This is a genomic window from Kitasatospora sp. NPDC048194, assembly GCF_043202455.1.
In the GTDB taxonomy this organism is placed as follows: Bacteria; Actinomycetota; Actinomycetes; order Streptomycetales; family Streptomycetaceae; genus Kitasatospora.
The window spans coordinates 1-57194 of record NZ_JBIDAK010000040.1 but is presented as its reverse complement, the minus strand read 5'-3'; the positions used below and the strand labels follow the sequence as shown (position 1 = coordinate 57194).

The following is a 57194-nucleotide window of genomic DNA, read 5'->3' as shown; positions in this document are numbered from 1 at the left end:
TGTCCTGGGCCGGCGCGACAGCGTCGTCCAGGTGCGCGGCCTCGGCCTGGACGTGGACGAGCTGATCGCCCGGGCGGAACGCGAGCCGGGCGTGGCCCGGGCGCAGGTGGTGCTCACCGAGCAGGGCGGCCGGGCCGCCACCGTGGAACTGCTGGTGCTGTCCACGGGCGCCGGCACGGCGCCGGACGTCGAGCGGCTGCGCAAGGAGCTGTTCACGGCCACCTTCACGCTCAGTACCGCCTTCCAGCACGACCCGGCGTCCTTCCGGGTGCGCCCGGTGGACGAACTGGTCAGCAACGGGCGCACCGGCAAGACCGCCGCCCTGGTCCGCCGGGAGGAGTCATGACGGCGGACTCCGCCCAGGCCGGTCCGACCGACGCCGAGCCGACCGACACCGAGCCGGCGAAGGCCGCCCCGGCGAAGGCCGACGCCGGGAGCCTCGGGCCCGCGCGCCCCGCCCCGCTCGGCCGGAGCTTCTCGCTCTTCTGGACCGGACAGACCGTCAGCCTGGTCGGCGACAAGGTCACCGTGTTCGTCGTCCCGACCCTGATGATCTTCGTGCTGCACGCCTCCGCCCTCCAGGTCGGGGTGGTGGCGATGGCCCAGTACCTCGGCATCCCCCTGCTCGGGCCGATCGCCGGAGTGCTGGTCGACCGCTGGGACAAGCGCCGCACGATGCTCGCCTGCGACCTCGTCCGGCTGGTCGCGGTCGCGGCGATCCCGCTTGCGTACGCGCTGGACGCCCTCTCCACCCCGCTGCTGTTCGGCTGCGTGGCCGTGATCAGCGCGGCGACGATCTTCTTCAACGTCGGCTACCTGGTCGCCGTCCCCGCCGTGGTGCCGCAGGACGGCCTGGTCCGGGCCTACTCCCGGCTGGAGGGCAGCGGTTCGGTCTCCGAGGTGGCCGGGCCCTCCATCGCCGCCGCCCTCTACAGCGCGCTCGGCGTGGCCGCGCTGCTGGTCGACGCGGCCAGCTACCTGGTCTCGGCGGTCTGCTTCCGCTCGATGCGGCCCTGGGGCGAGCGGACGGCCGAGGAGGGCTCGATCCGGGAGCGGCTGACCCGGGGATTCCGGCTCAACTGGGCCGACCCGGTGCTGCGCCGGGTGGTGCTGGCGGCCGTCACCCTCAACTGCGGCGGGCCGGTCTTCGTCACCGTCCTGCCCGTCCTCGCCTACCGCGGCCTGGGGGTGCGGGTCGGCGTCTTCGGCGCGGCCATGTCGGTCGCGGCGCTCGGCGCGCTGGCCGGGGCCGTGGTCGCTCCCCGGCTCGCCGAGCGGTTCGGCCCGGGCCGCACGATGGCCTGGTCGCTGCTGCTGCACTGCCTGGTCGGCCTCGGCGTGCTCGCCGCGCCCGCGCTGCCCGCCGGGCCGGTCATCGCCGTGACCATGGGCTGCTACGGCTTCTTCATGTCCTGCATCAACGTGTGCAGCGCCCCCACCCGGCAGTCCCGGATGTCCGCGCACAACCAGGGCGTGATGCACGCCGCCTTCCGCACCGTCACCTGGGGGGTGATCCCGCTGGCCGCGCTGGTCGGCGGCCTGGCCGTCTCGCTGCTCACCGGGCCGCTCGGCGTCCTGGACGCGGCCCGGGCGGTGATGGCCGGGGGCACCCTGCTGGCCGCCTGCTCGTTCCTCCCCGCGCTCGGCATCCAGCCGCTGCTGGACGCCGCCGCCCGCGCCGAGGCCGACGCCGGGCACCGGGGCACCGCCCCCGGGCCCGACGGCACCGCCCCCGGAGCGCTCCCGGAGGGCGCCGCGTGACCGGCCCCGGCCGGGACCGGCCCGCCGACCCCGCCGGAAGGGTCCTGCTGATCACCGGCACCTCCTCCGGCATCGGCCTGGCCACCGCCGTCGCCGCGGCCCGGGCCGGGTACACCACCGTCGCCACGATGCGCGACCCCGCCCGGGCCGGGGCGCTGCGCAGCGCCGCCGGGGCGGCCGGGGTCGCCCTGGACGTCCGCCGACTGGATGTCACCGACCCCGGCTCGGTCGCCGACTGCCTGGACGCCGTGCGGCGGACGTACGGGCGGCTCGACGCCGTCGTCAACAACGCGGGCGTCTCCAACTCCGACCCCACGCTGGAGATGTCGACCGACGCGGCGCTGCGCGCCAACCTGGACGTCAACTTCTTCGGCGTCGTCACGGTCAGCCGCGCCGCGATGCCGCTGCTGCGCGCCGCCGGCGGCCGGCTGGTCACCATCGGCAGTGTGCACGGCGTGATCGGCCAGCCGTTCAACGAGGCGTACTGCGCGGCGAAGTTCGCCGTCGAGGGGTTCATGGAGGCCTTCGCCCCGGTCGCGGCGGCGCACGGCGTCCGGGTCTCGGTGGTGGTGCCGGGCTTCGTCCCCGACACCGCGTTCGGCGTCTTCCCGGACATCGACCGGACCACCATCGAGGCCGCCTCCGGCCCGTACGCGCCCACCTTCGCCGGCTACCTGGACTGGGTGGGCGGCCAGGGCTGGGAGTCGGCCGGCCAGCCGGCCCGGGAGGTCGCCGAGGTCGTGGTCCGGACCCTGCGCGAGCCGCGCCCGCCGTTCCGGGTGCCCGCCGGCGCGTGGGCAGCCGACTACCTGGCCGTCAAGCTCGCCGACCCCGACGGTTCCACCGTCCAGACCCTCGCCCGGACCTGGCTCGGGCAGCCCCCACCCACCCCCTGACCCATCACGGAGTCCCCATGCCCGCCAAGCCCCTGGCCGAGCTGATCCGGTTCGCCCGCGCCAACTCGCCGTTCTACGCCGAGCTCTACCGCGACCTGCCGTCCACCGTCGACCGGCTGGAGCCGCTCCCCGTGGTCGACCAGACCGCGTTCTGGGCCGCCAACACCTGGCCCGGCAACCGGGTGCTGACCGGCCCGCTCACCGACGCCGGCGTCTACAAGACCGGCGGCACCACCGGCGTCCCCAAGTTCTCGCCGTGGACCCGCACCGAGCACGCCGACTCGGTCACCGCCTTCGGTGCCGGGCTCGTCCGGGCCGGCCTGCGGCCAGGACACCGGGTGGCCAACCTCTTCACGGCCGGCGAACTCTACGGCGGCTTCCTCTACATCGAGAACGCCCTGCACCACGCACCGGTGGACAACGTCCGGCTCGGTGTCGGCGGTGCCGCCCCGGACGACTACATCGCCGACCTGATCGCCGGGTTCGGCGTGCACGTCCTCGCCGGCGAGCCGATGAAGCTCAGCGCCGTGGCCGAGTGCCTGGTCGCCCGCGGGGAGCGCGCCGACGGGGTGGAACTGCTGCTGTTCGGCGGCGACCTGCTCTTCGCCGACCTGCGCCCGCTGCTCTCCCGGGCCTTCCCGGAGGCCGCCGTCGCCTCGGTCGGCTACGCCTCCAACGACGCCGGACTGGTGGGCGCGCCCGTCCCCGGTGGCGACGTCCGGATCCACGAGGCCTTCGCCGACCGCACGGTGGTGGAGCTGCTCGACGAGGCGACCGGCGAGCCGGTCACCGCCCCCGGCACGCCCGGCCGCGTGGTGGTGACCAACCTGTTCCGCACCCTGATGCCGATCCTGCGCTACCCGACCGGCGACCGCGCCGAGTGGGTGGACGGCGAGTGCCGCCGCTTCCGCCTGCTCGGCCGCTCCACCGAGGGCGCGCGGGTCGGCACCGTCGCCCTGCCCACCGAGGAGGTGCGGGCCGTGCTGGTCGCCGCCGACCCGGACCGGCACATCGCCGGGATGCAGCTGGTGCAGCGGCGCTGGGACGGCCGGGACGGCCTGATCCTGCGGCTCGGCTACGTCGAGCGGCGGCCGCCCGCCGACCTCGCCGGCCGGCTCGTCGACGCGGTGTACGCGGCCCTGCCGCTCTACCCGTCCGAGGTCGCCCTCGGCAGCGTCCACGATCTCGCGGTGGAGTGGGTGCCGCGCTCCGAGCTGGTCACCAACCCGCGCACCGGCAAGCTCCAGCAGGTCCTGGACGAGCGCCCGCGCGAATGAGCCGACCGCGGGGCCGGCCGCTCAACCGGCCTGCGGCCGGCCCCCGATGACCACGCTGTGCCCGCGGAACTCGGCGATCACCCGGCCGTCCGTCCGGCGCACCGTCACGTCGTAGATCCCGCTGCGCCCGGCCCGGGACCGCTCCACCGCCTCGGCGACCAGCTCGTCCCCGACGGCCGCCGGCGCCAGGAAGGCCACCTGCGCCGCCTGGGCGACGGTCACCGGGCCGTGGCTGTTGCAGGCGTACGAGAACGCGGCGTCGGCCAGCAGGAAGAGGAAGCCGCCGTGCGCCGTGCCGTGGCCGTTGACCATCGTCGGGGACACCGTCATCCGCATCACCGCGCGCCCGGTGGACACCTCCTCCAGGGCTATGCCCAGCGTCCGGCTGGTCTCGTCGCGCTCGTACAGCGCGGCGATCACGGGGTCGAACATGGCGGCGCGGTCCCTCCGTCGGCGGTGTCCGGGCCAGCGTAGGGGACGGGCCGCCTCCGGTCACCGGCCGGACGGCGCGGACCGCATCGGGGGCCGCGGGGCTGCGGGGGCCTGCCGCCGTTCGGTGGCGATCAGTGCCGCCTGCACCCTGCGCTCCACGCCCAGCTTGGCGAGCAGCCGGGAGACGTGGTTCTTCACCGTCTTCTCGGCGAGGTAGAGCCGCGCACCGATCTGGCGGTTGGTCAGTCCCTCCCCGATCAGCGCGAGGACGTCCTCATCACGCGCCGTCAGCCCGGGCCCAGTGGTGACCGCCGGAGCGGCTTCGGCGTCGCTGCGCAGGCGGTTGAGCAACCGGGTCGCCGCACCGGGGTCGAGCATCGAGCGGCCGGAGGCGACGGTGCGGACGGCGGCGACCAGGTCGGTGCCGCTGATCTGCTTCAGCACGTACCCGGCGGCGCCCGCCATCACGGCGTCCAGCAGCGCCTCCTCGTCGTCGAAGGAGGTCAGCATCAGACAGGCCAGGCCGGGCATCCGCGACCGCAGCTCGCGGCAGACCGACACCCCGTCCCCGTCGCCCAGGCGGACGTCCAGTACGGCGACGTCAGGCCGCAGCGCCGGCACCCGCACCAGCGCCTGCTCGGCCGTCGCCGCCTCGCCGACCACCTCCAGGTCCGGTTCGCCGTCGAGCAGGTCGTGCACCCCGCGGCGCACCACCTCGTGGTCGTCCAGCAGGAACACCCGGACCGGTGCCGGGTCCCCGGCACCCGCCGCCTTGGTCGCCATCACTCGGCTCCACCTTCGTCACCCCCGCCCGCTCCCGGCGGGGCCCAGGGCATCATCCCCCGCCCGCCGGAGGGTGCCCAGGGCCGAACGACCCCATCCGCGGCCGGGCCGCACCGGGACGTCCCGTCCGGGTCCGCCGGCCATCCCCGCCCGGGCCGCCGCCCCGGGCCGGGTCCGGCGGCCGTTCCCCCGGCCGGGCCGACCCGGCTCCCCGTGCGGCGGCCCCGGTGCTCAGACCGCCAGGCGGGCGATCTGGCCGCGTTCGAGAGCGGCGTACACCGCGCCGTCCGGGCCGACGGCGATGCCGTGCGGTTCGGCGCCCGGGCCCGGGATCGGGTACCCGTCCAGCCGGCCGTCCGGGGTGAGCACCCCGATCCGGCCCGCGCCCCATTCGGTGAACCACAGCCGCCCGGCCCGGTCGGCGGCGATCGCGTGCGGTTTGGAAGCGGGGTCGGCCAGCGGGTACTCCGTCACCCCTCCGTCCGCGGTGATCCGACCGACCAGGCCGCCACCGATGCCCACGTACCAGAGCGCGCCGTCCGCGCCGGCCGTGATCCCGACCGGCGCGGTGCCCTCGGTGGGCAGCCGGTGGACGGTCACCGCGCCGTCGACGCCCACCCGGGCGACGGCGTTCGCCTGGTTGAGCGTGCACCACAGCGCGCCGTCCGCCCCTGCGGTGATCAGCGACGGGAACGCCCCGGCCACCGGCAGCGGGTAGTCGGTCACCTCGCCGTCCACGGTGATCCGCCCGATCCGGTGGACGTTCAGCTCGGTGAACCAGAGCGCCCCGTCGGGCCCGGCGGCGATCCCGTACGGTCCGGCGTCCTCGGTCGCCACCCCGTAGGAGGCCACCTCGCCGTCCACGGTGATCCGCCCGATCCGGTGGTCCCGCATCCGGGTGAACCACAGCGCCCCGTCCGGCCCCACGGTCAGCACCGACGGCCCGCATCCCGGCGCTCCGAGCCCGAACCGCCGGACCTCTCCGTCCCCGGACAGCCGCCCGATCTCCCCGGCGTGCACCAGCGTGAACCACACGCCGCCGTCGGGCCCCACGGCCACTCCGTACGGCCCGGCTCCGGGCTCCGCCACGTCGAACAGTTCCATCCTCACCCCCTGAGCACTATTGCGACCTCTGTCGCGTTAGTGATCCTGCCAGGTTCCGGACCGGCCGGCAACCCCGTGGGCACCGCCCCGGTCCGCCGACCCGCCCGCCTCATCGGGCTGCGCCAGGCCCCGCAGGACCGAGACGACGCCCATGCCCGCCGCGCAGACCGGCACGGCGAGCAGGGCGCCGATGATGCCCGCGATGCCGGACCCGGCCACCACGGCGACCATGATCGTCGCGGGGTGCAGCTCGACCGTGCGGCTCTGGATGACCGGCTGCAGGACGTTGCCCTCGATCAGCTGGACCGCCAGCACCACGCCGAGCGCCCACAGCGCCGTGCCGAGGCCGCCGTCGGCGAGGGCGACCAGGACGGCCACCGTGCCGGACAGGAAGGCCCCGACGAACGGGATGTAGGCCCCCAGGAAGACCAGCGCGCCCAGCCCCGGGGCGCCGGGCACGCCAAGGGCGGCCAGGCCGACGGTGATGGCGCCGGCGTCGATCAGGGCGATCAGGGTGGTGCCGCGCATGAAGCCGGCCATCGCCTCGAAGGCGCGCTCGGCGCAGGCGACCACCGTCTCGGCGCCGCGCCCGGGCAGGTGGGAGCGGATGACGTCGCCGGTGCGGTGGCCGTCGCGGAGGAAGAAGAAGACCAGGGCCAGCGCCAGCACCCCGCCGGTGATCAGCTGGGTGAGCAGGCCCAGGCCGGAGAGCACGCTGCCGGTGAGCGTGGAGACCAGCGCATTCGTCTCGCCCTTGGCGTTGCCCAGCGCGTGCTGGACCTTCTCCCCGAACGGCCCCAGCCAGTCGGCCAACCGCCGGCCCGCCGCCGGAAGCGCGACGGCGATCTGCGGGGCGCTGTGCACCAGGGAGTTGACCAGCAGCACGATCACCCCGGCCACCGCCACGACCAGCACCACGCAGGTCAGTCCGGCCGCCAGGCCGCGACTGACACCCCGTCGGACCAGCCAGGGCACCACCGGGTGGAGCAGCGAGGTCCCGAGCAGCGCCAGGATCAGCGGCACGGTCGCGGCGCGCAGCTCGACCAGCGCGAACACCGCGAGCGAGCCGACCGTGATCAGCAGGATCACCGCCGCCGACCAGGCCGCCGCCCGCCGCACCGCCGTTGGCAGCATCAGGTACGGCCGACGGTGGTCGGGTTGCGCACCGGACGGGCGCTCCGCGGACACTGCCACCTCCGCCGGGGGTCGTCGTCGAGTCCGAACCGACCCATCTCAGCAGAGAACGTGACGAACCGCCCGTCGTGCGGAGCGGCTACTCCACCGCCTCGAACCGCACCACCGCGTCCCCGCCCTCTGCGGCCCCGACCGCGGCGCCGTTCGCCGTCCCGCTCTCCGCCGCGAAGGCCAGCACCCGCCGCGCCTCCGCCTCGGCCGCCTCCCGGTCGGCCCGCGCCAGCCGTACGAAGGGCCGCAGCACGACCTCCCGCTCCCCCGTCAGCCGCCAGGTCCCCGCGACCGTTCCGTCCACCAGCAGGGTGCCGAGCACGAGGCCGTTCTGGCTCATCACCCGCCCCCGGTACTCCTCCGGCAGCACCCGGCTGCGGTCGGCGTGCGAGAGCAGCAGGTTGTCGAAGGGCGCGACGAGCCGCACCGGGGCCGGCGCGTCCGGGTCCGGCCGGGGCGCGTCCGGCAGGTCGTACAGCAGCCGGCCCTGCTCGTCCCGGAAGGTCAGCAGGCCGGGCGCGAGCCGCCGCAGCGCCGGGGCGAGGCCGGCCAGGCCGCTCCACTTCCTCAGGTCCGCGGCACCGGCCGGGCCGAAGGCCGCCAGGTAGCGCAGCACCAGGTCGTCCGGCGAGGGCGCCGGGTCCATCGGGCGGCCGAGCCAGGCCTCGGCGGTGGTGTGGGCGGCCGGTCCGCTGCGCCCCCACAGGCCGCGCGGCGGCACCTGGACCAGCGGCAGCAGGCACCGCGCCGCCTGGGCCAGCGCGGCCGGGTCGCGGTCCGGGCGGCTCTCGGCCAGCAGCGCGCCCAGCTGCTGGAAGGTGCGCGGCCGTGCCTCGACCAGGCCCCTGGCCTCGGCGGCCAGCGCGTCGAGGTCCAGCCCGGCCAGCCGTTTGCCGAAGGTGGTGCGCAGCCCCTGGTCCAGGACGGGCTGGAGCAGCGGCCGCAGGGTGCGGCAGTCCTCGGCGGTGACCAGGTGGATGGTGCCGCGCTGGAGGGCGATCCGGACCACCGCCCGCTGCTCGATCAGGGCGCTCAGGTCCGCCGCCGAGAAGCCGTCCAACCGGGAGAGCAGCCCGAGGTAGGGCGGCTGCGGCACGGCCTGGGCCTGGAGCCCGCCGAGGTGGTGGATGACCTCCAGGGGCTCCGCGGCGGTGCGGGCGAGCAGGTGCTGCCGGGCGAGCAGGGCCCGGCCGAGCGCCCGGGTGCCGAGGACCGTCACCGGCGGCCGTCCAGCACCGTGCGCAGCAGGGAGACCCGGTTGGTGGTGATGGAGTCGACCCCGGTGTCGCGCAGTCGGCGCATGGTGCGCCGCAGGTCGGCCGTCCACGTGGAGACGGCGAGCCCGGCGTCCGCCGCGGCGCCCACGAAGTCGGGGGTGACGAGCCCGAACGGCGGGTTGAGGAAGGCCGGGCGCAGGTCGGCGAGCAGCGCGGGCGAGGGCAGCCGGGGTTGCTTCCAGGTGAGCGCGATCGAGGCGCCCGGGGAGAGTTCGCGTACGGCGAGCATGGCGGTGACGTGGCCGCAGAAGGCGACCAGGCCCTCCGCGCCGAGGCCGGTGACGACCGACCAGGTGGCGGCGGCCGGGCCGGGGTCGTCCAGGTCGATCAGCAGCCGGGGGCCGTTCGCGGCGGCGATGCTCTTGATCGCCTCGGCGAGGGTGGGGATCGCCACCTCGCCCTGGCGGAGCCCGTCCAACTGCTCGACGGTGAGCCGGTCGACGGAGCGCCGGTCGCCCCAGAGCCGATCCAGGGTGCGGTCGTGCAGCAGCACGGGCACCTGGTCGCGGCTGAGCTGGACGTCCACCTCGACGGCGTCGGCCCCGGCGGCGAGCGCGGACTCGATCGAGGGGATGGTGTTCTCGCGGTACCGGTACGGGTCGCCGCGGTGGGCGACGGCGAGCACCGGGCGGCGGCCGGCGGGCTCGGCGGCGGACGCGGCGTGCGCGGCGGCGTGCGGGGCGGGCACCGGGGCGGCGGGGGTACGGGCGGGGCTCATCGCATCAGTCCAGGAGGCCGGGGCGGTCGGTGGCGGGGTTCTCGGGCGGCGGAGAGCGGCTGGGCGGGCAGCGGGCCGGCGGGCAGCGGCTGGGCGGGCGGGCGGAGGGTCGGACAGGCAGGGGTCGGACCAGGAGAGGCTAGCGCCGTTCGATCATCACATTGGTCGACTTGATGACCGCAGTGGCCGGAGCGCCGGGGACCAGGTTCAGCTCCTCCGCCGACTCGCGGCTGATCAGGGACACCACCCGGAACGGCCCGGCCTGCACCTCCACCTGGGCGGCCACGTCACCGAGCACCACGTCGGTGACGATCCCGGGGAACCGGTTGCGGGCCGAGGACGGCCGCCCCTCGGCCTCGGCGACCTCCGGCCGGGCCAGCTCGCGGGCGAAGGCCGCCAGCTCGGCGCCGGCGATGATCCGGTGCCCGTGCTCGTCCCGCACCGCGGCGACCTTCCCCGCGTCCACCCAGCGCCGCATGGTGTCCGCGCTGACGCCGAGCAGCGCCGCCGCCTCGCCGATGCGGTACGGGTTGACCGGTGACCCGGACTGGCCCATGTGCGACTCCTGACGACGGTTCGGAATGCGAAGGGGTGCAAGGGGTGCGCGGAACGCGCGCGCGGATGCGGGGTCGCGCGCCCCGCCGCCATCCTGCCGTACCGGGGGCGGCGATCGGAAACGCCCCTACGGTTCGCCGAACAGGTCCCGCCGCACGGCGTCGCCCGCGGTCAGGACGGCTCCGGCGAGCACCGCGCCGCCGCCCGCCGCGCCGGCCCGCACCTCGGTGTGCAGCGGGGAGAGGTCGGCGAGGCGCCGCTCGACCCGCCCGGCGAGGCCGGCGCCACCGGCCCGGCCGATCTCACCGCCGAGCACCACACAGCCGGGATCGAGCACCACGCAGACCGCGGCCGCGCCGAGCGCGATCCGCTCGGCCAGTTCGTCCAGGAACGCCTCTCCCCGCGCCCCGGCGGCCGGAGCGGCGCGCACCACGGCCTCCGCCGCGGCGGCGTCCCCGGCCGCGTCGGCGGGCAGCCCGTGCGTCCGGGCGAGGGCGCAGATCGCCGCGCTGCCGACCAGGCTGTGGAAGCCGCCCTCGCTGCTGTCGGCGCTGGGCAGGCCGACGGTGCCGGGGACGGGCAGGAAGCAGATCTCGCCGGTGCCGCCGGAGAAGCCGCGGCGCAGCCGTCCGTCCAGGATGACGGCGGCGCCGACGCTGTGGCCGAGCCACATCAGGACGAAGGTGTCGCGGTCGCGGGCGGCGCCGACCCGGTACTCGGCCCGTCCGGCCAGGTTGACCTCGTTCTCCAGGATCACCTCGGTGTCGGGCAGGTCCCGCAGGGCGGCGAGGAGCTCCGCGTGCCAGCGGGGCAGCTTGCCGGTGCTGCGCAGGCGTCCGGTGGCCGGGTCGACCAGGCCGGGGGCGCCGACCGCGACGGTGTGCAGCCGCGTGACGCCGACGCCGCGGGCGGTCTCCCGCAGGGTGGCGACGACGGCTTCGGCGGTGTCGGGTGCGCCGCCGCCCTCGACGGGGACCTCGGCGGTGGCGAGGGTGCGCCCGGCGAGGTCGGCGACGACCAGGGTGACGCCGCCGGAGCGGACGTCGAAGGCGGCGATGTGGGCCCGGGAGGCGACCAGCGCGTAGACCCTGGCGTTGGGGCCGCGCCGCTGCTCGCCGCGTTCGCCGACGACGGCGACCAGGCCGGTGCGCTGGAGGCGGTCGAGCAGGTCGGCGACGGTCGGCCGGGACAGGCCGGTGAGGTCGCGGAGCTCGGTCGCGGTCAGGGGGCCCTGTTCGAGCAGCAGGTTGAGCGCCAGCCGGTCGTTGATCGCCCGGGCGGTGCTCGGCGTGGCCGTACGCGCGGTGGTCATGGCCGCTCATCCTTCCAGAGTGTTTCTATCAGGGTCCCTTCCTGATAGTTTATCGACCCGTCGACCGGACGGCCGCACCCAGCGTGCGGAGCGCCCGGGCGGCCCGTAGACCACCCACAGGGCACCGTCGCGCCCCACGCGCGCGACCGGGAGGGGAATGCCGAATGACCGTGACCACCCTCGAACCACTCGCCGCCCCGCGCCGGGCCAGGACGAGCATCGCGCTGGTCTTCGGCGTGCACGGCGCCGTCAGCGGCACCTTCGTCACCCGCATCCCGTGGATCCAGGACCGCCTGGACCTCTCCCCCGGGCAGCTCGGCCTGGCCCTGGTCATGCCCGCCATCGGCTCCTCCCTCGCGATGCCGCTGGCCGGGCGCTTCGTCCACCGCCACGGCGGCCGGGCCGCGGTGCGCGGGCTGGTCTCGCTGTGGTGCCTGGCCCTCGCACTCCCCGCCCTCGCCCCGTCCCTGCCGGTGCTGTGCGCACTGCTGCTCCTGTACGGCGCCACGGCGGGCATGGCGGACGTCGCGATGAACGCCCAGGGGGTGGAGATCGAGCAGCGGCTCGGCCGCTCGATCATGTCCGGGCTGCACGGGATGTGGAGCGCGGGCGGCCTGGTGGCCTCCGGCTTCGGCATCCTGGCCGCCCACCTCGACCTCGACGCCCGGCTCCAGCTGGCCGTCACCGCGCTGGTCCTGCTCGCGCTGGCCCAACCGGTCTGCCGGGTCCTGCCCGAGCTGCGCGCACCGGAGGCGGCGGAGGCGCCGCCGCACTTCGCCCTGCCGCCGCGCAGCTCGCTGGTGATCGGGCTGGTCGGCTTCTGCGCGGTGTTCGGCGAGGGCGCCTCGATGGACTGGAGCGGCGTCTACCTGCGCGACGTCACCGGCTCCTCGGCCACCGTCGCCGCCGCCTCCTACACCGCCTTCGCGCTGACCATGGCGGTCAGCCGGCTCGCCGGCGACGCGGTGATCCGCCGCCTGGGAGCCGTCCGCACCACCCGGCTGGGCGGAGCGGTCGCAACCGTCGGCGGGGTGCTGGTGGTGGCGGCCGACCACCCGGCGCTGGCCATCCCGGGCTTCGCGCTGATCGGCGTCGGCATCGCGGTGATCGTCCCGCTCGCCTTCGCGGCGGCCGGGCGGATCGGCAACAACCCCAGCCAGGCCATCGCGGGCGTCGCCACCGTCACCTACACCTCCGGCCTGGTCGCACCGGCCGTGATCGGCGCCCTCGCCCAGGCCACCTCGCTGACCGTCTCCTTCGGCCTGGTCACCCTGCTCGCCTTCGCCCTCCTGCTGAGCGCCGGGGCACTGCGCCGCGCCGAGCCGGACTTCCCCGCCGCGGGGGTGAGCGCGGCCGCGCCGGAGAGCACCCCGGGTCAGAACCTCCCCGCCCGGTGACGGGCCGCCCCGGGCCGGGGGCGCCGTACGACCGACGCCGACGGCCGGGCGCGCTCAGCACCCGGCGGTCGGCGCGACCGGCCCCCGCCCGACGGCGGGGGGTCCGCCGACGCAGCGTGCGGCGCCGGGCGGCCCGGAGGGTGATCCCTGGCCCGGCCGCCGGTGACGCCCCACACCGACGTCCGCGCCGGCCCGTCCCACCGGGACGCGGCCGTCCGGGGGGCTGCTGCCGGTTGCTCGACGACCTGGTGGACGCCGACTCGATGAACCGACTCACGACCAAGGCCGACGATCCCGACACTCGGGTCAGGACCGCCGCGTTCCACGCGCCGGCCTGCGACCGGCGCGAGGGCGGCACCTGCACACCCGGCGCGGCTCGCGTCCTCGAACCCGCCCTGCGGGTCCGGGCCACGGCAGCCGAACTGGTCCGCACGTGGCGGGTCGGACCGCCCCCGCCGCCTGCGGACCGGCGCGTCGGCGCCGCTCGGGCACCGGCTACGCTCGGGCGGTGCCCGAAGCCCTGACGACCGCCCCGGCGCCGAGCGCCGCCGAGTGCTCCGCGAAGACCGTCACCGAGACCGCCGGCAGGACCGCCGTCGCGGGCGCCGCCGCACGGCCGGCCCGCTCGCCCTGGTGGCGGTTCGGCCTGCTGGTGCTGCTGCTCGGGGCGTGCGCCGGGTCCCTGCTGCTGTGGAGCCCGACGGACCTGCTCTCCGGCGGCCTCGCGGACCGGATGCCCGGCTACTGGTTCGCGCCGCTGTTCACCGTCGTCTACGCGGTCGGCACCCTCGCCTTCGTCCCGCGCCCCGCGCTCAACGCCGTCGCCGGGCTGCTGCTGGGCATCCAGCAGGGCGTACTGCTGGCCGTGCTCGGCACCACGCTCGGCGCGGCCATGGCCTTCGCCCTCGGCCGCGGCCTCGGCCGGGAGGCCCTGAAGCCCTACCTGCGCGGCAGGGTGCTCGGCGCCCTCGACCAGCGCTTCACCGAGCAGGGGTTCCGCAGCGTCCTGGTGCTGCGGCTGCTGCCCGGACTGCCCTTCCAGGCCGGCAACTACGGCGCCGCCTTCTCCGGGGTCCGCTTCCCCCCCTTCCTCCTCGCCACCGGGATCGGCGTGGTGCCGACCACCGCCGTGTACGTCACCGCGGCCGCCAGTGCGGACCGGCCCGGCTCGGCCGCCTTCCTGGTCTCGGCCGGGGTGATCGCCCTGCTGGTGCTGGGCAGCCTGGTCGGCCTGTGGCGCGCGGCAGCCGCCCGCCGCCGGGGGCGGGCCGGCTGACGGATCGCTCGCGCCGCCGAGCCGTCGGCACGACGATGGAGGCCATGACCGAACTCCATCCGCGGGTGGACCCGCCGATGGCCGCCGACGAGGCGGCCATGCTCACCGCCTGGCTCGACTACCACCGCAGCACCCTCGCCCTGAAGTGCGAGGGCCTCTCCGACGACCAGCTCCGGCTGCGTTCCGTCCCGCCGTCCACGCTCTCGCTGCTCGGCCTGGTCCGGCACATGGCCGAGGTCGAACGCCACTGGTTCCAGGGCATCCTGCGCGGCGAGGAGATCACCGTCGGCCACTACTGGACGGAGGAGGACGAGGACGGCGACTTCGACCACGTCGACACCGCCGACGTCGCCGCCGACTTCGCCACCTGGCGCGCCGAGATCCAGGCCGCCCGGGAGGCCGCGGCCGGTCTGCCGCTGGACACCGTCGGCAAGCGGCTGCGCCGCGGCCAGGAGGTGACGCTCCGCTGGATCCTCGTCCACATGATCGAGGAGTACGCGCGGCACAACGGCCACGCCGATCTCCTGCGCGAACTCGTCGACGGATCAACCGGCGAGTGAAATCGTTTCCGCATCGTTGACAGAAGGTCAATTGCGCGGTGACCGGTACCGATATCGTCTACGCGCGCAACCGTACGGCACGCAGCGGCGTCGCTTCCTTTGCCCGGGTCCGCCCGGGCTTCCGGCGCGGCACGACTCGTACGGGGGTCGCGAGCGGGCGCGGGACCGGTGAACAGTGCGATACTCGGACAGTTCCGACGAGTGGATGACGTGTCAAAAACGGACACGCGCCCCCGGGGGACCAGGACGGGACGAGGCAGGGAGGCGCGGCATGGGAGCACTTCGCGACGAGCACCACAACGGGTGGCTGATGCCCTCGGGGAACTACCCGGCCGCCGTGTACGACGACGAGTGGGTCGATCAGGAGACGGTGCCCGCGGCCCCCGCGCCCACGAAGATCGTCTCCCTGCGGCCGACGGGCTTCGAGGCGGCGCGCACGGTCGGCGAGCACATCCGGGCGAGCATCCCGGTGGTCATGGACCTCACCGAGATGGAGGAGGCGGAGGCCAAGCGCATGGTCGACTTCGCCTCCGGTCTGATCTTCGGCACCCGGGGCGGCATCGAGCGGATCGCCCGCCGGGTCTTCCTGCTCACCCCGGCCGACGTCGAGGTCATGGTGATCGACCGCCCGCTCGACGACACCGGGTTCTACAACCAGAGCTGAGTCGGCCGCCCGGCCCTCCAGCGCCCCGACCGGGGACGGCAGCCGCCGTCCCCGGTTTTTTGCTGCCCGCATGCAGAGCACCGAGCACTCATCTGAGACGCGCAGAGAAATTCTGAGACACGGATGTCTCAATTCGGCTAGGCTTGGTTCATGGCCACCGACCGCGACACCGTTCTCGAAGCCGCCGTCGGCGTGCTCTCCCGCCGTCCCACCGCCCACATGGACGAGATCGCCCGCGCGGCGGGCATCAGCCGGGCCACCCTGCACCGGCTGTTCCCGGGCCGGGAGGCACTGATCCGCGAGGTCGGCCGACTCGGCCTGGAGCGCTTCGCCGCCGCCCTGGACACCGCCGCGACCGAGCGGGGCGACGCCGAGGCGGCCCTGCGCCGACTGGTCGACGCCGCCGTCCCGGACGCCATGCTCTGCGCCTTCCTGGCCGGCGAGAACCAGCTCTACGAGGACGACGACATCAACGACCTCTGGGAGGTCCAGATCGCCCGGCTGCACGCGCTCTTCCTGCGCGGGCAGCAGGAGGGCGTCTTCCGGATCGAGCTGAGCGCCGCCTGGCTCAGCGAGGCCTTCTTCGACCTCGTCGCCGGCATCGGCTGGGCCATCCAGGACGGCCGACTCGCCCCGCGCGAGGCCGCCTTCTCGCTCGCCGAGCTGTTCCTCGGCGGCGCGCTGCGCCGGCCGGCCGCCGCGGCCACCCCTGCCGCCCCCTCCCCCGACCCCACCCACAGCACCTCGGACCGGAAACCGGAAACCGATATTCCATGAGCTCGACGGCTCTGCACCCCCTGACCACCCCGACCGACCGCCAGCGTTGGACCGGCCTCGCCGTCCTGGTGCTGGCCGTGACCGTGGTCGCCCTGGACGCGACCGTGCTGTCCCTCGCCATCCCGTCCATCAGCGAGACGCTGCGCCCCAGCGGGACCCAGCTGCTCTGGATCGGCGACTCCTACTCCTTCGTGCTGGCCGGCCTGCTGGTCAGCATGGGCGCACTGAGCGACCGGATCGGCCGCAAGAGGCTGCTGCTCTCCGGCGCCACCGCCTTCGGCGCCGCCTCGCTGCTCGCCGCCTACGCGCCGGGCCCGGGCTGGCTGATCGTGGCCCGCGCGCTGCTCGGCGTCGCCGGCGCGACGATCATGCCCTCCACGCTGTCGCTGATCCGCAGCCTGTTCCCGGACGACCGGGAGCGGGCCACCGCGATCGGCATCTGGGGCGCGGCCGCCACCGCCGGCGCCGCGCTCGGACCGGTCGTCGGCGGACTGCTGCTGGAGCACTTCTGGTGGGGTTCGGTGTTCCTGCTGAACATCCCGATCCTGCTCCTGCTGCTGGTGCTCGGAGCCTGGCTGCTGCCGGAGTCCAGGGACCCCGCGCCCGGCCGCTGGGACGTGCTGAGCGTGGCGCTGTCGATGGCGGGCGTGATCGGCGTGGTCTACGCGGTGAAGGAGGCGGCCGCGCACGGCGTGGCCCGTTGGGACGTCCCGGTCGCCTTCGCGCTGGGCGCCGCCGCGCTGACCGCCTTCGTCCGGCGCCAACTGCGGCTGGAGACCCCCCTGCTGGACGTGCGGCTGTTCCGCGACCGGCGGTTCACCGCAGCCGTCACGGCGTCACTGATCTCGCTGGTCGGCCTGAGCGGCGTGATCTTCGTGGTCTCGCAGTACCTCCAGCTGGTCCGCGGCTACGAGCCGCTCCAGGCCGGCCTGGCGGAGCTGCCGGCCTTCGCCGGCTCGGTGGCCGGCGGTCTGCTGACCGCCCGGATCGCCCGGCGCTTCGGCGCCCGCAGGGCCCTGACCGCCAGCCTGCTCGCCATGGGGCTCGCCGCGGGCGTCCTGGGCTGGCTCGAGCAGGACACCTCCTACCTGCTGCTGGCCGCCGCCTTCCTGCTCACCGGCACGGCCGAGGGCGTGGTCTACACGCTCGGCGCCGACCTGGTGCTGGGCGCCGCGCCCGCCGACAAGGCCGGCGCCGCCTCCGCGGTGTCCGAGACGGCGTACGAGCTGGGCACCGCGCTCGGCATCGCACTGGTCGGCTCGGTGGTCGGCTCGATCTACGCGAGCGGGCTGGCCGTCCCGGCCGGGGTCTCCGGGGAGACCGCCGCCCGGGCCGGCGAGTCGCTCGGCTCGGCCGTCGAGGCGGCGCACGGACTGCCGACGGCGGTGGCCGAGCCGCTGCTGGCCAGCGCCAAGGACGCCTTCGTGCACGGCATGAACAGCGCCGGGCTGCTCGCCGGGGCGCTGCTGGTCGGGGCCGCCGTGCTGGCGTGGCGGCTGCTGCGCGGACTCCCCGCCGCGCGGCAGCCCGCCGGGCCCGCCGAGCCTGTGCGGTCCGCCGAGCCGGTCCAGTCGGCCGAGCCCGTACCGTCCGCCGAGCCGGTCCAGCCGGTGCGGCCGGCCGAGCCGCAGAAGCTCGACGCGTAGCCGGGGGTGGGGGGGGGGGGGGGGGGGGGCGGGCCCCCGGCGCGGCCCCTGCCGCCCGCCCCCCCCCCGCGCCCCGCCCCCCCCGGCCGGGGGGGGGCGGCCCCCCCCCCCCCCCCGCGCGCGCGGGGGGGGGGGGGGGGGGGGGCCCGGCCCCCCCACCCCGCGCTTCCCTCCGCAGCCCTACGACACCCCGAAGGGCAGCTCCAGCTCCGCCCACACCACCTTGCCGTCCCGGGTGAGCCGGCTGCCCCAGCGCTGGGCCAGCTCGCTGACCAGGAACATCCCGCGTCCGCCCTCGTCCTGCTCGGCGAACGGCCGCAGCTGCGGGGTCTGCCCGCCGGCGTCGGAGACCTCGACGGTGAGCACCCGGTCGCGGAACAGCCGCAGCCGGCGTGGCGCTTCGGCGTGCAGCAGGGCGTTCGTGACCAGCTCGCTGACCAGCAGTTCCGCGTAGTCGGACAGCGCGTTCAGGCCCCAGGCCTCCAGGGTGGCGCGGGTGAAGCGGCGGGCCTTGCCGGGCAGTTTGCCGCCGCCGGTGAGCGGGAGTTCGGCGACCCGGTCGGCGGGCAGCGGCAGCGCCCGGCCCATGATCATCGCGATGTCGTCCTCGGTGCCGTCGGTCACCAGCGCGCCGAGCACGGCGTCGCAGCTCTCCTCCAGCGTGCGGCCGGTCCGGGCGAGCGTGCGGGCCAGCAGGTCGATCCCGTCGTCCAGGTCCTGCCCGCGCCGCTCGACCAGGCCGTCGGTGTAGAGCGCGAGCATGGCGCCCTCGGGGAGGGTGAACTCGATCGACTCGAAGGCGACCCCGCCGACGCCCAGCGGCACGCCCGGCGGCACCTCGACCGTGCGGGCGGTGCCGTCGGCGCCGACCCACACCGGAGGCAGGTGCCCGGCCGAGGCGGCCTGGACGGTGCGCTCCAGGGGGTCGTAGACGGCGCAGATGCAGGTGGCGAACTGGCCCTCGCCGATTCCGGAGGCGGTCTCGTCCAGTCGGGTGAGGACCTGCTCCGGCGGCATGTCCAGGGTGGCCAGGGTGCGGGCGACGGTGCGCAGCTGGCCCATGGTGGCGGCGGCCCGGATGCCGTGGCCCATGACGTCGCCGACCACCAGGGCGACCCGCCCGCAGGACAGCGGCACCACGTCGAACCAGTCGCCGCCGACCTCGCTGACCACGCTGCTGGGCAGGTAGCGGTAGGCGATCTCCAGGCCGAGGGTGCGGTGGATCTCCTGCGGCAGCAGGCTGCGCTGCAGGGTGAGCGCGGTCTCCCGTTCGCGCCGGTAGAGCCGGGCGTTGTCGAGGGCCAGTGCGGTGCGGGCGACCAGTTCCTCGGCCAGCGCGACGTCGGCGTCGGTGAAGGGCTCGGAGTTGCGCATCCGGATGAACTCGGAGCCGCCGAGCACCATGCCCCGGGCGGTGATCGGCACCATCAGGTACGAGTGGATGCCCGCCGCCATCCCGGGGGCGACCCGGTCCTCGCTGGACACCAGTCCGCGCAGCACCTCCTCGTCGACGTGGGCGCGCACCAGCGGGCGGCCGCTGCGCAGGCACTGGGTGTAGCTGCGGTCGGGGGCGTACTCGGAGACCTCGCCGACGACGTCGACGGCGTGCGCCAGGCCGGTCTCGTAGCTCTCGCCGACGGCGACGGCGCGCAGGGTGACCGCCCCGTCCGCGGGGATGGGGGTGGGTTCGGCGCCGCGCAGGACGGGTTCCAGCAGGTCGACGGTGGCGAAGTCGGCGAACCGGGGGACGACGGCCTCGATCAGCTCCTCGGCGGTGCGCTGGAGGTCGAGGGTGGTGCCGATCCGGGCGGTGGCCTCGGCGATGGTGGCCAGTCGTTCCTGGGCCCGGGCGGCCCGGGCCTCGGCCTGGAAGCGCTCGGTGACGTCGATGATCGAGGAGGCGACACCGAAGACCCGGCCGGTGGAGTCCTCCAGCCGGAAGTAGGAGGCGGACCAGGCGCGGTCCCGCTTCGGGTCGCCGGGGACGCGGCCGTGCGAGCGGGCGTCGACGACGGGCCTGCCGCTCTTGAGGACCTGTCTCATCGTCTGTTCGATCTCGACGGTGTTGATGCCGGGCAGGACGGCGGATATCCGGCGGCCGAGGTGGGCGGCCGCCGGGACGCCGTTCATCCGGGCGAGCGCCTCGTTTATGCGGACGTAGCGCAGCTGGGTGTCGTACACGGCCATGCCGATCGGCGAGCGGCCGAAGATGCCGTCCAGCACGGCGAGGTCGGCCTCGATCTCGTGCAGCGCCCGGGTGTCGGATGCGGTGGCGAGCAGCAGCAGGGTGCCGTTCGGACCGGCGATCGGGTAGGTGCGGAACTCCAGCTCGACCCGGTGGCCGTCGCGGTGGCGGACCGGGAAGACGAAGGACCGGCCGGTGCCGCTCATGATCCGCCGGAAGAGGTCGAGGACGTCCGGGCGGTCGGCCTCCTCGGTGAGCAGCTGGGCGGCGTAGCTGCCCACGGCCTCCTCGGCGGTGTAGCCGAGCAGGACCTCGGCGTCCTCGCTCCAGTGGAGGATCAGGCCGTCGGACTGGAGCAGGGCCGTCGCGAGCGGGACCAGGCGGTGGCCGTCCGGGCGCGTAGAGGCGCCGCCCGGCGCGAGGCCGGCGGCGTCGGTCGCGTCCCACTCGTGTCCGTGCATTCAGGCAGCACCCCGGTTCGGCTCGTGCCCGGCCGGGTGGGCCTCGCGGTCGGCGCCGGCCGGGTTTCTTCTCCAGACTGCACGGACATCGGCCGCCCGGCGACCCCTTGGTCAGGGGTCTCCGGCCGCTCCGGTCGTACGGGCGTCATGGGCGTACCGGCCGCAGCGTACTCTCCAGAAGGCCCGCCCACTGCCCGATCACCCGGGAACGTCGAACACTGTCGTCGGTCAGCAGGTTGGCCAGGCCGAGGCCGCGGGCGAGGTCGAGGGTGGCCTGCACGGATTCGCGCACGCCGGGGCGGGTCTCGTCGGCGCCGAGGAACTCCACGGCGGCCCGGTGGGCCTCCCGGCCGACTCTGCCCTCCAGGGCGACGATCCGCTCCCGGAGCGCCTCCTCGGTGGCGGCGGCGGTCCACAGGTGCAGGGCGGCGCGGAAGGCCGGGCCGGTGTAGAGGCGGACGATCATGTCGACCACGGCCCGGGTGCGGTCGGGCCCGGCGGCCGGCAGTCCGTCCGCGTGGGCGCGGACGGCTGCCAGCCGCTCGGCCGTGACGTACTCGACGGCTGCGGTGAAGAGGTCCTCCCGGGTCGGGAAGTGGTGCTGGGCCGCGCCCCGGGAGACGCCGGCCCGCTCGGCCACCACGGCGACGGTGGACCCCTGCCAGCCGAGTTCGGCCAGGCAGTCCACGGCGGCCGCGAGCAGCCGGGCGCGGGTGGCGCGGCTGCGGTCCTGCTGGGGGGTGCGGGCGACGGGGTGGCTGGTCATGGCGGGCGGCGGTTCCTGTTCCGGTCGGTGCGCGACGGGTCGATCCTCACAGACGGGCCGCGGTCTCCGCCCGGCGGGGTCGGCCACCGTTCAGGCCGTCGCCGCGGCCCGGGCGGCCTCGCGGGCGCGCAGTTCGCGGCGCAGGATCTTGCCGGCCGCGGACTTGGGGACGGCGTCGACGAACTCCACGGCGCGCACCTTCTTGTAGGGGGCGACCTGCACGGCGACGTAGCCGGTGACCTCCTCGGCGGTCAGGGTGCTGCCGGGGGCACGGACCACGAAGGCCTTGGGGCACTCGGTGCCGTCGGCGTCCGGGACGCCGATCACCGCGGCGTCGCTGATCTGCGGGTGGCCGAGCAGTACGGCCTCCAGCTCGGCGGGGGCGACCTGGTAGCCCTTGTACTTGATCAGCTCCTTCACCCGGTCGACGATGTGCAGGTACCCGCGCCCGTCCACGTAGCCGACGTCGCCGGTGTGCAGCCAGCCCTCGGCGTCGATCACGGCGGCGGTCTCGGAGGGGCGCCCGAAGTAGCCCTTCATCACCTGCGGGCCGCGGATCAGCAGCTCGCCGTGCTCGCCCGGCCCGAGGTCGTCGCCGCTGCCGTCGAGGGCGGTGACCCGCAGTTCGGTGGACGGGACCATCCGGCCGACCGAGCCCGGCGACGGGTCGGGGTCGGTCGGGGAGACGACGTGGGTGACGGGGGACAGCTCGGTCATGCCGTAGCCCTGGAGCAGGTGCGGCAGGCCCAGGCGCCGGGCGCAGGCCGCGGCGAGCTCCGGGTCCAGCGGGGCGGCCGCGCACAGCAGGTACTCGACGGAGGAGAGGTCGAAGCGGGACACCGCCGGGTGCTTGGCCAGGGCGAGGGCGATCGGCGGGGCCACGACCAGGGCCTGCACCCGGTGCTGCTCGATCGCGCGGCAGAACTGCTCCAGGTCGAAGCGGGGCAGCACGACGACGGTGGCGCCGCACCGCAGCGGCTGGTTGAGCAGGGCCGCCAGCCCGTAGATGTGGAAGAACGGCAGGACGGCCAGCACCCGCTCGCCGACGGCGGGGCGGTAGAGCGCGTCGGTCTGGGCGAGGTTGGTGGCGATCGAGCGGTGGGTGAGCATCACGCCCTTGGGCAGGCCGGTGGTGCCGCTGGAGTAGGGCAGGACGGCGACGTCCTCGGCCGGGTCGATCGCGGGCTCGGGGGCGGGTCCGGTGGCGGCCAGCAGGTCGGCGAGGGAGCGGTGGCCCTCGGCGCCGTCCAGCACGATGGTCTCGGCCAGCGGGCGGCCGTCGGCGGCGAGCTGCTCGGCGGCCGCCCGGGCGGTTGACAGGAAGGCCGAGACGGTGATCAGCCGGCGGGCGCCGCTGTCACGGAGCTGGCCGGCCAGTTCCACGGGGGTGGAGAGCGAGGAGACCGTGGTGACGGTGGCGCCGGCCCGGGTGGCCCCGTAGCAGACCATCGGGTAGGCGATCGAGTTGGGGCTGAACAGGGCCACCACGTCGCCCTTGCGCACCCCTGCCCCGGCCAGGCCGGCGGCGACCCGGTCGACGGAGGCGGCGAGCCGCGCGTAGCTGACCTGCTCCCCGGTGATGCCGTCGATCAGGGCCGGCCGGTCGCCGTACTCGGCGGCGGCGCCGAGCACCGCCTCGTGGATCGGCAGGTCGATCACGGGGACGTCCGGGAATTCGCTTCGGAACACCAAGGCATGCCTCCAGCAAGGAAGTTGATGCGGCAACAAAACCGGTGACGCGGGTCGGTGCGGGGCGCGCTCAGGAGCATACGGACAGTCGGGGCGGTGGCTGGGCCATTGTGGGGAACCGGGCACGGTGGCCGCGTGGCACAGTTGCTCCCGAGGGCGCCCGCCCGGACGGTGTTGCACCACGGCCGCCCGTCCCCGGGTGCGGCCCCGGATCCTGGAGCACCCCCGTGAGAACCACCTCCCCCTCCCCGACGTCCGCGCGCAGCCTGCTCGCCGCAGCGACGGTGGCGGCCGCGCTCGTCCTCGGCGGAGCGCCCGCCGCGCTGGCCGCGCCGGGCGACAACGGCGACGTCAAGATCCACAGCGACACCACGCCGGTGGACGACACCCGCGACGAACCCAAGGTCTGCAAGTTCTACCTGGACGCCTTCAACTTCGACACCGTCCAGCAGGTCAACTGGACCGTCTCGCAGCAGCCGCCGACCGGCACCGCGCTGGTGCTGGCCGGATCGATCACGCTCACCAACGGCACCGGCTCGACCGGCGTGATGACCCTTCCGGACGGGCACTACAAGCTCGAATGGACGTTCGTGGGCGAGAACGGCAACGCGAAGCAGAAGGTGTTCGACGTCTCCTGCGCCAGCTCCTCCCCGTCGCCCTCGCCCTCCGGTTCGCCCTCGCCCTCCTCCTCGCCGAGCCCCTCGATCTCCCCCAGCCACTCCCCCACCCACTCGCCCGGCCCCTCCCCCAGTGGCGGGCCGCACGGCGGGGTGGCCGCCGGTGGCGGGGGCACCTCCGGCGGCGGCACCGCCGAGGTGCTCGGCGGGGTGGCGCTGGTCGCCGCCGTCGGTGGACTGGCCGTCCGCGGGATGCGCCGCCGTCCCGGGCGCGACGCCGAGTCCTGACCGGTCCGGGGCGCGCGGCGCGGCGGGGCACCGGGGTACCGGTCCGGCACCCCGGTGCTCGCCCGGCCGACCGCTCGGCCTGCCGCTCGGCCGACCGCGCCGGACGGCGACGCCCGCGCCCCGGCCCGTCAGTACGACTTGGGCAGGCCCAGGGTGTGCTGGGCGACGTAGTTGAGCACCATCTCCCGGCTCACCGGGGCGACCCGGCCGACCCGGGTGGCCGCCAGCAGCGCGCCCAGCCCGTACTCCTGGGTGAGGCCGTTGCCGCCGAGGGTCTGCACCGCCTGGTCGACGGTACGGGCGGCGGCCTCCCCGGCGGCGTACTTGGCCATGTTGGCGGCCTCCCCGGCGGCCACGTCCTCGCCCGCGTCGTAGAGCAGCCCGGCCTTCTGGGTCATCAGCCGGGCCAGTTCGATCTCCACCGCGCACTGGGCGAGCGGGTGGGCCAGCCCCTGGTGGGCGCCGATCGGGGTGGACCAGACGGTGCGGGTCCTGGCGTACTCGACGGCCTTGCCGAGGGCCTGGCGGGCCAGGCCGAGGGAGAAGGCGGCGGTGAGGATCCGCTCGGGGTTGAGGCCCGCGAACAGCTGGAGCAGCCCGGCGTTCTCGTCGCCCACCAGCGCGTCGGCGGGCAGCCGGACGTCGTCCAGGAAGACCTGGAACTGCTTCTCGGGCGCGACGAGTTCCATCGGGATCGCCCGGTACTCGAAGCCGGGCGTGTCGCGCGGGACGACGAACAGGCAGGGCTTGAGCGTGCCGGTGCGCGCGTCCTCGGTCCGGGCGACGAACAGCACCGCGTCGCAGTGGTCGATGCCGGAGACGAACACCTTGCGGCCGGTCAGCAGCCAGTCCCCGCCGTCCCGGCGCGCGACGGTGGAGATCCGGTGGGAGTTGGAGCCGGCGTCCGGTTCGGTGATGCCGAAGGCCATCGTGCGGCTGCCGTCGGCGAGCCCCGGCAGCCAGCGCCGCTTCTGCTCCTCGGTGCCGTAGCGGGCTATCACGGTGCCGCAGATCGCCGGGGAGACGATCAGCAGCAGCAGCGGGCAGCCGGCCGTGCCGAGTTCCTCCAGCACGATGGCGAGGTCGGTGATGCCGCCGCCTCCGCCGCCGTACTCGGCGGGCAGGTTGACGCCGAGGTAGCCGGCCTTCCCGGCGTCCGCCCACAGTTCCTCGGCGGGCTCGCCGGCCCGGGCCTTGGCGAGGTAGTAGGCGGAGCCGTAGCGGCGGCCGAGGTCGCCGACGGCCCGGCGCAGGGCCTTGCGTTCGGGTGTTTCGAGGAGCTGACTGCCGATCGCGGACATGCGGGGTCCTTCCTCAGGCCTCTTGGACGGTCTGCGCTTCGGTGGGCCGGACGACGGCGAGCAGGGTGCCGAGTTCGACCTGCCGGCCGGGGGCGGCGAGCAGTTCGACGAGCACGCCGTCGGCGGGGGCGGTGACGCGGTGCTCCATCTTCATCGCCTCCAGCACCAGCAGCGGCTGCCCGGCGGTGACGGCGTCCCCGACAGCGGCGCTGGTGCGCAGCACCGTGCCGGGCATCGGGGCGAGCAGGGCGCCGGGGTCGCTGCGGACGGTCGGGTCGGGGAAGCGCGGCAGGGCGGTGAGCACGGTGCCGCCCACCGGGGTGTCGACGTACACCCGGCCGGCCCGGTCGTCGTAGCGGGCGACGCGGTAGGAGCGCCGCACGCCGCCCTCGCGCAGCACCACCTGGTCGGCGCCGGCCTCGACGAGTTCGACGTCCGGGTGGTCCTCGGCCAGCAGGCCGGTCCGGGTACGGCGGTAGCGCACCTCCAACTCCCGTCCTTCGGCGGTCCGGTAGCGCTTCACCTGGGGCTGGGAGGGCAGGTTGCGCCAGCCGGAGGGCAGGGCGGTGGAGCGGGCGGCGGCGTCGGCGAGGGCGGCGGCCAGGGCGGCGAGTTCGGCGCCCTTGGTGTCCGGTGCGGTCAGCTCCCGCGCGTGTTCGGCGAGGAAGCCGGTGTGCAGCCGCTCGGCCAGGAAGGCCGGGTGCCGCACCGCGCGGACCAGCAACTCCCGGTTGGTGGAGAGGCCGTGGATCCTGGCACGGGCGAGCGCGTCGGCCAGCCGGCGGGCGGCGGCGGCCCGGGTGGGCGCCCAGGCGATCACCTTGGCCAGCATCGCGTCGTAGTGCGGGGTGACCTCGCTGCCGGACTCCACGCCGGAGTCCAACCGGAGCCCGGCGCCCGCGAACTCCTGGTGCGCGGAGCCGAGTTCGAATCGGTGCAGGGTGCCGGTGGCGGGCTGCCAGTCCTTGGCCGGGTCCTCCGCGTACAGCCGGGCCTCGATGGCGTGGCCGGTGGTCGGCGGCGGGGTGGGTCCGGGCAGCTTCCGCCCCTCGGCGACGACGAGTTGGAGCGCGACCAGGTCGAGCCCGGTGACCGCCTCGGTGACGGGGTGCTCGACCTGGAGGCGGGTGTTCATCTCCAGGAAGTGGAACCGCCCGTCCTCGCCGAGCAGGAACTCGGCCGTGCCGGCGCCGACGTAGCCGATCGCCCGGGCCGCGCTCACCGCCGCCGCGTGCAGCCCGGCCCGTAGGTCCGCTGGCAGACCCGGGGCCGGCGCCTCCTCGACCACCTTCTGGTGCCGCCGCTGGAGCGAGCAGTCGCGGTCGCCGACCGCCCAGACGGTGCCGTGCGCGTCGGCCAGCAGCTGCACCTCGACGTGCCGGCCGGTGGGCAGGTAGCGCTCGCAGAACACCTCGTCCGAGCCGAAGGCCTTCGCCGCCTCGGCCCGGGCCGCCGCCAACTCGGCCGGCAGGTCCGCCAGTCGGCGCACCACCCGCATCCCGCGGCCGCCGCCGCCCGCCGCGGCCTTGACCAGCAGCGGCAGGTCGGCCTCGGTCGGCTCGGCCAACGCCCCCAGGACGGGCACCCCCGCCTCGGCCATCAGGCGCTTGGCCGCGGTCTTGGAGCCCATTGCGGCGATCGCGGCCGGCGGCGGCCCGACCCACACCAGGCCCGCGTCCAGGACGGCCTGTGCGAACCCGGCGTCCTCGGAGAGGAACCCGTAGCCGGGGTGCACGGCGTCGGCGCCCGCGGCCAGCGCGGCGCGCACGACCAGCTCCCCGCGCAGGTAGGTGTCCGCGGGCGCGGCGCCCGGCAGCCGGACGGCGGCGTCGGCCTCCCGCACGTGCGGGGCGGTGGCGTCCGGGTCGGAGTGGACGGCGGTGGTCGCGATGCCGAGCTCCCGGCAGGTCCGGAACACCCGGCGGGCGATCTCCCCCCGGTTGGCGACCAGCAGATTGGTGATCGGAGTCCTGGAAGTCATGGTGGGTAGCCCTCTCACATCCGGAAGACGCCGTAGCCGCGCGCGCCCTCGACCGGCGCGTTGTGGATCGCGGACAGGCACAGCCCGAGCACCGTGCGGGTGTCGCGCGGATCGATCACGCCGTCGTCGTAGAGCCGGCCGGACAGGAACACCGGCAGCGACTCGGCCTCGATCTGCTGCTCGACCATCGCCCGGACCGCCGCGTCCGCGTCCTCGTCGTACGGCCGGCCCTTCGCCGCGGCCGACTGCCGGGCGACGATCGACAGCACCCCGGCGAGCTGCTGCGGGCCCATCACGGCGGACTTGGCGCTCGGCCAGGAGAACAGGAACCGCGGCTCGTACGCCCGGCCGCACATGCCGTAGTGGCCGGCCCCGTAGGAGGCGCCCATCAGCACGGACAGGTGCGGCACCGTGGAGTTGGCGACCGCGTTGATCATCATCGCACCGTGCTTGATGATGCCGCCCTGCTCGTAGTCCTTGCCGACCATGTAGCCGGTGGTGTTGTGCAGGAACAGCAGCGGGACGTCCCGCTGGTTCGCCAACTGGATGAACTGGGCGGCCTTCTGGGACTCCGCGCTGAACAGCACGCCCTGGGCGTTGGCCAGGACGCCGACCGGGTAGCCGTGCAGCCGGGCCCAGCCGGTGGCCAGGCTGGTGCCGTAGAGCGGCTTGAACTCGTCGAAGTCGGAGCCGTCGACGATCCGGGCGATCACCTCGCGCGGGTCGAAGGGCACCTTGAGGTCGCCGGGGACGATGCCGAGCAGCTCCTCCTCGTCGTACCTCGGCGGCTCGGCGGACCGGTCCGGGTCCGGCCCCGGCTTGCGGTGGTTCAGCCGGGCGACGATCCGGCGGGCGATCCGCAGCGCGTCCACCTCGTCCACCGCGAAGTGGTCGGCCAGTCCGGAGACCCGGGCGTGCATCTCGGCGCCGCCCAGCGACTCGTCGTCGGCCTCCTCCCCGGTGGCCATCTTCACCAGCGGCGGGCCGCCGAGGAACACCTTGGCGCGCTCCTTGACCAGCACGGTGTGGTCGGACATCCCCGGGACGTAGGCGCCGCCGGCCGTCGAGTTGCCGAACACCACGGCCACGGTGGGGATCCGGGCGGCGGAGAGCCGGGTGAGGTCGCGGAAGAGGGCACCGCCCGGGATGAAGATCTCCTTCTGGCTGGGCAGGTCGGCACCGCCCGACTCGACCAGGTTGACCAGCGGGAGGCGGTTGCGCAGCGCGATCTCGTCGGCCCGCAGCGCCTTGCGGAGGGTGCACGGGTTGCTGGCGCCGCCGCGCACCGTCGGGTCGTTGGCGGTGATCACGCACTCGACGCCCTCGACCACGCCGATGCCGGTGACGAGCGCCGCGCCCACCGGGTGGTCGCTCCCCCAGGCGGCCAGCGGGGACAGCTCGAGGAACGGCGAGTCCGGGTCGACCAGCAGCTCGATCCGCTCGCGGGCCAGCAGCTTGCCGCGCCCGCGGTGTCGCTCCACGTAGCTCGGGCCGCCGCCGGCCAGCGCCTTGGCGTGCTCGGCGTCGAGCTCGGCGAGCTTGGCGAGCATCGCGGCACGGTGCTCGGCGTACTCCGGGCCGGCCGGGTCGACGCGGGTGGTCAGGACGGTCACAGCGGGGCCTCCGGGCTGTCGGAGCGGGCGGGCCGGCGGTCGGGGCGGCGGGGGCGGTCGGTGTTCTCGTCGCGGTCGGCCGGTTCGGCGAGAACGGCGGCCCGGTCGTCCTGGCGCGGGGCCGGGCCGTCGAGAAGGGCGGCCGGGCCGTCGAGGAGGGCGGTCGGGACCTCGACGTGGCGGGAGCGCAGCCATTCCCCGAGGGCCTTGGCCTGCGGGTCGAAGCGGTGCTGGGCGGCGACGCCCTCGCCGAGCAGACCGGTGACGGTGAAGTTGACCGCCCGGAGGTTCGGCAGCAGGTGCCGGGTGACGGGCAACCCGGCGGTCTCCGGGAGGAGTTCGCGCAGTCGGTCGACGGTGAGGGTGTGGGCGAGCCAGCGCCAGCCGGGCTCGGTGCGGGCCCAGACGCCGATGTTGGCGTCCCCGCCCTTGTCGCCGCTGCGGGCACCGGCCACCAGGCCGAGCGGCGCCCGGCGGGTCGGGCCGGGTGGCGGCGGCTCGGGCGTCTCCGCTTCGACCGGGGCCGGCCGGGAGGTGGCCGGCCCGGGCGGGACGGCGATCCGGCGCCCGTCCGGCAGGACGGCGGTGTGCTCGACGGCCTTGGCGTCGACGTACGCCGCCGTGAACACCCCGTACGGCGCGCCCGGGCCGGGCGGGGCGGTGAGGTGGAAGCCCGGATATCCGGCGAGCCCCAGTTCGACGGCCACCCGGCCGAGTTCGCGCCCGACCTTGGCCGGGTCGGCGTCCCGGGCGGTGAGCCGCAGCAGGGCGGAGGCGGTCTCCTCGGTCGCGGCGTCGGCGCGGTCGGTGCGGGCGAGGGTCCAGCGCAGTTCGGCCGGGCGGGCGCCCGGCGGCAGGGCGGCGTCGAACTGCCGTTGCACCAGGTCGGCCTTGGCCTCGATGTCCAGGCCGGTCAGCACGAAGACCACCTCGTTGCGGTGGCCGCCGAGGCGGTTGACGCCGACCTTCAGGGTGGGCGGCGGGGCCTCGCCGCGTACGCCGTCGATCCGCACCCGGTCCGGGCCGTCCCCGGTGAGCCGGACGGTGTCCAGCCGGGCGGTGACGTCCGGGCCCTGGTAGTGCGGTCCGCCGGTTTCGTAGAGCAGTTGGGCGGTGACGGTCTCGACGGTGACGGCGCCGCCGGTCCCGGGGTGCTTGGTGATCACGCTGGAGCCGTCGGCGTGCAGTTCGGCGAGCGGGAAGCCGGGGCGGGTCACGTCGTGTTCGCGGAAGAAGGCGTAGTTGCCGCCGGTCGCCTGCGCCCCGCACTCCAGGACGTGCCCGGCCACCACGGCCCCGGCGAGGGCGTCGAGATCGGTGGCCGACCACCCGAAGTGGGCGATCCCGGGCCCGACGACCAACGCGGCGTCGGTCACCCGCCCGGTGACCACCACGTCCGCGCCCCCGGCCAGGCAGGCGGCGATGCCGAAGCCGCCCAGGTAGGCGTTGGCGGCCAACGCACCCTCGGGCAGGCCGAGTTCCGCGCGGCGGGGCAGCAGATCGTCCCCCTCGACATGCGCCACGGCCGTCCGCACGCCCAGGCGCTGCGCCAACTCCCGCAGTTCGGCGGCGAGTCGGGCGGGATTGAGGCCGCCCGCGTTCACCACGATCCGCACGCCCCGTTCGCGCGCCAGGCCGAGGCATTCCTCCATCTGCCGCAGGAACGTCCGGGCGTACCCGAGGGACGGGTCCTTCAGCCGGTCCCGCGCCAGGATCAGCATCGTCAGCTCGGCGAGGTAGTCCCCGGTGAGCACGTCCAGCGGCCCGTCCGTGAGCATCTCCCGCACCGCCGAGAAGCGGTCCCCGTAGAACCCCGAGGCGTTGCCGATCCGCAGTACCGAGCGTGCGCGCGCCAATGCGCCTCCCCTGCCGGTGGGTTGGCGACACTCCGGACAAGCCCCGCCGGGCAGCAGCGTGGCACCGGCCACAGAAAAAAGCAATCATGCCTGCTTGTTTTCCTCCTCCACCGACGCCCCGACCCCGCCGGCGCCCGCCGGGTGCCCCACGGCCCCAACCCTGCCGGACGCCGGTCGCACAGGGGCGTCCGACCCGGCGCAACGACACCGCGAACCAGTGGCCGCGGACCTACGACCAGTGGCAGCGACTCCACGAGACGTGGCGGGCGACCTGGCTGTGCCGGCGCTGCCGCGTCGTGTTCCTTCCCGCCGCCCCGTCAGCGGTACCCGTGGCGCAGTTCCCGCAGTGGGCGGCGGCCGTCGCCCGCCAGGACGACGGCCCCGGCGCCGCCCCGGCCGCCTCGGACTGACCGCCGCCCCCGGGGCGGGGGCGCTTCGTCGCGCGGTCAGCCCGTGGCGGCCCCAGAGTTTCCGCCCCCTCCGGCGCCGGCTGTCACCGGTCCATCCGGGCGGCGGCGGACGTCGAGCCACCGGTCGGGTCGGCGGAGTGGCCGGCGCCGGCCGTGGTGGACGTGCCCGCGGTGATGGTCCCGGTCGCGGGCGGGCCCCAGAACTGGGCCTCGGCGATGTTGGCGAATCCGCCGGCCGGGCTGACGTACCGCACCCAGCGGTAGGTGCCGGTGTCGGTGACCGGCAGTTGGAACCAGTCGTCGGTGGGCCGGTCCGTGACGGTCGCCAGGGTCACGCAGCCACTGTCGGGACCGGTGGTGCAGCCCTGGAACAGCCCGCCGACCATGCGCTGTTCCTGGCCGGGGCGGGGGACGAAGCGGATCCTCGTGATCTGCTGGGGCGTGCCCAGGTCCAGGCCCGCGTAGCCGCCGTCGGGCTGCGAGTAGTCGAAGAAGGTCCCGACATCGCCGTCGAAGACGTGCTGGTAGGTGTTGGGGCCGTTCTCCCACGCCGGGGAGGTGCCGTAGGCGGTGCCGGCCAGCAGGGTGCCGCCCGGCGGTGCGTACTGCGGGACGCCGGGCGGCGTGCCGATCGCGTCGGCGTCGTCCTCGAAGGTGTAGTTGCTGCTCGCGGTGAGCGGTCCGCCCCAGGTGCGGTCGGCGAGGAGCTCGAGCGGCCGGTGCAGGTACGAGTCGAAGGCGGCGTCGGTCATCGTCTGCCGGTAGTCGCCCCACAGCGAGACCTCGTAGCCGTGGACGCCGGCCGCGGTGGAGGGCGTCCAGGAGGAGTACAGGGCGGCGTCGTCGGGGTAGAGGCCCAGGCCCGGGGTGATGTACCAGTTCTGGGAGCTGAGGACGACCTCGTAGCCCTGCTCGAGGAGCTCAGTGGGGTCGGCGGTCCAGTCGTCGATGAGGACGTCCTTGTTGGGACCGGCGGTGGAGCTGTTCAGGGCGTCCCACCAGTTCCAGACCTCCATCCGCTTGCCGAGTCCCCTGACGATGGTGTCGAGCTGGTTCGTGAAGGCCACGAACACGGCGTCGGTGCTCGGGTAGTGGTTGTCCGCGGCGTACCGGACCAGCTCGGGGCACGACTGCTGGGCCGTGTCGTCGGGGTACTCGTCGCCGCCGGTGTGGAAGATCGGAGAGTTGGGGAACAGCGGCACGAGCTCCTTGAGCAGGTTCGTGACGTAGGTCAGCGCGGCCGGGTTGGTGATGTCCAGCGTCTGGTTGTTCTGGCTCCCCGGGGAGGCCATCGACGGGCACTGCCAGGCCAGGCTCGGTTCGGCGGCCAGGATCGGCGCGGAGTGCGCGGGGAGGTCGATCTCCGGCAGCAGCGTCACGTGGTACTCGGCCGCGTAGGAGACCAGGTCGGCGATGTCCGCGTGGCTGTACGAGGCGCCGGGGTCCGCGAGGTTCGGGTAGGTCGTGGACCGCAGCCGGAAGCCGTCGTTGTCGGTGAAGTGGACGTGGAAGTCGTTGAGCTTGTACCAGCTCGCCTGCCGGATCTCGGTCTTCAGGTCGGCGACCGACCAGAAGTGCCGGCCGACGTCGATCATGACGCCCCGCTGTGCGACGGTCGGCCAGTCGACGGCGGTGCCGAGGGGGAGGCTCCTGTGGTCGGGGCTCAGCGCGAGGATCTGCTCGATCGTCTGCTCGCCGTGGAAGACCCCGGCAGCGGTTCGGCCGTGGATGGTGACGCCGGCGCCGATCGCCGCTGTGTACCCCTCGGCCTGCGTGGTGGTGGTGTCGAGTTCGACGAAGATGTCGCCGCTCCTCGGTGCCGAGCCGGTCACCACGGGGAGGTTCAGCCCGGTCTCGGCGGCCAGATCGGCGGCGAAGGTGCGGGCGTCGGCGGACAGCGCGCTCGCGTCGGCGCGTCGGACCACGATCCGGCTCGCAGTGGTGAGGGTCAGTGTGCCGGTGCCGCCGGTCCACCGCTGGATCGAGGGAACGGTCCGCGGCGCCGGGTTCACGGTCGCCGCGGAGGCGCAGCCGGAGGCGAGCGCGCTGGCGGTCATGGTGAGGACGGCCAGAACCGCGAGGACCGCCACTCGCCGCCTTGGTGACGCCCCGAGCGGGTTCCGGGTGCCGGCCGCCGTCGCTGCGAGGGGGGCGGCCGGGGGGACGTGTGTGCGCCCGGTCCGCCGTCGGTGAAGTCCCACGGGAGCTCCCTGTGTGATTCTGCTCGAGATTGATCGAATCAGTGAGCAAAAATCCAGAAATTTGCAAAACCGTCGCACCCGCCAAGCCGCGAGTCAAGGAGGGTGCAGGCCTTACGTCGCGGGCGGGGCAAAGGGCAGTGGACGCCAACGCTCGGACTGGCGAGGCACGTTGAGTGCGGCTCTCGGGCAGGGATCAGGACGATCAAGGCTGTGCGGGCGCAGCTGTCCTGGTGAACGCATCGGGCGGCGCGTCCCGTCGCCGGGAGGCTACGGGCGCCTGAGGGTGCGTCATGCCGTGCTGGCCCGCCAGGCAACCGCTCGCTCCGCGGTGCCGCCTCGACGAACCGACGGCAGAAGCTCGGGTGCGGGTCGTGAGGGGCAGCGGCCGGACGTCAGCGAATCGAAGCGGCGTACCCGGTCAGGGTCGCACCGGGGAGTTCGAAGCGCCGCCGCCTGTGCACGTGGAGACCGCGGAACCGGTCGTCTTCATCGGCGACGACCGCGGCGGCATCGACATCTTGGCAGAGCGGACGACCGGACCGAGCACGCCTCACCAAGGCCGTACTCTCGGATCCGGAAGCAGTCCGGCTCGCGAGCAAAGGCCAGCTGGAGAAGTTGAGTTCAGGACGGCTTCCGACGCCGGTGCTCCAGCGACCGGCGACGCGTCGTCCGACAAAATTCGCTGTCCGGCGGGCGGTGCGCCGTGATAGACCACCGACGTGCACAACACTTTGGAGTTCCCCGAGGTCCTGCGGCTGATCGAAGACCGCTCGGCCGCGTTCCGCGCCGCCATCGCGTCCGCCCCCGACCTTGACGTCCGGGTCCCGAGCTGCCCGGACTGGACGCTGCGCGAACTGGCGCAGCACCTCGGTGACGGCCGCCGTCGCCAGGCCGCCATCGTCGCGGCGGGTCCGGGCGCTGAACCCCCGGCGAAGACGGACCCGAAGGGCGCTCCGACCGCACCCCGCGACCCCGAAGCCCTGGACGCCTGGCTCGCCGAGTCGACCGCGCTCATGCTCGCCGCGGTGCGCGAGGCCGGCCCGGACCGCGGCTGCTGGACCTGGTGGGGCCGCTCGCAGGCTCCCCAGACCAGCGGGGCCCTGGCCCGGCACCAGATCCAGGAGATCGCCGTGCACACCTACGACGTCCAGCTCACCCAGGGCGCCGCGCAGCCGCTGCCGACGGACGTCGCGGTCGAGGGCGTCGACGAGTTCCTGACGACCGTCGCGGCGACGACCGTTCCCTGGCCGTTCAAGCCGGCGACCATCGATCTGCACGCGACCGAGGGCCGCTCCTGGCGCCTGACCCTCAACGCCGACGGCGTCCGCTGCGACGACCTCGCCGCCGACGCGGAGCCGGGCGACCTGACGATGCGAGGCGCAGCGAGCGACCTGGTCCTCTACTTCTACGACCGCCTCCCGCTCGAGGGCCTCGAGAACACCGGCGACACTGAGCCGATGGACCAGCTCGCCGCCTGGGACCCGAACACCTAGAGCGGGGCCCGGTTGGGACATCGCGCGGCTCGGCCGGACTGCGGGCCTGCTGCTCGACGGCGAAAGCGCACCCGCGGGCCGGCGGCGCTCGGACAGGCCGTAGTCGGTAGCGGTACCCGGTCCAGGTACCGAGCGGTGGAGCGGGTCGGCGGAAGCGTCCGCCCTGCCGGGCGGCTGCTGCTGCCCGGCAGGGCGAGGGAAGGCCAGATGTCCGTGCCGCCACTGCCGGTGGGCGGCGCGTCTACGGCTGCCGCGGCCCGTTCACCGGTCGCCCTCCCCGGGGGCGGCGAGGAGGTCGGTGACGAGCCGGCGGGCGTAGGCGGCGTCGAGCCCCGCCGGGCGGAAGAGGATGCGGTACATCACGGGGGCGACGACGCGGTCCATGGCCGTCTCGACGTCGGGGGCGCTCTCCCCGCGGTCGACCGCACGGGCGACGATGACATCGATCTGTTCGGCCGCGTAGGCCGAGCACTGGCCGGCGTTGCTGCCGTCCGGGTCGCCGAGCAGGGCGTCGCGGATGTAGGCGCGGCCGGAGGCGGACGCCATCTCGTCGAGGAACTGCTCGGCCCAGGCCGTGAGGTCGGACCGCAGGTCGCCGTGGTCCTCCGGCTCGGTGTCGGGCCGCAACCGCTCCACCGCGACGTCCGACAGCAGTTCCTGCAGGTCGCCCCAGCGCCGGTAGATCGTCGACGGGGTGACTCCGGCGCGCTGGGCGACCAGGGGGACGGTCAGCGCGTCGCGGCCCGCCTCCTGGAGGAGTTCGCGTACGGCGGTGTGCACCGACGCCTGGACCCGGGCGCTGCGCCCGCCGGGGCGCACCATCTGCTTGCGACTCACCAGACCATGTTAAAGCACAGCTGTTGCGTTTAGAGGCGTCCGCGTCATCGGGCGGTCCGACGCCCCCGGCCCGAGCGGCGTGGGGGCGGGCCGGGACCGGAGGGCTCCGTCCCGCCCGACCCGGCCCGCCCGAGGTCGGAGGGCTCCGGCCCGACCCGGCCCGCCCGCCGCTCTCAGCGGACCGGCGCGAGCGCGCGGCCGGACTGCGTCCCCTCGTAGGCGTGGCCCACCCGCAGCAGCGTCCGCTCGCCGAAGTGCCGCCCGAGCAGCTGCATGCCGATCGGCATGCCCGCCGAATCGTGGCCGACCGGGACGGACAGCGCGGGCACCCCGGTGATGTTCACCGGGGAGGAGAGGCGGACGTAGGCGTCGGGGACGCTCTCGACCGTGCCGTCGGGCCAGGTGACGGTGTCCTGGCCGGCGCGGACGGCGGTCGTCGGGACCGTCGGGGCGGCGATCAGGTCGACGTCCTCCAGGATGCGGGCCCATGCGTCGCGCATCAGCGTCCGGGCCCGCTGGGCGCGCAGGTAGTCACCGGCGCTCATCAGCTCGCCGGCCTCCAGGAGGATCCGGACGTCCGGTTGGTACAGCTCGGGGGCGGTTCGCAGGGTGCTTTCGTGGTAGGCGGTGGCCTCCGGCACCATCAGGCCCCACTGGGTGGCCTGGAGGTAGCGGGTCATCGGGATGTCGATCTCGACGAGCCGGGCGCCGAGCGCCTCCAACTGCGCGACGGCGCGGTGGACGGCGGTCGCCACCTCTGCGTCGACGTGGTCGAAGTAGTGGGTGCGCGGCACGCCGACGCGCACTCCCGTCAGGTCCGGGTCGGAGGGTGGCCGGTAGTCGACGGCGGAGGCGGCCACCGAGGCGGGGTCGCGCGGGTCGTGCCCGGCGAGGGCGGCCAGGACGAGGGCCGCGTCCTCGACGGTACGGGTGATCGGGCCGACGTGGTCGAGGGACCAGGACAGCGACGTGACGCCGCGGCGGGGCACGAGCCCGTAGGTCGGCTTGAGTCCGACCACCCCGTTCAGCGCGGCGGGCACCCGGATCGATCCGCCGGTGTCGGTGCCGAGGGCGAAGGTCGCCGCGCCGGAGGCCACGGCGACGGCGGACCCTCCGCTGGAACCACCCGCGACCCTGTCGCGGTCCCAGGCGTTGGCGGTCTGCGGGGTGGTCAGGCCGTAGGCGAACTCGTGGGTGTGCGTCTTGCCGACCACGATCGCACCGGCCGCCCGCAGCCGTGCGGCGACCGTGCTGTCGGAGGCCGCGCGGTGGTCGGCGCGCACCCGGGAGCTGGCTGTGGTGGGCGAACCGGCGACGTCGATCAGGTCCTTGAGCCCGACCGGGATCCCGTGCAGGGGACCGCGGAACCGGCCCTGCGCGGCTTCGTGCTCGGCCTCGCGGGCCGTTCGGCGCGCCTGGTCCGCCGTGACCGTGACGTACGCCCCGAGGTGCGGCTCCACCTGCTCGATGCGCTGGAGGACCGAGTCGACCAGCTCGACCGGGGACAGCCGGCGGGCCTGGATCTCCTCCGCGGCGGCGGTGATGGACAGCTCGTACGGCTGCATCGTCCTACTCCTTCCCCGCGCGGTAGGCGGCGGCGGGCGGGGTGTCCCCGAAGTCCAGTTCGCGCAGGACCGCGACGACGGCGTGGATGTGGTCGGCGGTGGCCGCGACCGCGGCGTGGCGGTCGTCGGGCAGGGGAAGCCCGGCACGGGCGGCCCAGCTGGCGGCCTCGGGCGGGGTGAGCTCGGCGGAGGACGGTGCGGCAGGGGACGGTTCGGCGGAGGACATGGACTCTCTCCTGATCGGGTGATCGGGCCCGGAGCGGCGGCGCGACGCCGCGACACCAAAAGCTATTCGTTTGCGTTAGTGCGACTGTAGGTCCTACCCTCACTTAAAGCAAACGGATTGCGTTAGTGGAGGGAGTTCCATGTCCGGCACCCCGTCCGGCACGCGCGCGCGCCGCCCCCGCCGCCCGCCTGGGAGCAGTCGGCCCGGCGCACCCGCGCACCGCGCCCAGGCGAGGAACCGCGCAGCGGCGCTGGCGGCACTCGCCGCGCCCCGGCGCCGGACGGCAACCGACCACCTCACCTCTCCCTCCACCTCCACCTCCACCTCCACCTCCACCTGAAGCGCAACGCAACAGCAGCTGAAGAGCAAAGGAAACGACCGATCATGCGCACTCCCCCCGCCCTCACCATCCCGTCCTGGACGGTGGGCGACCTCACCGTCCACCGCATCGACGAAGTCCTGCTGCCGCCGGCAACCGGACCGTGGCTGCTGCCCGACGCCACCCCCGAGGTGGTGGCCGGCCAGGACTGGCTGCAGCCCCACTTCGCCGGCCAGGACGGCATCCTCCACCTCGACAGCCACAGCTTCGCCTTCACCGTCGACGGGCTGCGCGTGCTCGTCGACACCGGAATCGGCAACGGCAAGGAACGGGCCAACCCGGCCTGGCACGACCTGCACACCGACTACCCGGAGCGCCTACCCGCCGCCGGCTTCCCGCCGGACTCCGTCGACCTCGTGATCCTCACCCACCTGCACGCCGACCACGTCGGCTGGAACACCCGCAAGGTGGACGGCGTGTGGGTCCCCACCTTCCCCCGCGCCCGCTACCTCACCGCCCGCACCGAACGGGAGTTCTGGGCCGCCTACGACATGGAGGAGGCGCGCCGCCAGATGTTCCGCGACTCGGTGATCCCGGTCGAGCGGGCCGGTCTGCTGGACCTGGTCGACGTCCCGGACGAAGGCGGCGTGCAGATCGTCCCGGGACTGCGTCTGATCTCCACACCCGGCCACACCCCCGGCCATGTCGCCGTCGAACTGACCAGCCGCGGCGAGAAGGCGCTGATCACCGGTGACTGCATCCACCACCCGGTCCAGCTCGCCCACCCCACCATCGGCGCCTGCGTCGACATCGACCCGCAGCAGTCCGAGGCCACCCGCCGTGCCCTGCTCGCCTCCCTCGCCGGCACGGACACCCTCCTCCTGGGCACCCACTTCGCCCCGCCCACCGCCGGCCGCGTCATCGCCCACGGGGACGCCTACCGGCTCCGGCCCGTCCCCGCAGCCTGACCGGCCAGGCCGCCCCGCCGACGGCGTAGCCGGCTCGACGCCGCAGCCGCCGAGGGCGGCCGTTGCGACGGCGGGCTCGCCCCAGCCGCGACCGGGGTGCGCCACCCGATCGCTGCCGGCCGAGCGGCACCGGGACGGCATGCTGCGGTGTCGGACCTCTGCGGCAACCAGCGCCTGACCCGCGGGCGCGGGCAGAGCACCTACTCGACAGAACCGGTGGGCCCGATGACGTAGCGGCAAACCCGCTGGACGGCGTCGCGATACTGCCATCATGGCCGTCACCCAGCAGCTCGCCCGAGTCTCGGCGGATTACCTCGTCGCCTGCCGTCAGTCAGCCGAACAGTCACCCGACGGAGATCATCACTGGGATCCACCGGCCGAGGACTGCCTGGACCTGGACTGGGCGCCCTCCATGCTGGAGCAGGCCTGCGAACTGGCACGACTCGACGCTGTCCACCTGGATGCGCTCAGGCGCGCGACCGACGGCGACACCGATATCGATCTGGACTTCCTCAACGCGAACCCTCACGCGATCGCCTTCTTCAGCAACTCCGTTGCGACGGCCCTCGATCCGGACGCGGTTGCCCGGGTGTCGAAACTGCTCGGAGAGATCGACATCCGCGCGATCCTCCACGCCGTCCGCGACAGCGGCAAGGTCTCCACGCTCGGCTACGGGTTCACCGGTGATCCAACGGAGTACCTCCTGGGCCACTTCGGCGTGCTGCGCACGTTCTATGCGGAGGCGGCTCGAAGGGACCTTCTCGTCGTGCTCTGGTGGGACTGAGTCCGAAGGCCGCCGAACGTGAACGGTCTGCCGTCGGGGAGATCCTTCCCCGACGGCAGCCGCGCAATGCCGATGGGTGCGGAACCCTTGAAAGCGTGGCGCGTATTGAACTGCGCCAGGGCTAGGAAGCGTCGATGTAGGCGAGATGGGAGCCGCAGACCGTACAGCGGAAGAGCATGGCGCTCGCCCCCTGCCCAAGGCTGGTGAGGAAGCTGTCCAGTTGGGAGGCGTCGTGCCATCCGTGCATGCGCAGGTCGAGTCGAAGCTGCTCGAGCGCCTCGGGGTGGGCCGCCAGTTCGGCGTATCCGACCTCGCCGATGAAGGCGGCCGCGTCGTCGCAGTGGACGAGCCAGTGCGGATCCTGCCAGGCACGGAAACCGGGGGTGCGGCGGCTGACCAGCGTCAACGTTTCCTCGCTGACGCCGTCGAGCCCGTATGCGTCCGCGAATTCGCCTTCGAACCGTTCAGCAGCGCTGCCGTCGGCTATGCACCAGGGACAGAATCGCCCGCTGACGTCCTGGGCGGTGTAGAAGGTCGCTGTGTATATCCACCCCGTACTGCGCTCGCAGCACGTGCACCTCTCGGCGCTCTCCCGGAAGGACCCGCTCGCGACGGGGTCAGGGTGGTAGCGGAAGAAAGGCAGGCCGGTGCTCACTGGCGTGCCTGCCGCTGCAGGAAAAGTCTTGCAGCGACGATGGCTGTCTGTGCGTCGGCGGGAACACCGATGAAACTCATGGGGCGCAGTCTGTCCGCACGGCGGCCCGGTGATCAAGTGGTGAGGTCGTTGTCCTGCCGATCGATGGCGGTACAGAGGTGTTCACGGTCACGCGACGCCCGCCTCTGCGCGGCCATCGCCGACCGAATCACCTTGCGCTGCGGGCTGGTCCAGACCGGCACCGAGTCCTACCGCTACCCAACCACCCAGCAACCCCTCTTCTGAGCCTCGAAGTGACGCGGGGTTCAACTGACAGCCATCCCGTCCCGGCGGATGACGACCTGCAACAACCGTTGCAAATCGTCCTGGACCGCATCCAGCAGTTCGCCACCGAATATGCAAAGGGAGCGCTCCCAAGGGTGGCCGAACGTACCGAAACGCAAGTCCTCGCCCAGGAAGATGAAGTAGTCCCCGTCCGGGTACGGACTGAGCGGCCAGCCCTCACGCGAGCGCCCTTCCAGGGCTCGAGGCAGGAACATGTCGGTCGCGGGCAGATCGGGACGGAGCCGATAGCACGTGTGTTGCCAGTCCAAGATCCACAACGACTCGCCGGGTGCACTGCAACCCGCAAGCCCTTCCTGCACCACATCAACCAGACGGTCAAGCTTTCGGCCGCCAGGGTCGTCGCTCAGCGCGTCGAGGCTCCACGTGATCGACGGCGAAGTCTCGGTGATCCCCAGGAAGGCGTGGATGTCGGGGCGGAAGTCGAACTTGGCATCAAAGCGGTCCCAGATGCCGTCGTGTTCGGTTCTGCTCAGGCGCTTGAGGGGTTCATCGATCATCCGACGACTCTAAGCCCAGAAGATCGAATTTCATTGTCCAATTTGCTGCCCCAACCAGAAGCCCACGGGTCCAGCCCACCTGCACATCCAGGGCAAGGCCCCGGCCGCGACTCGTCAGTGAGGCGACCCCGGCCCGCAATCACACGCTACGACGCCACCACTCTGGCCCCCACGGACCCTCCGCCCGGCCTGGCGAGTCACCCGACCATGGCTCCAATCTCGCCGGAACGGCTCCCGAAATCGCCGAAGACCACCTACTGGGGTCGCGTCTGGTTCTCGTCACACCGGAGCAGTGGCCTCCGTATGACCCGACAGAATCACTTGCGCAGGTTGTCGTAGTTGCGGGAGGCAAGGGCGCGGTCGGTTACCGGCATGTGGAGGTGGAGGCCCCCTTTGCTCTGCTGAACCCTCAGCGGTCGTTAAGGACGTCGAGTCGGCGGGCAGTCATCCCCCACCACGTGACCCCCACTTTGCGCGGGGAGGAGGGATCCGGACACACGCCGCTCGTGCTGCTCTGCGGCTGGCCCCCGCGCGCGGACGTTGGCTCCCCACACGGGACCCACCCGCGGCACGTCGGGCTTCAGGCCCAGCACAGCGGAGGCTGCGCTGGGCCTGGTCCTGTCGTTCCTCGGCTCAGCCGAGGGCCGCACCGCGCTCCTGTGCGAGGGACTCCAGTCCGTACCGGGCCACGTGCTCGGCGTTGCTCAGGTCGATCGTCCGGACACCCTCGGCGGTCAGCCGCTCGTTGATCTCGTCCAGGTGCTGCTGCACGAGCTGCTTCTCGGCGTCGGTGATGCGGCCCTTGTGCGGCCGGCCGGCGTGCTCCAGGCTGGCGTAGTTGACGCGCTCCTTGGCACCGGCCGGCGTCGGCTGGCTCGGGATGGTACGGGCCACCTTCTTGGCGCTGCGCAGTACCTCGGCCATCGGGGCGGCGGAGGCCAGCCGGTTGAAGGCTTCGGCCTCCAGCACGACCGTCTCCGGTTCGTCGGCGTCGGGGTGGTGCAGCTCGATGGTCACCAGGTCGAGCGCCAACTCCTCCACCGCGGTCAGCTCACTGCTGAGCGCTTCGATCTCGACCGGGCCGTCCTCCAGGTCGGGGTGCTCGCGGACCACGATGCGCACCAGGTCGTCGTCGTTCTCCACGTGCGTACCGGTCAGGTCCGAGAACCGGATGATCTTCTGGCCCATGTCTGCCTCTCGTGATGGCTGCGATCTGGCGAGAGCCTACGCCGGGATGGATCTTGGCTGCTCGTCGTCGGCTCGACGATCGCCCGCGACGACCGCCTCACCTTCCGCGGAACGCCGGAGTCGTCGGAAGCCACGTCAGCCGGATCAAGATGCCCAAGCGCCAGATGTTCGGCCGCGCGCGGGCTTCACACGTCTCCGAGAGAGAATCTGCTGGCCTGGCGCATGAAGGTGATCGAGGCCGGGATCCAGCGGGGTCACTCAGCGCTCGGTCCAGGCGATCGCCGGTGACGACGGCGAAGCCGGTACAGATCAGGGGCCGGTCGGCATGAAGTCGCTGTTCTGCGGCCGGGTCGTTTCCGTAGGATCCCGGCATGCCAGCTGACGAACGTGTGACCCGGTCCTCCTTTCGCAGACCGCTCCAGCCGATAAAGGTTCCCACAGCGATCGGTGTCCTGCCGGACCGGATCTGGTCCGATGACGAGTGGGAGCGTATCCAACTCGGTTACCGGTCGCGGAGTATGGATGAGAAGTGGAACGTTGTCGTCGAGGGCGATGTCGTGTTCCTGCACCGGAGCTGGACAGGCTTCGGCGTCTTCGAGGCGACGTTCGCACCTGTCGAGGGCGGTGGTCGGCGGATCGTCTCAGCCGTCGTGGAAGCCGGCCGCGGCGGCCCGCACGGGAGCTCGGCCGACTTCGAGTGTCTGATGCTGGAGCTGGTGCTCAGTGCAGTAGTTCTCGGAGAGCCGGCGACAGAACTCCGAGAGAAGCTGGTGCTATGGGGTCAGGGGTCTGGGAACGGGGCTGTCTCCGCGGGGGCTCTGCAGCACAGCGCCCTCGGCCTGCGTTCGAGCCCGTAGGTTCGCTGTCCGCCGCCCAAGTGGCTGGACCTGTCGTGGCAGACCACGGCCGTGGCATTCGCGGGTGAGGCTGCTGGCGTTGGGCCTGCTCGTCGACGGCTCGGCCGCTCGCTCCGGCCGCCCGGGCGGCGCTTGGACCGGAGGCGCGGCAGCGGACTCGGCCGCTACGCGTCGCTTCTCAGCATGCTGATGAAGAGGGCCCAGCTCTCACCGGGGAAGGTGAGTACCGGCCCGTCGGGGTCCTTCGAATCCCGTACGGCCACCGCGCCGGGTTCACGGCGGACCTCCACGCAGGCGAACTGCTTGTTGTCGCAGTACGAGCTCTTGAACCACTGGACCGTCACCTGGACTCCTCGTGGGTTATGGCGGGATGGTACCCGCCACCGTTGCGTGTAGAACTCGATTGAAGGTCGGTGCGATGCCGGCGCGTTGGCGTGATGTCCGAAGTCAACGCACTTGACGGCCCCCACCTCGCCTATGACCCCGTCAGTGGGATCAGCGCGAGGTCAGCTCGCTCCTCCCGCTCGGCGAGCCCCCCGAAGCCGAACGGTTGAGGGCCGCGGGGTTCCACTACACGGAGGAGCGCCAGAACCCGGGGAAGGAGGCCGCCTCGCAGCCGCCGAGTGGACGCCCGGACTCGTCCAGTGGCTCGATTCCCATATCCAGAGGGGCACCGCTCGTCGTCCTCCGGACCGCCACCACCATCGACACCGGACGCCGCAACACCCGCTGGTGCTGGTGGTGCGAGCCCACCACGGTGACTACTCCACGACGCCGTGCTCGGAGCTACCCGCCTGCACACCTCCGCCAGGCTGTATGAGCCCGCGCACTGCCGGTCGGCCGACTGCGGCCTGAACCAAGCAGAGATTAGTTTCGTGACCACTTCTAAAGCTTGTTGCAGAAGTCCGGGAGGGCAGGTCAATGTGTGCTTTGACCTGCTGGTTCAGGCGGTTCGGGCGAGGTTGTGCACGTGGGCGACGGCCTGCACCGCGTGGTGCAGGCCGCCGCCCTTCTGTCGGCAGTCACAAAGGATCTTGTAGTTCTTCATCCGGGCGAAGGTGTGCTCGACGCGGGCGCGCACCCGGCGGTGTTCGGCGTTGTCCTCCTCCTGGGCCCGTATGAGGGGGCGGCCGGCTCGTCGGCGGTCGGGGACTACCAAGCCGGTGTTGAGGTAGGCACCGTCCGCGAGCACGGTGGTGCCCGCACAGGTGGCGGGCAGGTGGGAGGCCCGCCAGGCGTGGGCGTCGGCTTTGTTGCCCGGCACGGGGCGGGCGGTGGCGACCACGAGACGGGTGTCCGCGTCGATGACGACCTGCACGTTCGCCGAGAACCGGTAGTTACGGCTCGACGCTGCGGCCCCGCACGGGAACCAGAGTGCCGTCCACGATCCACAGCCGCTCCACGCCCGGCACCGGGCGTGGAGCGGCCTCCAGCGCCAGGAGCGGGGCGAGCTGGCGCATCGTGAGGTTGGTCCGGTAGTACACCGCGACCAGCAAGTCCCGGTCGGGGGGGGGGGGGGGGCCCCCCCCCCCCCCCCCCCCGCCCGGGGGGGGGGGGGCCCGCCCCCCCGCCCCCCCCCCGCCCGGACCATTGCCGCCCCGCTCACGCACCGCCCGCACCAGACCCTCGAACTGCCGCATCCGCAGCCCCGTGAACGTCTTCACCCAGACCGGCACAGCCCGAAGCACCCCACCCATACCGGAGAAATGCCCCGCACCAGGCCTTCTGGACAAGCTTTAAGGGCTGTCCCGTATCCGTGCGCCAGTGTGCGTGAGCGGGATGCCGACTGCAGACTGTTCGAAGAGTGATGGTGGTGACACCACTCCCCCATAGGGTGAGCACCATGGCTGGGACGTATCGGGAAGAAGACAGCGCAGAGCGCGCCGCGCTGCGCCGTGCGTTGGACGACTTGGACGCGCTGCTGGCCGCAAGTCCCGAGCGCGGATCCGGGGCCTACCTTCGGTTCGAGCCCATGGTGGAGAAGCTGCGGACACCGGCAGCCGCGTTCCTACGGTCGGAGCTGGAGGAACGACTCGCCCGCTACGTCGCCGCCGACGATTACTTCGCGCGGGACCGGATGGCCCACGTTCTGGCGGGTTCCTGTGGCCAAGAGGCCCTGCCTGCCTTGCTGGGCGCGATGGTGACCGATCGCAACGAGGACGGGGACATGCTGCATGTCGACATCCTCGACCTCTTCGAGGCATGGCCCGAGACCGCGTTCAAGCTGTCCATGGACTACATCGCTTCCGACGATCCGGGGCTGCGGAGAATCGGCCTCTGGGGCGTCTGCTTCTTCGACTCGCTCGGGACCACGTACTTCGATCTGGTCGCCGACGCGGCCTGCGACCCGGACCCCGGGGTACGCGCCGACGTGATGGCCACCTTGGGCTCCGGTTTCGGCCTGGGTGATCCCCCACGGGCCCTGGACATCCTGATCTCCGGCACATCCGACACCGCACCGGGAGTCCGCCGGGCAGCTGTGAGCGCACTCTACGGATCACGCGAAGCGGTGGTCACCGATGCCCTCATCGTCTGTGCCAGCGACGCCGATCACGAAGTCCGATCCTGGGCGGCGTGGGCACTGTCCAGAAGGCCGGAGCCCGAGGTCCGAGCCGTACTCGAACGGCTCACGACGGATGAGGAGGCGAACGTGCGCGACGCTGCGCGCCAAGCCCTCGAATCACCAACCAGTTGGTTTTGACCGGTTCCTCGGGAGTAGCTTCCGTAGCAGATCTGAAGACGGGTGGCCATGCCACCGCGCCCCGTCATGATCTCGGCATGGCTGCTGCGATCACCGCGTCGGAACCGTCCTGGATAGCCTCGTTTTACCGGACTGAGCCCGCATGATTTCCGCAAGCTGATCACGATGCTGCACCATGACGGCGCCGACCAGGTCCGTCCCGGACGGCCGCGGTCACCGTCGTTGGAGGACCGGGTTCTGCTGGTTGGCGGCTATTGGCGCACCAACCTGACATCGCGCCAAATAGCGTCGTCTTTGGGGTCTCCAAGCCGGCGGCCGACCGGATCATCGACCACCTCGCCCCCTGCTCGCGCTCAACCCCCGGCAGCGGTTCCGCAAGGACACCGTGCTGATCGTCGACGGCAGGTTCCCAACCCCGACCACACGATCGCCGAGCGGGCGAAGAACTACCGGTACTCCACCAACCACCAGGTTGTCATCGACGCCCGCACCCGGCTGATCGTCGCTGTCGGCAAGCCCCTGCCGGACAACCGCAACGACTGCAAAGCGTGGGAGGGGTCCGGCGCGAAGGCCGCCGTCGGCCGTACGACGGCCATCGCCGACGCGGCTATCCAGGCAGCGGCCTCGTCATCCCACACCCAGCCCCGCGGCGGCGAACTTACCGACCGGCAAGCCGAGCACAACCACGAACACAAACAAGTCCGTGCCCGCATCGAGCACGTCTTCGCCCGAATGAAGACCTGGAAATCCTCCGCGATTGCCGCCTCGAGGGAGACGGTGTCCAGCACGCCATGCTCGGCATCGACCGCCTCCACAACCTCCTCCAGGCTGTATAGGCGAAGCCCTCCCCGCCGCAGATCACCCCGCCCCGATCCGCCGGAGATCAATTCGAGACGACCCTTAAGCAGCCGGTCTCGACCTCCCGAACTTGAGCTCGGCTCAGCGTTTAGCCAGCCACGTCCCGCTCGGTAAATCGCTGGCGCGGCGCACACCGATCCTCGAACCTGATCACCGTGCCAGAACCCAAGCATCAGATCCGCGCCCGCTATACGGCCGCCACGGTAACCGTCTACCAGGCATACGCTCCGGAACTCGGCCTGCCCGCCGCACAGACCGGACGGCTCCCGGCAGCGTGGAAGAGGGACCGCATGACGTGGATCAAGCCGTCATTCCTCTGGATGATGTACCGCTGCGGATGGGCGACCAAGGAAGGCCAGGAGACCGTCCTGGCGATCGAAATCACGCGCGCGGGCTTCGAATGGGCCCTGGCCAACGCCTGTCTGGCCCACTACGAGCGCGGTCTGCACTCCGACCGCACGGCATGGAAGCGCCAGTTGAAACGAGCCCCGGCTCGAGTGCAGTGGGATCCGGAACGCGACCTGCAACTGCAGCCGCTTCCGTATCGCTCTCTTCAACTCGGCCTCGCCGGCGAAGCCGCTGAACGCTACGCAGAGGACTGGATCGTTTCGATCACCGATGTCACAGCGACTGCGCATGCGATCCATGCTCAGGTGGCGGAAGGGGCTTTGGATGCCGCGCGGGAACTCCTTCCCATCGAACGCCCCTATCCGTCCAGCGGAACGCTCCTGACTCACCTAACCGGCTGAGCTGCCGCGCAAATCCCGGACCACGGACTGCTCGTTCTCTGCCAGCCACTGTCTCGTTCCTGGCACATCGGCTTGGTCAGCGCCTCCCACGCGCCCGCCATCTCGACCTCGCCCTGGTGACGGAAGCGCGGATCCACCCAGAGGTCGTGCACCTCGCCGTCCGGGCGGATGCCGCTGAGCGGGTCCTCCGTCGCACCAGGGTATGGAGCGCCTGGACGGCGAGGCCCGCTCGCCAGCCGCAGTTGTCCGGACTTCGCGAGTCTCGCGAGACACCGCGAAGTGGTGTCGGCTGACTGCACAACGCCCTGCGCTCGGTCGGCGGGCGCGAAGTGCACAGGCCGGACCCGCCCGGGACGGATGACCACGGGCGCCTCAGAAGTCCGCGTCGACCTCCATGGCGTCGTCGTCCGCGCCGACCTTCGTGCCCTCGCGGTCCGTGTCGGAGTCGCTGTTCTGGTCCCAGGTGAGGTCGCCCTGCTGGGTGAAGGTGATGTAGGTGCCGCCGGCAGCCTTGACCAGTTCGTGCAGGTACTGGGCGTAGTCCTTGACGGTCTCGACCTTGTAGTCCTCCATGCCCTTGTTGGCCGCCTTGCTCGGCCAGAGCGGGCCCGGGTAGACCTCGACGTCGCCGTCCTGGACGGGGGTGGCGTAGATCTGGGTGTAGCAGACGACGCAGGGGCGCTTGACGCCGACCGTCTTCGCCGGGTCGAAGCCGTCGAGTTTCTGGAGTCGCCGTTCGGCGTGGAGGCCGTCGTCGTCGGCGGAGACGTCCTCGGGCACCTTGACCGCCATGCCGGCGATCTCGGCGTAGTCCCCGCTCCCGGTCTCGCCCTCGGCCACCCGGTCCGACAGCTTGCCGGTGTGGCGGGCGAAGCGGTCCTGGCCCTCTGCGTCGGCCCCTCCGAAGTGCTCGACCAGGGCCCTGGCGAACGCCTTGCCCGTGCCGTGCCGCGCCGCGAGTTCCCGCAGCTTCGCGTTGTGCACGTTCCGGTTGGCGGAGATGTACAGGTCGGTGCCGATCGCGCTCACCTGCACCTCCTCGGCGGGCGAGGAGGTGACGCTCCCGAGGTACTCCTTGGCGAGGGTCGAGATCCAGCGCATGCTCTGGGTGGTCCGGGCGGCGGCGAAGTCCTTCGGCGGACGGGTGTTCTCCGAGCCCTTGTAGATCTTCTCCGTGGCGTTGAGGCTCGCGGTCCGGTTCTCCTCCGGCGCCTCCGTCAGGTGCAGGGTGCGGTTCTGGGCACCGCCGTGCGACGTCCAGCCCCAGGTCCCGACCAGCTCCTTGATCAGCGCGTCCTTCGCGTTGGACGCGCTGCCCTTCTTCTTGCCGCCGACCTTCGCCCTCGGCGCCTTGGGCATCCGCTGGACGGACGCCGTACGGGCCATCACCTGTCGCGCCGTCGCCTGCCGCGCCGAGGCCCGCTGGACCGCACCGTCCGCCGCGTCCGCACCGGCACGCGCGGCCGGCCGGGGCGCGCTCATGACGCGCCGCGCGTTCGCCTCCGCCTCCCGTTCGAAGCGGTCCGACGGGTCCGACACCCGCAGCCCCGAGCCGTTGTCGGTGCCGGCGACCGGCCCCTGCCGCTGCTGGATCACATGGGTCAGCTCGTGCGCCAGTGTCTCCTTGTCCCGGCCGCCTTCCCCGAGGACGACGTGGCTGCCCGACGTGTACGCGCGGGCGCCGATCTCCGAGGCCGAGTCCTTGGCCGCCCGGTCGTCGTGGATACGGACGTCGGAGAAGTCGGCGTCGAACCGCGACTCCATGTCCGCGCGGGTGGAACCGTCCAACGGACGGCCCGCGCCGCGCAGGACCTCGTGCACCGAGGACCGCTGCACCGGGGACCGCTGCACCGGGGCCTGCGCGCTCCCGCCGTGGCCGCAACCCGCCTCGTGCAGATGCTCCTGCTCCTGCTCCTCCTGGGCCACGCCCGCGCGCCGCATCCGCTCGACCACCGCCGCGTTGCCGATGCTTCGCTGCAGGCCGATGAGGCCCGGCGCCGGGCCGGCGCCCGGAGCCTTCGGCCTGCGTGCGGGGAGCCGCTCGTCGTGGCGGGCATCCTTCCGGTCCTTGCCGGGCGCGTGCATGAACTCTCCTGTTGACCGGAAGCGATGTCCTGTCCCCTTGGTAGACGATCACCACCGTCCCGGACAAGGGCCGTGGGGGCAGACCTGGTTGACCGGAGAGGCAACGTTCGGCGGTCCTCTGGCGGCTCGAAGCCCGGAGGCGTAGTGCCGGCCCGGGCTCCGCCGAGTACTCTCCCGAGACGGAACGGCAGCGCGCGGCAGGCACGGTGAGCTGCTGACGTGCAGAGGGGCAGCGAAGCGGGACGGGCCTTGCGAAGCCCCGCCCGCAGGCACGTCGGACGGGAGCCCCATGGGCAGCGGCCGCCCCCGCGTACTTTCGTGAGTCGACCTCTCGAAGTACGGGAAGCAGCCGCGTCGCATGCCCCCGGCCCCCGCAAACCTCAACAAGGTCGAGTGGCCGCAGGGTTCAGCTACCGGCTCAGGCGCCGAAGGCCGCGCGCAGCACGTCCACGGCCTGGGTGATCGCGGCCTGGGCGACCCGGGTGCCGCGCAACGCGTTCAGCATCACGAAGTCGTGGATGATGCCCTGGTACCGGGTGACGGTCACCGGCAGCCCGGCCGCCCGCAGCTTCGCGGCGTACGCCTCGCCCTCGTCGCGCAGCACGTCCGCCTCGGCCGTGATGAGCAGGGCCGCCGGCAGACCGGTCAGCTGCTCGGTGCTGGCACCCAGGGGGCCACCGCGTAGTTCTGCTCGATCGCGACCGGATAGCGGGCCTCGGGAGAGAGGTCGTACTCGGGGAAGCGAAAGCCGCCCCGGTCCCGGTGGCGAGCTCGCGCACCAGCCGGTCGTCGGTGTGGGCGTTGCCGGGCAGGACTTCAGCTCGGGCCCCGCAGTGACCTGTTGCACACCCGAGGGCTCCAACAATGATTCGTAGGACAGCATATGACGGTAGGAGATATATATAGGCGCATGACAGAACGCTCCCTGCAGGAGCCCACGCTGCTTCTGCTGACCGCGCTGGCCGATGCCCCCAGGCACGGCTACGCCCTCATCCAGGAGATCGCCGCGATCTCCGACGGCCGGGTGAAGATACGCACCGGCACTCTCTACGGCGCGCTGGAACGGCTGCTCGGCCAGGGCCTGATCCGGGTCGAGGGCGAGGAGATCGTCGACGGCCGGGCCCGTCGCACCTACGCCCTCAGCGACTCCGGCCGCGAGGTGCTCACCACCGAGGCCGAACGCCTGCGCACCGTCGCCGCCGAGGCCGATCGCCGGCTGTCTGCCGCCCGTCCGTGGCTGAAGGGAGCCTTCGCATCATGAACGACCGCGCTCTGAGGGGGGCTCTGCGCCTGTACCCGGCCAAGTACCGGCGTGAGTGGGGCGAGGAGATCACGGCAGTGTTCGCCGGCATCACGGCCGGCGCGGGGGGTTGGGCCGTCGCGCGCGAGCTGTTCGACCTGGCCGGGCACGGCGTGCGGGCCCGGTTGGGCCTGAGGTCCGGCGGCACCTTCGCACGGCTGGCGGCGATGGCCGCGCCGTTCGCTGCCGCCGCGGCGGCGGGCATCTCGCTGATGGACCTCTACATGCTGGCACGCGACTGGCTGCGCCACGGGGATGCGGCGCTGTGGGTTCCGTCCGCCCCGCCGTTCTGCTACGCGTACTGGATCGGCCGGGGCAGCGAGGCGTTGTACCTGGCCATGGCGGGCGCTGCCGTGTTCGGGCGGTGGACGCTCGCACGGCTGCTCGGGCCGGTCGCCGTACTGCTCGCGGTCGTGACCTGGCTTGTCGACAATTTCGACTACCTGTCGCACCATCACACGGCGTGGATCAGGAGCCTGGTCGAACTGACCTTCCAGATCGGTCCCCAGGCGCTGTGGGTGCTGATCCTGCTCGCCGCCCCGCGGGATCTGCTGGGCCCGGCCACCTGGCGCCGCGGTCTGGCGGCAGTCGCGGGGGTGCTGGTCGGCGGCGTGCTGTGGGGCCACACGTTCATGTTCGGCCTCTTCCGCTCCCTGAGCATGCTCGACGGTGTGCTCAGCCCCGCCTTCCCGGTGTACGAGCTGGTGCTGCTCCTGGTGGCGGTGGTGGGCCTGCGGCGCGGTCGGTACGCCCCTGCGGCCGCGGCACTCGCCGGCGCCCCGATCGGCCTGGTCTCGCTGGTTCTGACCGTTCACGCGCTGTGGAGCCCGTATTCCAGGGACGGGGCCGTGGCTCAGCTCGGAGTGCTCCTGGCGGTTGCCGTGGTCGGCGCGATCACCGCGGTCGTGGTGGAGAGCCGCTGGGCTCCGACCGCGCCTCGGCGGAGGCCGCCGACGGCCGGTTGACCGCGACTGCCGGGCACGGGGTACACCTCCAGCCCTCCGGGAGCGCGGCGGCCGGGTCGGCGCCGCGCTCCCGGGCGCCGCGGTCCCGGGCGCCACGCTTCCTGTCGCCGCGGTCCCCGGCGTATCGCTCCCTGGCGCCGCGCTCCCGCGGCGCCGCGGGCCACCGCACCGGGCGAGGTGAGAAATTCCTCGAATCGGTGGCCCTGCGGCCGCCCGTAACGGTGCTTCAGACGGCCCTCGAGCGGTCGCGCGGGCAACGGCACCTCTCACGGCCCGACCCTTCCGATCGCCCCTCAGGAGCCCGTCCGGGGCTTCGCGAGAATCGCTCTGACCTGGTGTTTTCTGGGAAATCTCCTAGGCTGGAGACCTCTGCCGGACACCCTCGGAGGGGGCATCATGAGCGAGGAACCCAAGGCCTACCACGCCAGCAGGATCGTGGTCCTGGAGGGCCTGGAAGCCGTTCGGAGACGGCCCGGAATGTACATCGGATCGGTCGGCGAGCGCGGCCTTCACTCCATGGTGTTCGAGGCCGCCGAGCGTGCGCTGGACGAGATCCTCGACGGCACCGCCGGCCGTGTCGAGGTCGCTCTCACCGCCGAAGGCGGCGTCCGCGTCGCCGACGACGGCGCGGGCCTGCCGGTCGAGCAGGCCGGGCACACCGACGGCCCGCCGTTGGAGGCCCGGTTGACGGTGCTCCGCTGCGGGGCGCAGCCCTTCAACCGGCGCTCGCTGGCCGCCGGCTATTCCGGGGTGGGACTGTCCGTCGTCAACGCACTGTCGAGCCGGCTGACCGCCGAGGTACGGCGCGACGGCGCCCGTTGGGTACTGGAGTACGAGCGCGGCGCAGCCGTCGCGGCGCCCGTCCGCACGGGACCGGCGAGCGGCAGCGGAACCGCGATCACCTTCCGGCCCGATGCCGAGATCTTCGAGACCCTGGAGTTCTCGTTCGACGCACTGGCCGAGCGCTTCAGGGAACTGGCCTTCCTGAACCGCGACTTGGACATCACCCTCAGCGATGAGCGCGACCCGGCGTCGCCCCGGTCCGTCCGCTTCCACTACCCGGAGGGGCTGAAGGACCACGTCGCAGAGCAGCGCCGCCCTCTCCACCCGGAGGTGATCGGCTTCGAGCGCGAGTGCCCCGACATGGAGGGAACCGTCGAGGTGGCCCTGCGCTGGTGCGACTCCCGCGAGGGACAGCTCGCCGGCTACGCCAACAGCCGGCCGACCCCCGGCGGAGGCACGCACGTACTCGGATTCCGCGACGGCCTGGCGGCCGCGATCACTGCCCATGCCCGGGAGCAAGAGCTGCTCACCGCCTCCGACCCCGGCTTCACCCCGGACCAGCTCAACGCGGGCCTGACGGCGGTCGTGTCGGTGAAGCTCGACCACCCCGAGTTCGAGGGAGCCGTCCGCGACCGACTCGGCAACGGTCCCGTCCGCGCCTGCGTCGCGGAAGCCGTTCGAGAGCACTTGTCCGCCTGGCTCCGTGCCAACCCGGCGCAGGCGACGGCTGTCCTCGCCCGGATCGCGATGACCGGTCGCCACCGGTAGCAACACCGAAGCCCCGGCTGTCGGGGGCGCCTACTGCCACCGCCCGAGCCTTCCTTCCTCGCCCTCTTCACCCGGATGAGCACCCTCGCCCCGAAGCAGCAGGTGAGGCGGACCGACGGCTTCGGCGGCGACGTCCGCCAGGGACACCTCCTTGTCATGACCCTTTCGAAGGATGCCGTGTTGCTGTCACGCTTCTTCTCCCGGCCCACTCCTTCGAGAGGCTTCGATGAGCAGATTCCTGCGTTTCCTGACCGCCGCCGCCCTGTTCGCCGCCGCCGGCACCGCGGCACTCGCCACCCCCAACGTGGCGAGCGCCGCGGACTGCACGGCCGCCCAGGTCGTCACCAACGGCGGCTTCGAGTCCGGCGGTTCGCCCTGGACGGCGGACAGCGGCACGATCACCAGCGACAGCGGCCAGAGCGCCCACAGCGGCAACTCCTACGCCTGGCTGGACGGTTACGGCTCCACCCACACCGAAACCCTTTCGCAGTCCGTCACCCTCCCCACCGGGTGCAGCACCGCCACGCTCCGCTTCTGGCTGCACGTCGACACCGCCGAGACCACCACCAGCTCTGCGTACGACAAACTCACCGTCAAACTCGGCGGCACCACCCTGGCGACCTACTCCAACCTGGACGCCGCGGCGGGGTACGTGCAGAAGAGCATCGACGTCTCCGCCTTCGCCGGCCAGACCGTGACCCTCGCCTTCACCGGCACCGAGGACTCCAGCCTGCAGACCAGCTTCGTGCTGGACGACATCGCCCTGGACGTCTCCGGCGGCACCACCCCGCCGCAGCCCGGCGACGCCACGCGCACCCCGGCCGCCCCCGGCTACACCGTCGCCCTGACCAGCGACAGCACCGGTGCCGGCTGGACCGGGCACGAGGACGTGCGCTTCACCAACGCCTCGGCCACCCCGCTGAACGAGGTCTACCTGCGGCTCTGGGACAACTGGCACGGCAGCTGCCCCGGCAACACCCCGATCACCGTCAGCAAGGTGACCGGTGGCACGCCCGCCGCGCTCTCGGTCAACTGCACGGCACTGAAGATCACCCTGCCCGCGCCGCTGGCCCAGGGGCAGAGCGGCGCGGTGGGATTCGACCTCGCCATCACCGTACCGAGCGGCGCCGACCGCTTCGGACACGACGGGGCGTTCAACTTCCTCGGCAACGCCCTGCCGGTGCTGGCGATCCGCGACGCGGCCGGCTGGCACCTCGACCCGTACACCAACAACGGCGAGTCCTTCTACTCGCTCACCTCGGACTTCACCGTCACGCTCGACCACCCGTCGAGCCTGCTGGTGCCCGCCACCGGAACCTCGGTGGACACCCCCGGCACCGCCGGGCGGACCGTCACCAAGGCGACCGCGGCCAAGGTCCGCGACTTCGCCTGGGCCGCCGGGCCGTTCACGAAGGTCTCCGGCACCTCGCCGGCCGGCGTCAAGGTCAACATCTACTCGGTGACCGGGATCAGCTCCTCGGACGCCAACTCGATGCTCTCCACCGCGACCTCCGCCGTCGACTCCCACGCCCAGCGCTTCGGGGCCTACCCGTACGGCGAGTTGGACGCGGTGATCGACAACAACTTCTGGTTCGGCGGCATGGAGTACCCCGGCTTCGTCCTCGACCTGGTCAGCACCACGGCGCTCACCCACGAGATAGGCCACCAGTGGTTCTACGGCATCGTCGGTGACGACGAGTACACCAGCCCCTGGCTGGACGAGGCGTTCACCGACTACGCCACCGACCTCGCCCTCGGCAAGTCCGGCAACGGCTGCTGGAACAGCGTCTCGTGGGCCTCCTCCGCCGAACGGATCACCAACTCGATGGCGTACTGGGACGCCAACTCCTCCCGCTACTCCACCGTCGTCTACGGCTACGGCAAGTGCGCACTGCACGACCTGCGCCGCCAGCTCGGCGACACCACCATGACCAAGTTGCTGCACGACTACGCGCAGTCCCACTGGAACGGCGTCTCCACCACCGCCGAGTTCAAGGCCGCCGCCCAGGCGGTCAGCACGGTCGACCTGACCCCCTTCTGGACCCAGCACCGCATCGACGGCTGAGCGCACAGCACACTGCCCGCCCCCCGGCCCGAGCTGCGGGGGGCGGGCGAGTGCTGCGCGGTCGCGCTGCCCGGTCGGCGCCTTCGATCAAGCCCATGGCCGACCTGGGGGACGTCAACCTGCACGTCCGCATGCTCGGCGCCCCCAACGAGCGACTCGCCCTGCTGTTCCGCGACTGCTTCCGGGCGCACCCCGAGGCAGTCCCCGCCTATCCCCGCTTCAAGAGCGTCCTCACGGGCACGGTCCACGACACCGGTGTCTACGCCGACGTCAAGGTTCCCGTCGTCGACCTCGTCATCGCGGTCGCCGAGTCCTGGGCCCTCGCGACCAGTTGGACGCCACATAACCGACACGAGCCCCAGAACGTGACTCCCACGACAGCAGCCCCGCACGCGCGCCCACTCTCGCCCTCCTCATGGGCAACGAGCTCGCTCGGCGGCCGCGAGGAGGGAGCGGCTGTCCAAGGCGCGCCTACCCCGGTGCCCTGCTGGGTAGGGATGGCGGTGCGGCACGTGACACTGCCGGACTCCGGCGGCGTGACGGCCGTTCAGTACCGCAGACGATCCGGCGGGGGGCGGCGGATGGAAACGGCGCAACGGGTGGTCAAACGCAGTGCATGGTTCGCGCGGCTGCCGGTCGCGCTCGCGGGTCTCAGCCTCCTGCTGCTCGTACACGCACTGGTGCGGAAGAACCTGGCGCACCCGACCGGAGTGTGGAAGGCCGATCTCCTGGACACCCAGGCTGCCGTCGCAGCCGTCCTGGCGTCGGCCGGGGCCGTCCTCGCCCGCGCCCAGTACGCACGGGCTGTGAGACCGGCGCTGGGATGGTTCGGCCGGGTCATGGCCGACGTGACCCCCGACGGCGAGCTGGCGTGGGCCTGCCACGTCATGAACGGTGCCCAGGACGTCGCAGTCCTGACGGAGGTCGACTACTGGGTGCGGTTCACCCCGACAGCACGGGCCGCCGGCGCCACGGACTCCACCCGCTGGGGGACCTGGCACGAGGCGATGGCCGGACTCGCGGCAGTGGGCCTGGAGGCCCGACTGGACTTCACGCTCGACCTCATCGGCCCGGGTCGGCCGATCCCCGCCCAGGGGCTGATGTTCGTCGGCTGGTTCACGGAGAAGGCGATGGCGGAGATCGACGACGTCTTCGTGCGCGTCCGGGTGACCGACCGGGTCGGCGACACCCACGAGCGAGTGCTGGCCCTGCTGAAGGGCGCGGACCGCAAGCCCCGCAGCCCCGGACAGCCACCGTTCTGAGCCCGGCACCCCACCCGGAACGGGTCAGGACGGGTGGCGACCGTGGTGCAACTGCTCGCCGAGTGCTCAACCGGATCGAGACGCACTGCACTGACGATCCACTCAGGCGCCCTCCACCCAGGCGCCCTTTGCCCCGCTGAAACCCGGCCTACGGACGTTCCACTACCGGAGGCCAGAGCTGTGACCCTCTGTCACCGGCCGCCGCCGACTCGATGCAGGACTGCAGTTCGTACACCAGGACCACCCAGTACCGCCTGATGCCTGCTTATGGCAAGGCCAGCCCTGTCCCGTGGCAGGCCGGACCCGGTCGGCCTGCCACCGGACAGGGCAACTCGGCCCGCCTCAGCCGGGCCACGTCCGCCGCGTGCCACGGCGACGCCGTAAGCACCCGGCCGCCCGCGGGCCGGGGAGAACGGGCGGCCTCGCGTCGGTTCGGCTGAGGGTCAGCGCGCGCTGCCGAGGTTCCGGTCGGCCTCGTCGCCTTCGAGCATGAGGGTGGTCTCCTCGATGCGGCGGAAGCGGCCGTCGGGGGCGAATTCGGCGAAGAGATAGACCTCTATCCGGACGGTGGAGCCGTCCTTCTTGACGATCTCCATCGTGTGGCGGTCGGCGTAGCGGTCGCCGGAGGAGAGTTCGTCGTGGACCTCGACGGAGCCGCCCGCGACGACGGTGCGCAGGTGGGCGATGTGGTCGAGGAACTCGGTGCGGTCTGCCCAGCTGCCGTCGGTGCGCTGGCGGTAGTCGGGGGCGAAGTGGCGGTCGGCGGCCTCGTCCAGGTCGAGACCGGGGGTGAGCAGCAGGTCGGTGAGGGCGGAGCGTGCGTCGGTGCGGTTCATGGGGTTCCTCCATAAGGTGTTGGGTGGCCCGGGAGGGCCGGATGTGGCTAATGGGGTCTTGCCTTCAGTGGCTCCTCCGGAGTGGCCGTCCGGCTCTCCG

Annotated in this window: 46 protein-coding genes and 4 pseudogenes (1 of these 50 running past the window's edge); 23 read left to right on the top strand and 27 right to left on the bottom strand. The window is 73.1% G+C overall.

Features of this window, described 5'->3' with window-relative positions; all coding sequences use genetic code 11:
* The 4 genes in view from ACGF07_RS31745 to ACGF07_RS31730 are tightly spaced (at most 17 nt apart) and all read left to right on the top strand, a layout consistent with a single transcriptional unit that may run on beyond the window.
* Positions 1-346: the 3' portion of an AMP-binding protein gene (locus ACGF07_RS31745; protein WP_392904391.1), read on the top strand. 881 nt of this gene lie to the left of the window's left edge; 346 of the gene's 1227 nt are visible here — the last part of the coding sequence; its start codon lies beyond the left edge, outside the window; the stop codon is at positions 344-346.
* Positions 343-1761, top strand: a complete 1419-nt coding sequence (locus tag ACGF07_RS31740) for an MFS transporter (RefSeq protein ID WP_392904389.1) — start codon at positions 343-345, stop codon at positions 1759-1761. Before ACGF07_RS31745 ends, ACGF07_RS31740 begins: the two co-directional genes overlap by 4 nt.
* Positions 1758-2657 (top strand): SDR family NAD(P)-dependent oxidoreductase, encoded by a 900-nt coding sequence (locus tag ACGF07_RS31735; protein ID WP_392904387.1) that lies wholly within the window; start codon positions 1758-1760, stop codon positions 2655-2657. Before ACGF07_RS31740 ends, ACGF07_RS31735 begins: the two co-directional genes overlap by 4 nt.
* A 17-nt stretch (positions 2658-2674) precedes the next feature.
* Entirely contained in the window at positions 2675-3934 is a 1260-nt protein-coding gene (locus ACGF07_RS31730; RefSeq protein ID WP_350738397.1) for a phenylacetate--CoA ligase family protein, read from the top strand.
* Positions 3935-3955: 21 nt separating this feature from the next.
* Here ACGF07_RS31730 and paaI read toward each other — a convergent pair whose 3' ends face one another.
* The 8 genes from paaI to ACGF07_RS31690 all read right to left on the bottom strand — a co-directional run bounded on the left by paaI (position 3956) and on the right by ACGF07_RS31690 (position 11300).
* Positions 3956-4366 carry a hydroxyphenylacetyl-CoA thioesterase PaaI gene (gene paaI, locus ACGF07_RS31725; protein ID WP_350738399.1) on the bottom strand — a complete coding sequence of 137 codons (411 nt, stop codon included), beginning with the start codon at positions 4364-4366 and terminating at the stop codon, positions 3956-3958.
* A gap of 60 nt (positions 4367-4426) precedes the next feature.
* Positions 4427-5149 carry a response regulator gene (locus ACGF07_RS31720; protein ID WP_392904384.1) on the bottom strand — a complete coding sequence of 241 codons (723 nt, stop codon included), beginning with the start codon at positions 5147-5149 and terminating at the stop codon, positions 4427-4429.
* A gap of 231 nt (positions 5150-5380) precedes the next feature.
* On the bottom strand, positions 5381-6253 hold the full coding sequence (locus tag ACGF07_RS31715) for a virginiamycin B lyase (protein WP_392904383.1): 873 nt from the start codon (positions 6251-6253) through the stop codon (positions 5381-5383).
* Between the two features lie 36 nt (positions 6254-6289).
* On the bottom strand, positions 6290-7387 hold the full coding sequence (locus tag ACGF07_RS31710; protein WP_392904403.1) for an AI-2E family transporter: 1098 nt from the start codon (positions 7385-7387) through the stop codon (positions 6290-6292).
* A 139-nt stretch (positions 7388-7526) separates the two neighbouring features.
* Entirely contained in the window at positions 7527-8657 is a 1131-nt protein-coding gene (locus ACGF07_RS31705; RefSeq protein WP_392904380.1) for a winged helix DNA-binding domain-containing protein, read from the bottom strand.
* Positions 8654-9433, bottom strand: a complete 780-nt coding sequence (locus ACGF07_RS31700) for a glycerophosphodiester phosphodiesterase (protein WP_392904378.1) — start codon at positions 9431-9433, stop codon at positions 8654-8656. The genes ACGF07_RS31705 and ACGF07_RS31700 overlap by 4 nt, the downstream gene beginning before the upstream one ends.
* A gap of 139 nt (positions 9434-9572) precedes the next feature.
* A complete protein-coding gene (locus tag ACGF07_RS31695) occupies positions 9573-9989 on the bottom strand; it encodes a molybdopterin-binding protein (protein ID WP_392904376.1) in 417 nt (138 codons plus the stop codon).
* A gap of 126 nt (positions 9990-10115) precedes the next feature.
* Positions 10116-11300, bottom strand: coding sequence for an ROK family transcriptional regulator (locus ACGF07_RS31690; RefSeq protein ID WP_392904374.1), 1185 nt, complete (start codon positions 11298-11300; stop codon positions 10116-10118).
* Positions 11301-11464: 164 nt separating this feature from the next.
* Here ACGF07_RS31690 and ACGF07_RS31685 point away from each other — a divergent pair, with 164 nt between their 5' ends.
* The 6 genes and pseudogenes from ACGF07_RS31685 to ACGF07_RS31660 form a co-directional block, all read left to right on the top strand.
* The gene (locus ACGF07_RS31685) at positions 11465-12697 is read left to right on the top strand and encodes an MFS transporter (protein ID WP_392904372.1); all 1233 of its coding nucleotides are present in this window, start codon (positions 11465-11467) and stop codon (positions 12695-12697) included.
* A 508-nt stretch (positions 12698-13205) separates the two neighbouring features.
* A complete protein-coding gene (locus ACGF07_RS31680; protein WP_392904370.1) occupies positions 13206-13973 on the top strand; it encodes a TVP38/TMEM64 family protein in 768 nt (255 codons plus the stop codon).
* Positions 13974-14017: 44 nt separating this feature from the next.
* The gene (locus ACGF07_RS31675; RefSeq protein ID WP_392904367.1) at positions 14018-14533 is read left to right on the top strand and encodes a DinB family protein; all 516 of its coding nucleotides are present in this window, start codon (positions 14018-14020) and stop codon (positions 14531-14533) included.
* A gap of 271 nt (positions 14534-14804) precedes the next feature.
* Entirely contained in the window at positions 14805-15197 is a 393-nt protein-coding gene (locus ACGF07_RS31670) for a cell division protein SepF (protein ID WP_350738429.1), read from the top strand.
* Positions 15198-15347: 150 nt separating this feature from the next.
* Positions 15348-15974 (top strand): helix-turn-helix domain-containing protein, encoded by a 627-nt coding sequence (locus ACGF07_RS31665; RefSeq protein ID WP_350738433.1) that lies wholly within the window; start codon positions 15348-15350, stop codon positions 15972-15974.
* Positions 15971-17482, top strand: a pseudogene (locus ACGF07_RS31660) (MFS transporter); the annotation flags it as partial. The gene ACGF07_RS31665 and the pseudogene ACGF07_RS31660, both read left to right, overlap by 4 nt.
* 318 nt (positions 17483-17800) lie before the next feature.
* On the opposite strand, the gene ACGF07_RS31655 reads toward ACGF07_RS31660, so the two are convergent.
* The 3 genes from ACGF07_RS31655 to ACGF07_RS31645 all read right to left on the bottom strand — a co-directional run bounded on the left by ACGF07_RS31655 (position 17801) and on the right by ACGF07_RS31645 (position 22724).
* Positions 17801-20266, bottom strand: coding sequence for a SpoIIE family protein phosphatase (locus ACGF07_RS31655; RefSeq protein ID WP_392904365.1), 2466 nt, complete (start codon positions 20264-20266; stop codon positions 17801-17803).
* Positions 20267-20411: 145 nt separating this feature from the next.
* Positions 20412-21032 (bottom strand): TetR/AcrR family transcriptional regulator, encoded by a 621-nt coding sequence (locus ACGF07_RS31650; protein ID WP_350738155.1) that lies wholly within the window; start codon positions 21030-21032, stop codon positions 20412-20414.
* Between the two features lie 90 nt (positions 21033-21122).
* Entirely contained in the window at positions 21123-22724 is a 1602-nt protein-coding gene (locus ACGF07_RS31645) for a 4-coumarate--CoA ligase family protein (RefSeq protein WP_392904363.1), read from the bottom strand.
* A gap of 224 nt (positions 22725-22948) precedes the next feature.
* Here ACGF07_RS31645 and ACGF07_RS31640 point away from each other — a divergent pair, with 224 nt between their 5' ends.
* A complete protein-coding gene (locus tag ACGF07_RS31640; protein ID WP_392904361.1) occupies positions 22949-23626 on the top strand; it encodes a hypothetical protein in 678 nt (225 codons plus the stop codon).
* 128 nt (positions 23627-23754) lie between these two features.
* Here the strand turns inward: ACGF07_RS31640 and ACGF07_RS31635 are convergent, their stop codons facing one another.
* The 5 genes from ACGF07_RS31635 to ACGF07_RS31615 all read right to left on the bottom strand — a co-directional run bounded on the left by ACGF07_RS31635 (position 23755) and on the right by ACGF07_RS31615 (position 32877).
* A complete protein-coding gene (locus tag ACGF07_RS31635) occupies positions 23755-24927 on the bottom strand; it encodes an acyl-CoA dehydrogenase family protein (protein WP_392904359.1) in 1173 nt (390 codons plus the stop codon).
* 13 nt (positions 24928-24940) lie between these two features.
* Positions 24941-26908: an acetyl/propionyl/methylcrotonyl-CoA carboxylase subunit alpha gene (locus ACGF07_RS31630; RefSeq protein ID WP_392904358.1), complete on the bottom strand. Its 1968-nt coding sequence runs from the start codon at positions 26906-26908 to the stop codon at positions 24941-24943.
* A gap of 14 nt (positions 26909-26922) precedes the next feature.
* The gene (locus tag ACGF07_RS31625; protein ID WP_392904356.1) at positions 26923-28521 is read right to left on the bottom strand and encodes an acyl-CoA carboxylase subunit beta; all 1599 of its coding nucleotides are present in this window, start codon (positions 28519-28521) and stop codon (positions 26923-26925) included.
* Entirely contained in the window at positions 28518-30299 is a 1782-nt protein-coding gene (locus tag ACGF07_RS31620; RefSeq protein ID WP_392904401.1) for an acyclic terpene utilization AtuA family protein, read from the bottom strand. Before ACGF07_RS31620 ends, ACGF07_RS31625 begins: the two co-directional genes overlap by 4 nt.
* Positions 30300-30870: 571 nt before the next feature.
* On the bottom strand, positions 30871-32877 hold the full coding sequence (locus tag ACGF07_RS31615; protein ID WP_392904354.1) for a family 20 glycosylhydrolase: 2007 nt from the start codon (positions 32875-32877) through the stop codon (positions 30871-30873).
* Between the two features lie 830 nt (positions 32878-33707).
* Here ACGF07_RS31615 and ACGF07_RS31610 point away from each other — a divergent pair.
* A complete protein-coding gene (locus ACGF07_RS31610; RefSeq protein ID WP_392904352.1) occupies positions 33708-34481 on the top strand; it encodes a maleylpyruvate isomerase family mycothiol-dependent enzyme in 774 nt (257 codons plus the stop codon).
* 261 nt (positions 34482-34742) lie between these two features.
* On the opposite strand, the gene ACGF07_RS31605 is transcribed toward ACGF07_RS31610, so the two are convergent.
* The 3 genes from ACGF07_RS31605 to ACGF07_RS31595 all read right to left on the bottom strand — a co-directional run bounded on the left by ACGF07_RS31605 (position 34743) and on the right by ACGF07_RS31595 (position 37109).
* Positions 34743-35303 carry a TetR/AcrR family transcriptional regulator gene (locus ACGF07_RS31605; protein WP_392904399.1) on the bottom strand — a complete coding sequence of 187 codons (561 nt, stop codon included), beginning with the start codon at positions 35301-35303 and terminating at the stop codon, positions 34743-34745.
* 188 nt (positions 35304-35491) lie between these two features.
* Positions 35492-36883, bottom strand: a complete 1392-nt coding sequence (locus tag ACGF07_RS31600; protein ID WP_392904350.1) for an amidase — start codon at positions 36881-36883, stop codon at positions 35492-35494.
* A 4-nt stretch (positions 36884-36887) separates the two neighbouring features.
* Entirely contained in the window at positions 36888-37109 is a 222-nt protein-coding gene (locus tag ACGF07_RS31595; RefSeq protein ID WP_392904348.1) for a hypothetical protein, read from the bottom strand.
* Between the two features lie 384 nt (positions 37110-37493).
* On the opposite strand from ACGF07_RS31595, the gene ACGF07_RS31590 reads away from it, so the two are divergent.
* Together ACGF07_RS31590 and ACGF07_RS31585 are read left to right on the top strand one after the other, a co-directional pair.
* Positions 37494-38396 (top strand): MBL fold metallo-hydrolase, encoded by a 903-nt coding sequence (locus ACGF07_RS31590; protein ID WP_392904346.1) that lies wholly within the window; start codon positions 37494-37496, stop codon positions 38394-38396.
* 271 nt (positions 38397-38667) lie between these two features.
* A complete protein-coding gene (locus ACGF07_RS31585; RefSeq protein WP_392904343.1) occupies positions 38668-39180 on the top strand; it encodes a DUF1877 domain-containing protein in 513 nt (170 codons plus the stop codon).
* Positions 39181-39301: 121 nt separating this feature from the next.
* On the opposite strand, the gene ACGF07_RS31580 is transcribed toward ACGF07_RS31585, so the two are convergent.
* From ACGF07_RS31580 to ACGF07_RS31570, 3 genes are all read right to left on the bottom strand, one after another.
* Complete coding sequence (locus tag ACGF07_RS31580; protein WP_392904341.1) at positions 39302-39835, bottom strand: CbrC family protein; 534 nt, start codon at positions 39833-39835, stop codon at positions 39302-39304.
* Between the two features lie 305 nt (positions 39836-40140).
* Positions 40141-40677 (bottom strand): DUF2716 domain-containing protein, encoded by a 537-nt coding sequence (locus tag ACGF07_RS31575; RefSeq protein WP_392904339.1) that lies wholly within the window; start codon positions 40675-40677, stop codon positions 40141-40143.
* 633 nt (positions 40678-41310) lie between these two features.
* Positions 41311-41865, bottom strand: a complete 555-nt coding sequence (locus tag ACGF07_RS31570) for a hypothetical protein (protein ID WP_392904336.1) — start codon at positions 41863-41865, stop codon at positions 41311-41313.
* A gap of 371 nt (positions 41866-42236) precedes the next feature.
* Here ACGF07_RS31570 and ACGF07_RS31565 point away from each other — a divergent pair, with 371 nt between their 5' ends.
* Positions 42237-42722 (top strand): hypothetical protein, encoded by a 486-nt coding sequence (locus ACGF07_RS31565; RefSeq protein ID WP_392904333.1) that lies wholly within the window; start codon positions 42237-42239, stop codon positions 42720-42722.
* A gap of 164 nt (positions 42723-42886) precedes the next feature.
* Here the strand turns inward: ACGF07_RS31565 and ACGF07_RS31560 are convergent, their stop codons facing one another.
* Complete coding sequence (locus tag ACGF07_RS31560) at positions 42887-43066, bottom strand: DUF397 domain-containing protein (RefSeq protein ID WP_392904331.1); 180 nt, start codon at positions 43064-43066, stop codon at positions 42887-42889.
* 599 nt (positions 43067-43665) lie between these two features.
* Positions 43666-44419, bottom strand: a pseudogene (locus ACGF07_RS31555) (transposase family protein).
* 146 nt (positions 44420-44565) lie between these two features.
* Between ACGF07_RS31555 and ACGF07_RS31550 the strand changes: the two are divergent.
* The 3 genes and pseudogenes from ACGF07_RS31550 (at position 44566) to ACGF07_RS31540 (ending at position 47030) form a co-directional block, all read left to right on the top strand.
* Positions 44566-45423, top strand: coding sequence for a HEAT repeat domain-containing protein (locus ACGF07_RS31550; protein ID WP_392904328.1), 858 nt, complete (start codon positions 44566-44568; stop codon positions 45421-45423).
* Positions 45424-45500: 77 nt separating this feature from the next.
* Positions 45501-46259: pseudogene (locus ACGF07_RS31545) on the top strand (transposase).
* A gap of 177 nt (positions 46260-46436) precedes the next feature.
* Positions 46437-47030: a DUF4291 domain-containing protein gene (locus ACGF07_RS31540; protein ID WP_392904326.1), complete on the top strand. Its 594-nt coding sequence runs from the start codon at positions 46437-46439 to the stop codon at positions 47028-47030.
* Between the two features lie 372 nt (positions 47031-47402).
* Here ACGF07_RS31540 and ACGF07_RS31535 read toward each other — a convergent pair whose 3' ends face one another.
* Both ACGF07_RS31535 and ACGF07_RS31530 read right to left on the bottom strand, forming a co-directional pair.
* A complete protein-coding gene (locus ACGF07_RS31535; protein ID WP_392904325.1) occupies positions 47403-49115 on the bottom strand; it encodes a DUF4157 domain-containing protein in 1713 nt (570 codons plus the stop codon).
* Positions 49116-49533: 418 nt separating this feature from the next.
* A pseudogene (locus ACGF07_RS31530) lies at positions 49534-49921 on the bottom strand (alpha/beta hydrolase); the annotation flags it as partial.
* Positions 49922-50025: 104 nt separating this feature from the next.
* Between ACGF07_RS31530 and ACGF07_RS31525 the strand changes: the two are divergent.
* From ACGF07_RS31525 to ACGF07_RS31505, 5 genes are all read left to right on the top strand, one after another.
* The gene (locus ACGF07_RS31525; RefSeq protein WP_392904322.1) at positions 50026-50376 is read left to right on the top strand and encodes a PadR family transcriptional regulator; all 351 of its coding nucleotides are present in this window, start codon (positions 50026-50028) and stop codon (positions 50374-50376) included.
* Positions 50373-51380, top strand: coding sequence for a hypothetical protein (locus ACGF07_RS31520; protein ID WP_392904319.1), 1008 nt, complete (start codon positions 50373-50375; stop codon positions 51378-51380). Before ACGF07_RS31525 ends, ACGF07_RS31520 begins: the two co-directional genes overlap by 4 nt.
* Positions 51381-51776: 396 nt before the next feature.
* On the top strand, positions 51777-52931 hold the full coding sequence (locus ACGF07_RS31515) for an ATP-binding protein (protein ID WP_392904316.1): 1155 nt from the start codon (positions 51777-51779) through the stop codon (positions 52929-52931).
* 226 nt (positions 52932-53157) lie between these two features.
* Positions 53158-54996, top strand: a complete 1839-nt coding sequence (locus ACGF07_RS31510) for a M1 family aminopeptidase (RefSeq protein WP_392904314.1) — start codon at positions 53158-53160, stop codon at positions 54994-54996.
* Between the two features lie 95 nt (positions 54997-55091).
* Positions 55092-56258: a GrpB family protein gene (locus ACGF07_RS31505; protein WP_392904311.1), complete on the top strand. Its 1167-nt coding sequence runs from the start codon at positions 55092-55094 to the stop codon at positions 56256-56258.
* 443 nt (positions 56259-56701) lie between these two features.
* Here the strand turns inward: ACGF07_RS31505 and ACGF07_RS31500 are convergent, their stop codons facing one another.
* Complete coding sequence (locus ACGF07_RS31500; protein WP_350744162.1) at positions 56702-57094, bottom strand: nuclear transport factor 2 family protein; 393 nt, start codon at positions 57092-57094, stop codon at positions 56702-56704.
* Positions 57095-57194 lie beyond the last annotated feature (100 nt).

Excerpts from the sequence above, each read along its gene's own strand:
- ACGF07_RS31505 (WP_392904311.1), top strand. The coding sequence starts at position 55,092 with ATGGCCGACCTGGGGGACGTCAACCTGCACGTCCGCATGCTCGGCGCC.
- ACGF07_RS31685 (WP_392904372.1), top strand. The coding sequence starts at position 11,465 with ATGACCGTGACCACCCTCGAACCACTCGCCGCCCCGCGCCGGGCCAGG.
- ACGF07_RS31575 (WP_392904339.1), bottom strand. The coding sequence starts at position 40,677 with ATGATCGATGAACCCCTCAAGCGCCTGAGCAGAACCGAACACGACGGC.
- ACGF07_RS31550 (WP_392904328.1), top strand. The coding sequence starts at position 44,566 with ATGGCTGGGACGTATCGGGAAGAAGACAGCGCAGAGCGCGCCGCGCTG.
- ACGF07_RS31605 (WP_392904399.1), bottom strand. The coding sequence starts at position 35,303 with ATGGTGCGCCCCGGCGGGCGCAGCGCCCGGGTCCAGGCGTCGGTGCAC.
- ACGF07_RS31710 (WP_392904403.1), bottom strand. The coding sequence starts at position 7,387 with ATGCTGCCAACGGCGGTGCGGCGGGCGGCGGCCTGGTCGGCGGCGGTG.
- ACGF07_RS31695 (WP_392904376.1), bottom strand. The coding sequence starts at position 9,989 with ATGGGCCAGTCCGGGTCACCGGTCAACCCGTACCGCATCGGCGAGGCG.
- ACGF07_RS31630 (WP_392904358.1), bottom strand. The coding sequence starts at position 26,908 with ATGACTTCCAGGACTCCGATCACCAATCTGCTGGTCGCCAACCGGGGG.
- ACGF07_RS31700 (WP_392904378.1), bottom strand. The coding sequence starts at position 9,433 with ATGAGCCCCGCCCGTACCCCCGCCGCCCCGGTGCCCGCCCCGCACGCC.
- ACGF07_RS31500 (WP_350744162.1), bottom strand. The coding sequence starts at position 57,094 with ATGAACCGCACCGACGCACGCTCCGCCCTCACCGACCTGCTGCTCACC.
- ACGF07_RS31690 (WP_392904374.1), bottom strand. The coding sequence starts at position 11,300 with ATGACCACCGCGCGTACGGCCACGCCGAGCACCGCCCGGGCGATCAAC.
- ACGF07_RS31655 (WP_392904365.1), bottom strand. The coding sequence starts at position 20,266 with ATGCACGGACACGAGTGGGACGCGACCGACGCCGCCGGCCTCGCGCCG.
- ACGF07_RS31595 (WP_392904348.1), bottom strand. The coding sequence starts at position 37,109 with ATGTCCTCCGCCGAACCGTCCCCTGCCGCACCGTCCTCCGCCGAGCTC.
- ACGF07_RS31635 (WP_392904359.1), bottom strand. The coding sequence starts at position 24,927 with ATGTCCGCGATCGGCAGTCAGCTCCTCGAAACACCCGAACGCAAGGCC.
- ACGF07_RS31570 (WP_392904336.1), bottom strand. The coding sequence starts at position 41,865 with ATGGGCCAGAAGATCATCCGGTTCTCGGACCTGACCGGTACGCACGTG.
- ACGF07_RS31565 (WP_392904333.1), top strand. The coding sequence starts at position 42,237 with ATGCCAGCTGACGAACGTGTGACCCGGTCCTCCTTTCGCAGACCGCTC.
- ACGF07_RS31715 (WP_392904383.1), bottom strand. The coding sequence starts at position 6,253 with ATGGAACTGTTCGACGTGGCGGAGCCCGGAGCCGGGCCGTACGGAGTG.
- ACGF07_RS31740 (WP_392904389.1), top strand. The coding sequence starts at position 343 with ATGACGGCGGACTCCGCCCAGGCCGGTCCGACCGACGCCGAGCCGACC.
- ACGF07_RS31520 (WP_392904319.1), top strand. The coding sequence starts at position 50,373 with ATGAACGACCGCGCTCTGAGGGGGGCTCTGCGCCTGTACCCGGCCAAG.
- ACGF07_RS31585 (WP_392904343.1), top strand. The coding sequence starts at position 38,668 with ATGGCCGTCACCCAGCAGCTCGCCCGAGTCTCGGCGGATTACCTCGTC.
- ACGF07_RS31590 (WP_392904346.1), top strand. The coding sequence starts at position 37,494 with ATGCGCACTCCCCCCGCCCTCACCATCCCGTCCTGGACGGTGGGCGAC.
- ACGF07_RS31675 (WP_392904367.1), top strand. The coding sequence starts at position 14,018 with ATGACCGAACTCCATCCGCGGGTGGACCCGCCGATGGCCGCCGACGAG.
- ACGF07_RS31620 (WP_392904401.1), bottom strand. The coding sequence starts at position 30,299 with ATGCTCACGGACGGGCCGCTGGACGTGCTCACCGGGGACTACCTCGCC.
- ACGF07_RS31510 (WP_392904314.1), top strand. The coding sequence starts at position 53,158 with ATGAGCAGATTCCTGCGTTTCCTGACCGCCGCCGCCCTGTTCGCCGCC.
- ACGF07_RS31600 (WP_392904350.1), bottom strand. The coding sequence starts at position 36,883 with ATGCAGCCGTACGAGCTGTCCATCACCGCCGCCGCGGAGGAGATCCAG.
- ACGF07_RS31535 (WP_392904325.1), bottom strand. The coding sequence starts at position 49,115 with ATGCACGCGCCCGGCAAGGACCGGAAGGATGCCCGCCACGACGAGCGG.
- ACGF07_RS31665 (WP_350738433.1), top strand. The coding sequence starts at position 15,348 with ATGGCCACCGACCGCGACACCGTTCTCGAAGCCGCCGTCGGCGTGCTC.
- ACGF07_RS31515 (WP_392904316.1), top strand. The coding sequence starts at position 51,777 with ATGAGCGAGGAACCCAAGGCCTACCACGCCAGCAGGATCGTGGTCCTG.
- paaI (WP_350738399.1), bottom strand. The coding sequence starts at position 4,366 with ATGTTCGACCCCGTGATCGCCGCGCTGTACGAGCGCGACGAGACCAGC.
- ACGF07_RS31720 (WP_392904384.1), bottom strand. The coding sequence starts at position 5,149 with ATGGCGACCAAGGCGGCGGGTGCCGGGGACCCGGCACCGGTCCGGGTG.
- ACGF07_RS31730 (WP_350738397.1), top strand. The coding sequence starts at position 2,675 with ATGCCCGCCAAGCCCCTGGCCGAGCTGATCCGGTTCGCCCGCGCCAAC.
- ACGF07_RS31650 (WP_350738155.1), bottom strand. The coding sequence starts at position 21,032 with ATGACCAGCCACCCCGTCGCCCGCACCCCCCAGCAGGACCGCAGCCGC.
- ACGF07_RS31525 (WP_392904322.1), top strand. The coding sequence starts at position 50,026 with ATGACAGAACGCTCCCTGCAGGAGCCCACGCTGCTTCTGCTGACCGCG.
- ACGF07_RS31670 (WP_350738429.1), top strand. The coding sequence starts at position 14,805 with ATGGGAGCACTTCGCGACGAGCACCACAACGGGTGGCTGATGCCCTCG.